Origin of the sequence: Longimonas sp., assembly GCF_040409695.1 — a bacterium.
Classification (GTDB): domain Bacteria; phylum Bacteroidota; class Rhodothermia; order Rhodothermales; family Salinibacteraceae; genus Longimonas.
In genome coordinates this window covers 1-42,786 of record NZ_JARWGJ010000064.1, presented here as the reverse complement: position 1 = coordinate 42,786, position 42,786 = coordinate 1, and the positions used below count along the sequence as shown (strand labels likewise).

At 58.7% G+C, this 42,786-nt stretch carries 33 protein-coding genes and 1 pseudogene; 16 read left to right on the top strand and 18 right to left on the bottom strand.

The genetic code is table 11. The features are described from left to right. Positions 1-210: 210 nt before the first annotated feature. The 5 genes and pseudogenes from PPP56_RS04065 to PPP56_RS04045 all read right to left on the bottom strand — a co-directional run. Positions 211-414, bottom strand: a pseudogene (locus PPP56_RS04065) (cold-shock protein); the annotation flags it as partial. A 303-nt stretch (positions 415-717) separates the two neighbouring features. After that, on the bottom strand, positions 718-3,636 hold the full coding sequence (locus PPP56_RS04060; protein ID WP_353562757.1) for a glycosyltransferase family 117 protein: 2,919 nt from the start codon (positions 3,634-3,636) through the stop codon (positions 718-720). Positions 3,637-4,073: 437 nt separating this feature from the next. Beyond that, positions 4,074-4,742, bottom strand: coding sequence for a 16S rRNA (cytidine(1402)-2'-O)-methyltransferase (gene rsmI, locus PPP56_RS04055; RefSeq protein WP_353562756.1), 669 nt, complete (start codon positions 4,740-4,742; stop codon positions 4,074-4,076). A 92-nt stretch (positions 4,743-4,834) separates the two neighbouring features. Beyond that, positions 4,835-5,335, bottom strand: coding sequence for a hypothetical protein (locus PPP56_RS04050; protein ID WP_353562755.1), 501 nt, complete (start codon positions 5,333-5,335; stop codon positions 4,835-4,837). Between the two features lie 318 nt (positions 5,336-5,653). Continuing rightward, positions 5,654-6,331 carry a hypothetical protein gene (locus PPP56_RS04045; protein WP_353562754.1) on the bottom strand — a complete coding sequence of 226 codons (678 nt, stop codon included), beginning with the start codon at positions 6,329-6,331 and terminating at the stop codon, positions 5,654-5,656. 285 nt (positions 6,332-6,616) lie between these two features. On the opposite strand from PPP56_RS04045, the gene PPP56_RS04040 reads away from it, so the two are divergent. The 6 genes from PPP56_RS04040 (at position 6,617) to PPP56_RS04015 (ending at position 12,179) form a co-directional block, all read left to right on the top strand. Continuing rightward, complete coding sequence (locus PPP56_RS04040) at positions 6,617-7,204, top strand: DUF3177 family protein (RefSeq protein WP_353562753.1); 588 nt, start codon at positions 6,617-6,619, stop codon at positions 7,202-7,204. A 322-nt stretch (positions 7,205-7,526) separates the two neighbouring features. After that, a complete protein-coding gene (locus PPP56_RS04035; protein WP_353562752.1) occupies positions 7,527-9,995 on the top strand; it encodes a heme lyase CcmF/NrfE family subunit in 2,469 nt (822 codons plus the stop codon). A 326-nt stretch (positions 9,996-10,321) separates the two neighbouring features. Further along, positions 10,322-11,053 (top strand): cytochrome c biogenesis protein, encoded by a 732-nt coding sequence (locus PPP56_RS04030; protein ID WP_353562751.1) that lies wholly within the window; start codon positions 10,322-10,324, stop codon positions 11,051-11,053. Positions 11,054-11,095: 42 nt separating this feature from the next. Continuing rightward, entirely contained in the window at positions 11,096-11,344 is a 249-nt protein-coding gene (locus tag PPP56_RS04025; RefSeq protein WP_353562750.1) for a CcmD family protein, read from the top strand. 43 nt (positions 11,345-11,387) lie between these two features. Next, the gene (locus PPP56_RS04020) at positions 11,388-11,792 is read left to right on the top strand and encodes a cytochrome c maturation protein CcmE domain-containing protein (RefSeq protein WP_353562749.1); all 405 of its coding nucleotides are present in this window, start codon (positions 11,388-11,390) and stop codon (positions 11,790-11,792) included. Positions 11,793-11,840: 48 nt separating this feature from the next. Further along, complete coding sequence (locus tag PPP56_RS04015) at positions 11,841-12,179, top strand: DUF1499 domain-containing protein (RefSeq protein ID WP_353562748.1); 339 nt, start codon at positions 11,841-11,843, stop codon at positions 12,177-12,179. A 193-nt stretch (positions 12,180-12,372) separates the two neighbouring features. Here PPP56_RS04015 and PPP56_RS04010 read toward each other — a convergent pair whose 3' ends face one another. After that, positions 12,373-12,792 (bottom strand): phage integrase N-terminal SAM-like domain-containing protein, encoded by a 420-nt coding sequence (locus tag PPP56_RS04010; protein ID WP_353562747.1) that lies wholly within the window; start codon positions 12,790-12,792, stop codon positions 12,373-12,375. A 220-nt stretch (positions 12,793-13,012) separates the two neighbouring features. Here PPP56_RS04010 and PPP56_RS04005 point away from each other — a divergent pair, with 220 nt between their 5' ends. Beyond that, entirely contained in the window at positions 13,013-13,936 is a 924-nt protein-coding gene (locus tag PPP56_RS04005) for a ribonuclease Z (RefSeq protein WP_353562746.1), read from the top strand. Between the two features lie 215 nt (positions 13,937-14,151). After that, entirely contained in the window at positions 14,152-16,167 is a 2,016-nt protein-coding gene (locus PPP56_RS04000; RefSeq protein ID WP_353562745.1) for an ABC transporter ATP-binding protein, read from the top strand. Between the two features lie 121 nt (positions 16,168-16,288). Here PPP56_RS04000 and PPP56_RS03995 read toward each other — a convergent pair whose 3' ends face one another. The 4 genes from PPP56_RS03995 to PPP56_RS03980 form a co-directional block, all read right to left on the bottom strand. Further along, complete coding sequence (locus PPP56_RS03995) at positions 16,289-17,413, bottom strand: Y-family DNA polymerase (protein WP_353562744.1); 1,125 nt, start codon at positions 17,411-17,413, stop codon at positions 16,289-16,291. A 58-nt stretch (positions 17,414-17,471) separates the two neighbouring features. Beyond that, positions 17,472-18,104: a transcriptional repressor LexA gene (gene lexA, locus PPP56_RS03990; RefSeq protein ID WP_353562743.1), complete on the bottom strand. Its 633-nt coding sequence runs from the start codon at positions 18,102-18,104 to the stop codon at positions 17,472-17,474. 273 nt (positions 18,105-18,377) lie between these two features. Beyond that, on the bottom strand, positions 18,378-18,812 hold the full coding sequence (locus PPP56_RS03985) for an acyl-CoA thioesterase (protein ID WP_353562742.1): 435 nt from the start codon (positions 18,810-18,812) through the stop codon (positions 18,378-18,380). A 116-nt stretch (positions 18,813-18,928) separates the two neighbouring features. Further along, complete coding sequence (locus PPP56_RS03980; RefSeq protein WP_353562741.1) at positions 18,929-19,732, bottom strand: tetratricopeptide repeat protein; 804 nt, start codon at positions 19,730-19,732, stop codon at positions 18,929-18,931. Positions 19,733-19,897: 165 nt separating this feature from the next. Between PPP56_RS03980 and PPP56_RS03975 the strand changes: the two genes are divergently transcribed. The 5 genes from PPP56_RS03975 to PPP56_RS03955 all read left to right on the top strand — a co-directional run bounded on the left by PPP56_RS03975 (position 19,898) and on the right by PPP56_RS03955 (position 24,649). Beyond that, positions 19,898-20,182 (top strand): DUF2470 domain-containing protein, encoded by a 285-nt coding sequence (locus PPP56_RS03975; RefSeq protein WP_353562740.1) that lies wholly within the window; start codon positions 19,898-19,900, stop codon positions 20,180-20,182. A gap of 200 nt (positions 20,183-20,382) precedes the next feature. Then, positions 20,383-20,826, top strand: a complete 444-nt coding sequence (locus PPP56_RS03970) for a hypothetical protein (protein ID WP_353562739.1) — start codon at positions 20,383-20,385, stop codon at positions 20,824-20,826. A 118-nt stretch (positions 20,827-20,944) separates the two neighbouring features. Next, positions 20,945-21,373 carry a hypothetical protein gene (locus PPP56_RS03965; protein WP_353562738.1) on the top strand — a complete coding sequence of 143 codons (429 nt, stop codon included), beginning with the start codon at positions 20,945-20,947 and terminating at the stop codon, positions 21,371-21,373. A 28-nt stretch (positions 21,374-21,401) separates the two neighbouring features. Next, on the top strand, positions 21,402-22,187 hold the full coding sequence (locus tag PPP56_RS03960; RefSeq protein WP_353562737.1) for a hypothetical protein: 786 nt from the start codon (positions 21,402-21,404) through the stop codon (positions 22,185-22,187). 104 nt (positions 22,188-22,291) lie between these two features. Continuing rightward, positions 22,292-24,649 (top strand): S9 family peptidase, encoded by a 2,358-nt coding sequence (locus PPP56_RS03955; RefSeq protein ID WP_353562736.1) that lies wholly within the window; start codon positions 22,292-22,294, stop codon positions 24,647-24,649. A 151-nt stretch (positions 24,650-24,800) separates the two neighbouring features. Here the strand turns inward: PPP56_RS03955 and PPP56_RS03950 are convergent, their stop codons facing one another. The 8 genes from PPP56_RS03950 to PPP56_RS03915 all read right to left on the bottom strand — a co-directional run bounded on the left by PPP56_RS03950 (position 24,801) and on the right by PPP56_RS03915 (position 37,323). After that, positions 24,801-25,631 (bottom strand): undecaprenyl-diphosphate phosphatase, encoded by an 831-nt coding sequence (locus PPP56_RS03950; protein ID WP_353562735.1) that lies wholly within the window; start codon positions 25,629-25,631, stop codon positions 24,801-24,803. 363 nt (positions 25,632-25,994) lie between these two features. Beyond that, positions 25,995-28,661: an ATP-dependent Clp protease ATP-binding subunit gene (locus tag PPP56_RS03945; RefSeq protein WP_353562734.1), complete on the bottom strand. Its 2,667-nt coding sequence runs from the start codon at positions 28,659-28,661 to the stop codon at positions 25,995-25,997. A 644-nt stretch (positions 28,662-29,305) separates the two neighbouring features. Beyond that, complete coding sequence (locus tag PPP56_RS03940) at positions 29,306-29,650, bottom strand: HesB/IscA family protein (RefSeq protein ID WP_353562733.1); 345 nt, start codon at positions 29,648-29,650, stop codon at positions 29,306-29,308. A 209-nt stretch (positions 29,651-29,859) separates the two neighbouring features. Next, positions 29,860-31,590 (bottom strand): lamin tail domain-containing protein, encoded by a 1,731-nt coding sequence (locus PPP56_RS03935; RefSeq protein ID WP_353562732.1) that lies wholly within the window; start codon positions 31,588-31,590, stop codon positions 29,860-29,862. A gap of 241 nt (positions 31,591-31,831) precedes the next feature. Next, positions 31,832-33,109, bottom strand: a complete 1,278-nt coding sequence (locus tag PPP56_RS03930; protein ID WP_353562731.1) for an amidohydrolase — start codon at positions 33,107-33,109, stop codon at positions 31,832-31,834. A 183-nt stretch (positions 33,110-33,292) separates the two neighbouring features. Beyond that, entirely contained in the window at positions 33,293-35,401 is a 2,109-nt protein-coding gene (locus tag PPP56_RS03925) for a hypothetical protein (protein ID WP_353562730.1), read from the bottom strand. 119 nt (positions 35,402-35,520) lie between these two features. Further along, a complete protein-coding gene (locus PPP56_RS03920; RefSeq protein ID WP_353562729.1) occupies positions 35,521-36,486 on the bottom strand; it encodes a calcium/sodium antiporter in 966 nt (321 codons plus the stop codon). 39 nt (positions 36,487-36,525) lie between these two features. Next, positions 36,526-37,323, bottom strand: coding sequence for a cytidine deaminase (locus PPP56_RS03915; RefSeq protein WP_353562728.1), 798 nt, complete (start codon positions 37,321-37,323; stop codon positions 36,526-36,528). 759 nt (positions 37,324-38,082) lie between these two features. On the opposite strand from PPP56_RS03915, the gene PPP56_RS03910 reads away from it, so the two are divergent. The 3 genes from PPP56_RS03910 (at position 38,083) to PPP56_RS03900 (ending at position 42,680) form a co-directional block, all read left to right on the top strand. Further along, positions 38,083-40,176: a thioredoxin domain-containing protein gene (locus PPP56_RS03910; protein ID WP_353562727.1), complete on the top strand. Its 2,094-nt coding sequence runs from the start codon at positions 38,083-38,085 to the stop codon at positions 40,174-40,176. A gap of 187 nt (positions 40,177-40,363) precedes the next feature. Continuing rightward, entirely contained in the window at positions 40,364-41,392 is a 1,029-nt protein-coding gene (locus PPP56_RS03905) for a dipeptidase (protein WP_353562726.1), read from the top strand. Positions 41,393-41,468: 76 nt separating this feature from the next. Continuing rightward, on the top strand, positions 41,469-42,680 hold the full coding sequence (locus PPP56_RS03900) for an ATP-grasp domain-containing protein (RefSeq protein ID WP_353562725.1): 1,212 nt from the start codon (positions 41,469-41,471) through the stop codon (positions 42,678-42,680). Positions 42,681-42,786: the final 106 nt, after the last annotated feature.

Sequence of the window (42,786 nt, the reverse complement as noted above, 5' to 3'; positions counted from 1 at the left end):
GTACTCCTGGGGTGCCCAAATTAAGAAATCAAAACAGGCTCTTAGCATGCGAGAAGGTTTAGATACTGCCTAATGTTCAAGCGCTTGCCCGTAGACCTATGTGCAAGGCTACAGATGCGACTCAACCGAAGTAGTCGATTCCTGCGATATGGAAAAATTATCGGAAGCGGATGCTGCACCATCTATATCTGCTGCGTCATCCTCAGACTCCTCCACCTGAACGCTGACAGCATGTACTCCTTTGGGACCGTCATTCAATTCAAACTGCACAGACTGCCCGGTATGTAGCGTTTTGAAATCGTCGTCAGAATCGATCTGCGAGTAATGGACGAACACGTCCTCGCCTCCGTTTGGATGATTAATAAACCCGTACCCTTTTTTGGCATCGAACCATTTTACTGTACTCTGCTCCATAATATTTTACAGCCAAGCCTTCATATGAAAACGCGCGCGACACTGCCGTAGGAGAGAATTCGCATACCCCCCTGCGACAGCACAAATGTGTTGTGATTCAGCAGCATGTCTCATGGCACTTCTGCTCCGTGGAGTGCTGCTGTGTGGGAGCACGTTGGCGCATGAACCTCACATTCTCGAATATATAGTGCAGAGATGTACCCTGTCAAGTGATTCGTGAAATGAATCGCTTATAGGGTACCACGAACTGCCCATTTCCACGTATGTGGAGCACAGATAGCTTATCCATCTGGTGAAAGACGCTTAGGGATTAGGTACAGGTTGACCTTCAGGCATGCTCGGCAGCGTTGGGTCGGGTACCACGTCGTCCGGTTCGTCAGGGGCAGGAGCGTCAGTAAGACCGTAGTCACGCAAGATATCTTGTGGGATGTCGTAGGGCAGCTCCTGCCGCAGACGGTCGAACGTCTGGTCAAACGCCTGCACGCGATCGGGCCGATCGGCCTCGATGTAGCTCATCCGTACAGACCCAGCAAAGCGTAGTGCAAACAGGAAGTCCTGCGTGTCGGTAGCGGTGCGCAGCTCGTCAAAGACAAGCGGCTCAAGCCCAACCATGATCTCGGCAACGCGATCGGCCGAGCCCAGCGCTTCATACGCCTGTGCCATGAGCACATAGCTCTGCAGGTTGCCCGCAATTGTTTCGAAGGGGACCTGTTCACTGAAGCGGTCGAGGAAGGCCCGCACCTCCTCATGTTCGCCGTCGTTGGCCCACTGTTCGGCGGCATGCGAAAAGAAGAGCCGATAGCCATCGGCCATGCGCCGTGCATTCTCGTCGTGATAGACGGACGGGTCTGCCAGGCCCCGGAAGCGGAAGTCCTGCATCCGGTCGATCGTGATGTCAGGCACCACGCGCCCAAATCGAACGTCATGCTGCACGGGAACTACCCGGTAGGCCTGTCCCTCAAGCTGCAGGTAGTCGTCAAGGTTAAGGCGCCCGCCCTGGGCCACGGTCACAGCAAAGTAGATAGGTCGCTCCCAGCCCTGCTGGGCGTTCGTGCGTATGATGTCGAAGACCGCGAGGTCTGCGATCTGGAGCATGTTGCTCTGTTGGTCGAACGGACGCCCCTCCAGGCGCCAGTTCATGGGGGAGGCGATGCGTGTCGAATCAGACGGGTGGACCGTTCCGGTAGTTAGTGCCGCTTCCGGGTCAACGTCGACCGAGACGTCCTGAGCCTGCCAGGCACGCGGGCGTAGCTGTTCGACCTGGCTATCTGAGAAAGAGAAAGGCAGGGGGGCTGAGTCGCGTGCTTGCTGGTTTTTAAGCTGCGAAATATACCAGGACGTGTTAAGCAGTGATAGGTTGACGACACGGACATCACGGCGTACCCCTTCAACTTCCTGTAGATACCAGAGCGGAAAGGTGTCGTTGTCGCCGTTGGTGAAGAGAATGGCATTCTCGTCTACGCTATGTAGCATGTTATAGGCGTAGTCGTATGCCAGGTAGCGCCCCGAGCGGTCGTGGCTCTCGTAGTTTTGAGAGAGCATCCAGCCAGGCACGGCGAGGAGTAACACTCCGCCGGCCACGGCCATGGTGATCAGGCGTTTTGCCTGCGGTAAGGCATCGCGAATAGAGTCCTTGAGCAGGTGTATAAGTCCGGTAGCGCCAAGGCCCACCCATAGGCTAAATGCGAAGAAACTGCCGGCATAGGAGTAGTCACGCTCGCGGGGTTGCAGCGGCGTCTGGTTCAGGTACAGGATGATTCCTATACTGGTGATGAAGAAGAGCACACCGAGGGCAGTGGCACGCCTCCAGTCATGAGTGGCATGGTAGAAGATGCCAAACAGTCCGAGCAAGAGCGGTAAAGCAAAGTACACGCTGCGCCCTGCGTGCTCACTGGGGGTAGCGTGTTCAGGGGGCGCAGCGGCGATTTCGGGGTCGAGAAAAGATATTCCTGTTGCAGCAGGTGCATCCTGGGTGTCGGCAGCACGGCCGGCAAAGTTCCAGAGGAAGTACCGCGTATACATGTGTCCAACCTGGTACCTGAGAAAGAAGTCGAGGTCGGAGTTGTAGCGGTCATAGACCTGGCCATGACGTGGATCGGGTGACCAGCGGCGCGGGAAGAGCTTCTCGTTGTCCTGTTCTACACGTCCCAGTCGGTCGTTGTACGAGGGCCCCGAGAAGAGCGGACGGTTGCCATACTGTTCGCGCGACATGTATGAGATGAACGCCTCCAGCGATGACGGGTCGTTCTGGTCGATCGGCGGATCGATATCGCTTCGGATTGGGATAAGGGCGTACGAGGAATAGCCAATCAGAGCGAGCGTTACGTACAAGAATAGCAGGTTGGCCACGCGCATCTGCTTTGCGTGTGTGGTATACAACCCATATGCGATGACAGCTACAATCGCAGCAAGGGAAAAGAAGGGAGCGTTTGTCGCAGCAAGAAGCGCCGGAAGTCCCTGAATAATTCCTGGATACAGGAGCAGGAAGATCCCTGACGAGATGCCGCCGGCAAGCGCAAGATACTGCAGGCGGGTTGCGAAGGCCCATTCAGGGTTGTCGTAGCGCTGGAAAAACACGATGAGCGCAACAAAGAAGAGCGAAAGCAGGCTCAGGAGGTGAACACCGATGGCAAGTCCGTAAAGATATGCAATCACGAGGAGCCAGCGCTCTGACGGCGAGCCCAGCAGGTGCTTCACGCCGCGGGCCAGGTCCCGATCTTCGGCGCGGGCGTACTCGCTCCATTTCATAGCCAGCCACACGCAGAGTGCTGTAAAGAACGTGGAGAGGGCATACGTCTCGGCCTCCACTGCATTGAACCAGAACGAGTCAGAAACGGCGAGCGTCAGAGCGCCGACGAGCCCTCCGATGTAAGCGCGGATGCGCACGTCACTGCTCCAGCTGTCGAACGGCCCCTGCCATTCGCGAACGAGGTGCTGGATGATAAGGTACGTGAGCAGCACCGCGAATGCGCTCGACACTACCGAGATAAGGTTGATGGAAAGCGCTACATATGCGGCTGGCACGAACATCGACACGAGCCGACCCACCAGCATGTAAAAGGGAGCGCCTGGAGGGTGAGGAATCTGCAGCGTGTTCGACACGGCAATGCGCTCGCCTGGATCCCAGAATGATACCGTAGGAGCCACGGTGAGCGCGTACAGAACAAGAGCAAACGTAAACAGAGCGGCCGGGATAATCCGGTCGAGACGCGACCAGTTCATGTAGGAGGCTGTAACTACGGAATTAGCGATAACAGGTAGTGCAGTTGTGCGCGATGAGCGCGTGTGTCAAGGGCGCAATGTTGCCGGGCAGTGTGGCAAAGGAAGGTAGACTGCACGGGCAGAACGCGTAGCTTAGTGCATGTGGAAAACGTAGAAGTCAATGCAGCGAAAGAGTCACGGATCCAAACCGGTGGTAGCAAAGCGATCGAAGAAGCAGAAGTTCAGTAAGGCTTTCACTATGATCGCTATGAAGCCTCATAAGAGAGGGCTACGTTAGCGGGCCAGGTACATGAGGGCCGTTAATAGACCCGGTAGCAGGCACGGTACGTGCAGAGACGGGGGGATGGAAGAGAGTCGGTGCTTCTTCGTTCAACCCCTTCACGCTCTGATCCCTCCATTCCCTGACAGCGGGTGCGGCGTGGATGTTCGGGCGGGTATTACTCGTATCCTGCCACGACGATTACGCATTCACCGCGGACTTTCGATTGGCTTGCGTAGTACTTACGCAGCTCCTCCAGAGAGCCGCGGCGCATCTCCTCGTGGACTTTGGTGAGTTCGCGTGCAACTGCTGCATCCCGGCTGGATGCAAACGCCTGTTCTAAGTCGCTCAAGGTGCGCACAAGGCGATAGGGCGATTCATAAAAGACAAGCGTGCGGGGCTCAGTGCTGAGGGTTTCAAGACGCGAAGAGCGGCCCTTCTTACGCGGTAGAAATCCCTCAAACACGAATCGGTCCGATGGAAGCCCGCTGGCCGTGAGCGCAGGCACAAAAGCCGTGGCACCGGGGAGCGCCGATACGGGAACGCCGGCCTCGTGGCAAGCGCGTGCCAGGTAAAACCCTGGATCAGAGATACCCGGACTTCCTGCATCAGTGATGAGCGCAACGTCGTGGCCGACGCGCATGCGCTGCACCAGATGCGGAGTCTTGTCATGCTCGTTGTGCGCGTGGAAGCTTGTGGTGGGGGTGTCAATGCCGTAGTGATTGAGCAATACCCCCGATGTGCGTGTATCCTCGCAGGCAATCAAGTCAGCTTGTTTGAGCTGGTCAACGGCCCGGTAGGTCATGTCGGCGAGGTTGCCGATGGGGGTAGGAACAAGGTACAGCATATTGCAGGCGAAATGTGACGGGCGAAGCGTAGTATAAAAGATGAACGTCCCGAATGCGCGTATTTCAGAGCATGGACCACGCATGGACCGGTTTACCACGACGGCTCGTCGCGGGGATCGCTCGGAGTGTCGGACTCCGGGTGTGGGGTGTCATCGTTGTCGCCTTTAACCAATGAGGCTGCTATTGCTCCTCCGATGCCGCCAAAGACAGCCCAGAGAATGGCGCCCATGATAAGCCCTACGATCATGGCACCGAGTCCTGGTTCTTGCATGGCCTGTTCCTGGCCCTGCATCATCTGCTCAAACTCTTCGCCAAAGAACCCCTGTATGATGGATTCCCCGTCGAGACTGAGCGGACGCAGGATCCAGTCGAAGAGTCCGCCTAAGAGCGAGCCTACGATGCCGGCGCCGGCACCAAGCGTGGCGCCTTCGACCGGGTCGATGGCGGTGCGGGTGGTTGTAACGTAGTGCCACGAGGCAACGCCCCCACCCAGCACGACGCCGAGACAACATAGCACGTTGATGAGCGAGAGGTACGATGTGCTCAGGATGCCGACGACCACGCCACCAATAAAGATCGATTGGATACGCATAGAAAAGGGCGGTTTAATGGAAAAAGAGGCGGATGATGGCGAACAAGACAAGCCTGCAGTGGCTGATAGCTTTGTCACTTAGCGTCTACCCACTACCCAATCAGGGATTATGCCAGGTCCGGTTGTCCCGTTGCTGCACTGTGTGTCTGCACTGTGTGTCTGCGCGCCACCGGATCTGGCTATGAAAGGGCTGTGAACCGGTGGAGAGGGATGAGCGGCTGGGCGTTCTGGTCGCCCAGCTTCCAGTTATCCACGCCTTCACCCTTCCAGACGCCTATACATTAACACATTAACGAGGCACGCGGGGGTAGGGTTACGTTATGCATCAGGTGTTTCTGATGGGGGGGTATCTTCGTGGCCCCAGGGAGCCGGAGGCGGATCGATGGGTTCTGAGAGGTCGAAGTCGACACGCCAGCTCCAGTCTTCGCCTCGTACGGTGCCGTAGCTATACCGCGTACCCGGCTCAATGTCCAGCCGCCATCCACGCCAGATGCCCGTCTCCTCGGTGCGCTCCTCCGACAGAAACTCCTGCCGCGTTTCCGTGCCCGCACTTTCTGTGAACCCGCCATACATCGTGGTTTCGTCAGGCGCGCCGTCGGGAGTGCGGTGGTCATGGCGTATCTCGATGCTATGCTCATGCCGTGTTAGGATCCATGTGCGGGAGCGGTCCCACCCCTCGTCGGTTTCGATGTGAAAGGGAATCTCGATACGGTCGTCTTCGCACACACGCCAATGAGCAATGAGCATCTCATCGCCATCGAGCATCTCGTCGCCTTCGGGTTCGCGCTCAAGTGCACCGGGATAGGCATTGCCACACTGGGCGCGCATCCGCTCCCAGTATGCATCCTGTGCAGACTCTGCTTGAGCATTGGTTTCTACATGTGCAGGAGCATCTGTAGCGGCATCGTATTCAGGAGAGGGCGCATCCGCCTCGCATCCCAAAATCAGAAAAAGAGCTACAAGGCTTATCGTGAAGGCGTAGCGTAACGGAGGCATGTAAAAGTCGGGGATAGGAGAAAAAATAAGCACGTACAGGGTGCGTTGCTTCACAGAATGCATGCGCTCAACATACAACGCATCACGACAGAAATGCAGAGGCAGGCATAGTATTGAATTAAAGATTCAATGCAGGGGCCAGTAGACGGGCTCCAGGCGGGCTACGGGCCACAGGGAAGGTCGTTTTCGTTGCGCATGAGACAACGCGTTATGGGGCAGGTGGAAACAGTGATATATGCGTTGTATCCTAATAAACATTGATGCTCTCCAATTGTGCACTGTTTGATGGATTCACTTGACTGGCACCGCGTGGCCTACGCAGAGTTTGCGTTTGCCACGGTTACGCTCATTATTGTGCCGCTGGCACTGCTTCTTGCTTCGGTGAAACGCCCCGATGTGCGCAAGCGCATGTTGGCATACTGGCGGGCTGCAGCGCTTCTGGGCATCACAGTGTACCTCTGGATCGCTGAGATGACGCTTGGGTTCGTGACCAGCGTGGCTGCGCGGGCAATCATTCCACTGGTGCTATGGCGCGGCGATATCGGGGCTTTATGGACAAACCCGCTTCCTAAACCGACCTCGTGGCAGGCGCGTGTCTACCGGGCATGGTGGTACTTCGTGGTGGTCTACTCGGTCGCAGGGCTGCTGTCGATGCTTCCGCTGCTGTCGTGTGCGGTTACAGGGGATGCGAGCGCAGCCTGCCAGGCATGGTACGGGCCGCCTCAGGCGTACAGCGCTCTTTTGCATGATGCTGCAGATCCCTGGCTGCTCGGTCGATGGGCGCTGGCTGCCCTTAGCCTGTACGCGCTGTATCTGATGGCGACTATGTACCGCCTGCGCCAACGCATGCCATCTGAGATGCCCTCGTCATAGGCGGGCGAGAACAAGAAGATAGAAATAAGCAGGGAGAAGCAGGCAAATCGCCATACGGTGCTGCTTGGTACCGCGATGCTGCATCCCATGACCTGCTATCGCGCCCGTATCGCGCCCGTATCGCAGGAAGCGTATTCAGATGCGGTCTGCATCCGACTGAATTACACACTTCTCCCGTGTTATACCCTGTAGAAAGCGTGCGCGCAAATTAGGATGAATACGGACGTGCACCTGCCTCTGGAGTGAGCTTTCAGGAACTGTAGACCAGATCCTAATTTTCAGGTAACGTACGTACCCTCATTCCCCTCTTGGTCGTCTTTCTATGCTTGGTACAGTAGGCGAACTTTTCATTATCACCGCCTTCGTGGCCTGTGCACTGTCGGGTATCACGTTTTTCTGGGCAGCGCAGACAAATGTCGGTGCCGAAAAACGGTTATGGACGCGGGCCGGACGCTGGTCCTGGGGCGCAATGACAGCCGGTGTGCTCGTTGCCTCGGGTATCCTGTGGTATCTACTGCTAACCCATCAGTACCAGTATGCGTACGTGTACCAGCAGACGTCAAATGAACTTCCGCTTCGATATTTGATTTCGGCGTTCTGGGCCGGACAGGAGGGGTCGTTCCTGTTCTGGGGAATCATGATGTGCGTAACCGGGGGGCTGCTCATCAGCTACGTGAAGCGCCGTTATGAAGCGCCCGTCATGGCTGTTGTTGCGCTCTGCCAGTTTGCATTGCTCTCGATGGTCGTAGGGCTTCAGTTCGGGAGCATGCCGATCGGCGCGTCTCCGTTTATGACGCTCGCTGAGAAATTCCCGACTGCGCCGATCTTTCAGGACAACCCGCACTTCATTCCTGCTGACGGGCAGGGTCTGAACGACTTGCTACAGAACCCGTGGATGACGATCCATCCTCCAGTGCTATTCATGGGGTTTGCTTCGATGGTTGTGCCGTTCGCCTTTGCGATATCGGCGCTCTGGAAGCGCAAATATACGCAGTGGGTACGTCCTGCGCTTCCCTGGACGATCTTTGCCATCCTGATGCTTGGCGTGGGCATCGCCATGGGCGGCTACTGGGCGTACATAACGCTCTCGTTTGGCGGCTACTGGGCGTGGGATCCAGTCGAAAACTCATCGCTCGTACCGTGGCTTCTGGGCGTGGCCGCTCTTCACACCATGCTGGTCCAGAAAAAAAGCGGGTCAAGCCACAAGGCCGCGCTCATCCTGAGCATTCTTGCGTACATCTTTGTGGTGTACTCCACGTTTCTGACCCGTAGCGGCATCCTTGGGGATGTGTCAGTACACTCCTTTGTGGATCTCGGGCTCTACAACCAGTTGCTTATCTGGATCGTGGGGATGGGGGTGCTGGGCCTGGGTATGTTTGCCTGGCGCTACAACGAGCTCCCCGAGCCCGATAAGGAGCCGCGTATCATATCGCGTGAGTTCATGATCTTCTCGGGCGCTATGATCCTTACAGCCATCAGTGCTGTGGTCATTCTGGGTACAAGTACACCTATTCTCGGGCATGTTTTCCACGAATCGCCCTCAACGGTACCCATTGAGTTCTACAACCGGTGGACGCTTCCGCTTGCGTTGGGGCTGGTGTTCTTAGCCGGTGTTGGACAGCTTATGTGGTGGAGCAAGATGGGCGTGGAACAGCTCAATCGGGTTGTTATCAAACCGCTCGCCGCAGCTGCTGCAGCGACAATCGCGATCTTGGTGCTCACGCCCTTTGCTGAGCAGACAGTCATTCTGCCAGCTGACGTGCCTACCCAAGAGTTCGCGCAGGCGAGCTTTACGGAAGGCTTCGGGGTCTTCTGGGATACGTACGGCTACGCCCTCATGCTGCTGATGCTCATATTCGGTTCATTTTTCGCGCTCTTTGGAAATGGAGCTGTGCTCTGGCGTATTGGGCGCGGAAACCCGCGTATGGCCGGTGGGGCAGTTACGCACATCGGGTTCGCCATCATGATGCTGGGGATTGTTGCGTCGAGCGCGTTCGACCGTCCCCTCCCACTGCTCGACCAGATCCGTACAACCGCCGATATCGAGAACACCGCGCGCGAGAACTTTGTGCTGGCTCGTGGTGAAACCCGCGTCGTGAGCGGCTACGAGGTAACGTACCGCGACCGTGCCGTCAACGACTATGGACGCGACGAGTACGTGCTTGATATTACCGACCGGCAGGGCAGAAGCTACACGCTGACCCCTGAAGCCTATGAAGCCGACGATGGCCAGTGGTTCATGCATCCGGGTGTAAAGAAATTCTTTGAGCAGGATCTGTTCGTCGCTGTAACACCACGCGCCGCTACAGGAATTGACGACGATCCCGATGTAACTGGTGGCGAGTTCCAGCTGGCTCGGGGCGATTCGACGGTAATCGGCAATGATGAATACGCAATCGCGTTTAAGGGATTCGATATGGAGGTGCCCGAACACGACCTCCCTGGCGATACCCGATTGGCGGTGGCTGCCGTCATTGAGATGACAGACCTTGCAACGAATGAGATGCGTCGCCTCGATCCCGTTTATATGGTAACGCACGACAACCAAGAGCGGTACGTAGAAGCCTATATTGAAGACTGGGACATCCGGCTCGCCTTCACCGATATGGATGTAGACACAGGGCGCGCCAACTTTGCCATTGATGGTGTCGACGTGATGCCCGACGACTGGGTTGTGGTTCAAGCCAGCGTCAAACCTCTCATTAGTCTGGTTTGGATCGGGTTTATTATGCTCTCAGTCGGGTTTGTGATCGCTCTGGTACGCCGCGTGCAAGACGTGCAAAGTCGATGATGCAAAATCGATGGTAGGCACGTGACTTGCTCACTATCGATAGTCGGCATGCGTGACAATAGCCGGCATGCGTAAGCTTTTATCCATGCTGCCTGCGTATATCGGCTCACGGTAATGCTGCCGCTGCAGACGAGGCGGAACGTATTCAATACGGACGGAAAGGCACAAGACGTGAGGTCATGGGACTGTAGGGGACATAGGATGAAAAGCATTCCGAGGTAAAAGATACAATTCTGCTTTGCCTTGAATTCACCGGCGGTCCGGGAATACCCCGGCAGTCTCATTGTACCATGTAACGTAATCGTGCACTATACCCGCTGCTTCTCATGGCTGCTTCCCCCCCTCCAGTACTTGGCCGCCCCCGGCTATACCGGGTCATTCAGGGGGCTGTGTTCGTCACGATGTCGGTGGTGATCGTGCTCGGTTTCTTACGTGAGATACCGCAACTTGCCATCATCGAAGAGTCGGCACGTAGCCTTTATTTCCACGTGCCCATGTGGTTTACCCTGATGGGGGCAACGCTTGTCTCGGCCTACCACTCAGCACAGTATTTGCGTACCGGAAACATCGTGCGTGACATCCGTGCGCGCGAGGCGGCACGCCTGGCTATTGCGTTCGGGATTCTCGGGCTCATAACCGGTATGGTGTGGGCACGCTTCACCTGGTACGAAGGCACCGGCAAATGGTGGAACTGGGATCCCAAGCAGAGCATGGCGCTTGTGCTCATGCTGATTTACGGCGCTTACTTTGCACTGCGGTCGAGCGTAGAGTCCGATGCCATGCGAGGGCGTATCGCAGCAGTATACAATCTGTTTGCTTTCGTAACAATGCCGTTTCTGCTTTACATCCTACCGAACCAGATGGCAAGTCTGCACCCCGGTGCTGATGGCAGCCCTGCACTCTCGCAGTCGGACCTGGCTCCATCTATGCGGTGGATCTTCTATCCGTCGGTGCTTGCCTTCTTTGGGCTGTTCTGGATGATGTATACGCAGCGCGTGCGACTGGCTGTCGTCGAGTGGCGTGAGCGCGCTTCTGCACTGCTCACTCCTTCCCGCTAAATATCTTGCGGCTGTCGTTTCCTGCTGATAGACCTCCCACGTATGACAATCCACCCTGTTGAGTCTGCTGCTGACGTGATAACCCGCGACACGACGTGGACCGAAACGCCTATGCCAACAGCCGAGCCCGATGCGCTTGAAAAGGTCATGACGGCCGATGGTAAGATCTACGTTGTTGTGGCGGTACTGCTCATTGTGTGGATCGGTATTATGGTCTATCTCTACCGGACCGACCAAAAAATCGATAGGCTGGAACGCCGCGTAGACGACTCGATTTCAGAAGATAGATAGCGGACGTACTTCCTCCTTTACCCCAACAGTTTCTAATTTTTCCATGCGTCCTAAAAAGATTATCGGCTTCGTGCTCATGATTGGTTTCGGAGCCCTGCTGTTCTTCAACTTTGGAAGCCAGGTTGGTGGCTACATGGGCTTTGCTGAAGCCGAAGCCAGTGGTGCCAAAGCCCACGTTGTAGGCGACTGGGTTAAGGAACAGCCAACCAACTACGATGTGGAGCGCAATGTCTTTACGTTTCACATGCGCGATGAGGCAGGCGTTGTTCGTGAGGTGCAGTACAACGATCCTAAGCCGGCTAACTTCGAAGAAGCCGAGCAGCTCGTTATTGAAGGCTACGCCGGCGATGACGTATTTATTGCCGACTATATCCTGGTGAAGTGCCCGTCGAAGTACAACGACGAGCGCGGATTGCAAGAGCAGGCTGATGCTTCTTCAATGCCGTGAACGCGCTTAGCTGTTGCACCTCCTCTATCCATAGACCGAATCAGCGCTGTGCCGACTCCTGTTCCACCCTGTCCTGATACACCGAATTGTGAGCGCGTACAGCGCACATTCGAGGCCGCGCCTCAGCGGGTCTACCGTGCGGCTCTTGCAGCCCTTGCTGATCTAAATCCTATCTCCTGTGAGACCGACCCCGATAACCGCTCGGCCCAGGCGGTATACCGTGTAGCCTTTGTCTTCAACGACGATGTTCACATCGCTGTACGTCCGTCAGATAAGGGGGGAAGCACGCTGCATATCCGTAGTGCAAGTCGGGTCGGCTACAGTGATCTCGGTGTTAATGAGCGCCGCGTGCGCCGCTTCTTTAGGGCACTGGCTCACCATTTTTAAGCTCCCGTACTTCTAAGGGCCTGTAGCCCGTAACGAAATATCTCCTGGTGCTGCCCCCGAAACGTAGTTCACAGTCGTGGAGCGCTGGTAACACGAAGGCGAATCGCAAACCTGTAGCTATCTTATCGATCCGGTCGTGATCAGAACAGGTAGAGCGACAACACTTCAGTTTTAGCGCCTTGCTATCATGCTTCTACGCAGGGAGTGACCAGAGCGACCGGGTGGCCGATGCCTTGTGGCGCTCTGGCGTGGACGTCTCGCGCAGGTGATACGTGAGATCATCCGGTAACGGTCGATGCAGCACACGGCTGTGAAAGAAACGCAGCGCAGACTCGGCTTCTTCACATGTCGCCACTGTGGCTACAAATGACAGGAAGGCAGCCACATGGTTGGCGTCCAGCCGATAAAGCGGCTTGGAGTCGTAGAAGTGCAGGTAGCGATCAATCCAATACATCGTAGCTGGCTCTTCGTGCAGCGGAGCACCGCTCATCCGGTATAGCGCACGTGCTTGGCGCATCAGTGCATCGTGATGCTGGATCGTGGATGTTACGGTGCGGAGCGCCTGGGCAGCGCGCGAACTGCCCTCAGGGAGGCGGTAGGAGTCAGGACTCATGGGAACGTTGCTCACGTGGTAGGGACAAAAGAAGCAATGGGCAGCGTGGGTATGCAGAGAACTACCATGTACAGCATAGCATATGCTTCGCATCTCCGTGTGCGCGTTGTTGCCATAGACAGGTGAGAAACCATCGCCTCTTAAGGTGCGCCATTGGAGCATGTGCCTGTCTGCTCTTCAATTGCATTCTTATGTATCCTTGCCGTATCCCGGTGCTGCAATGCCTACGTTTACTCCTCTGGGAACCGCTTCAGCTGTGCCTGCACACGGACGCCATCTCTCGGCAGCCCTTCTTACACATCGTGGGCGCCATGTGCTGTTTGATTGTGGGGAGGGAACGCAGTACCGGCTCCGCACTGCCGATATATCGACCTCGCGTATCGATGTGATCGCGATTACACATCTGCATGGCGACCATTGTTACGGACTGCCCGGACTGCTCTCATCGATGGCGATGCACCAGCGTACGCATCCGCTTGTATGCATTGGGCCGCCCGAACTTGCTACCTGGCTCAGGGCAACGCCCGGGGCGTCTCCAGATGATCTTCCCTTTGCATGTATGCTGCGCATAACATCTCCGCCCCCGGCATCTACCACAGTGTGGCGAAGCCCCGATGCATGGATCGAGGCTCGCGCACTTGAGCATCGCGTGCCTGTGATGGGCTATCGATGGGCAACCCGAACACGTGCTGGGCAGTTGGATGCGGAACGGGCACGCACTCTTGGCGTCACGCACCCGCCCGACTTTGGACGGTTGAAAGCCGGGCGTGCCGTAACGCTCGACGACGGTACACACGTCCGACCCGAGCAGGTGCTTGGGCCCCCACGTCCGGGCGTGTCCTGTTCCTATGTAACCGACACGCGTCCGTGTGCAGGGAGTCGCGCATTGGCATCGCGCGCCGACCTGGTCTATCACGACGCGACGTTTGCAGATGACCATGCGGCACGCGCGCACGAAACGGGGCATAGCACAGCCTCGCAGGCAGCGCAGACCGCACGCGAAGCCGGAGCGAAGCATCTGCTCCTCGGGCATCTGAGCGCCCGGTACGAGAACTGGACGTCGCTCGAAGCCGAGGCGCGGCGCATCCACCCGAATACCGATGGTGCTGTAGAAATGCAATCGTACCGCGTCGGTGCACGTTGAAATCAGTTACGCAAGGAAGCGAAAGGCTTCAGCGCAGTCTTGTGAAATGCGGCACAAGCGCATACCCTCGCAATCCGTAACGGCAGTGTGATTGCCGAAGCATTTCGTGCTTACACACGCAACCCGCTGTCATCGGGAAGAGTTGATGAGACGATATGTGCAGCCCACCCTGTTGTGTGTTGTACCACGTAGATTCGTAAAAGACACCCTGGCCCGTGGCCTCAAGCTCGCAAACTTCAAACGGTTCGGATCAATCGCATCGTAGTCAGCGCGACGGCTCGTCTGATGACGCGGCCAACATGTCGGATGCCGGTGACGCGTACAAGGGAAAAGAAGAGCCCTCCGATAAAGAACGTTTCAACCAGATGGATAGTCGTCTGGTAACGCGCATCGGGAAATACTTGAAGCCGTACGCCGGGTGGGTTGTGCTTGCGCTGCTGATCACGCTGGTTGCGGCCATGCTTGGCCCGTTGCGTCCGCTGCTTATCCAGATCGCCATTGACCAGTACATTGTCGACGGCGGAGGAAGTGCTGATGGAATTCAAGGGTGGATTATTGCACAGGCCGAATCGCTCGGTACATGGGGGGTAACAGGGCTGCAGGCCATCGTCCTGTTTCTGCTTGTGGCACTTCTTACAGAAGGTGTGTTTGCCTTCATCAAGAACTACATGACACAGTGGATCGGCCAGCGTGCTATCTACGATCTGCGTACCACCGTCTTCGACTTTGTTCTGCGCCAGCCGCTCAAGTTTTTCGACCGTACGCCGGTAGGGCGCCTCATTACGCGCACGACCAGCGATGTTGAGGCGCTCAGCGATGTGCTTTCCTCAGGGGTGGTCGTGATCCTGGGGGATCTCTTTCGGCTGGTGTTCATCACCTACTTCATGTTTGCGATTAACCCCACCCTGGCGATTGTAACGCTTACGGTGATGCCGCTCATGGTGTGGGTTACGTTCTGGTTTCGGAACCACGTGCGTACGCACTACCGCGAAACCCGAAAGCAGATCTCGCGACTCAACTCCTTTATTCAGGAGCACGTCACGGGAATGAGCATCGTGCAGCTCTTCAACCGCGAGCAGGAAGAGATGCGACGCTTCAAGCAGATCAACGATGACCACCGCAACGCACAGGTCCAGACGATCTTTTACTTTGCTATCTTCTGGCCTGCGGTGCAGATTATTGCTGACGTGGCCGTAGCTGCGGTGCTCTGGTTCGGGGGGCTACAGGCTATGGTGAGTCCGGCCCTTACTCTGGGTGTGCTTATTGCGTTCATCCAGTACGCGCGGCAGTTCTTCGAGCCGATTCGAGAGCTCTCAAATCAGTACAATACGCTACAGCGCGCTATGGCTGGGGCTGAGCGTATCTTTGGATTGCTCGATGACGACAAGGCCCTGGAAGAGCACGACGACCCTGTCGAGCTCGATGCGATCAAGGGGCGCATCACGTTCGAGAACGTGTGGTTTACCTACGACGACGTAGACCGCGTTGACGCACCAGCGTCGGCTGAGTCAGTCGAATGGGTGTTGCGCGACATCTCCTTCACCGTTGAGCCGGGCGACACGGCTGCGATTGTAGGCGCTACCGGCGCCGGGAAGTCCACCGTGATGAACGTGCTGCTGCGCTTCTACGATATTCAGCATGGACGCATCCTCCTTGATGGCGTCGACATTCGCGAGCTGCGACTGCGCGACCTGCGTCGCCACATTGGCATGGTGCTGCAGGATGTGTTCTTGTTCTCGGGCACGGTCGAACAGAACCTGACCCTTGGCAACGACGATATATCGCGCGAGGCGATCGAAGAAGCTGTGCGCATGGTACAGGCCGATCGTTTCATTGAACAGCTGCCCGACGGCTATCAGCAAGATGTGAAAGAGCGAGGCGCTTCGCTTTCGCACGGACAGCGACAGCTGCTGGCGTTCGTGCGGGCGCTGCTCTATCGTCCTGAGGTGATGGTTCTTGACGAAGCGACATCGAGCGTGGATACCGAAACGGAAACGCTTATTCAGAATGCGCTGGAAGCCATTACCGAAGACCGTACGACCATTGCCATTGCGCATCGCCTGTCCACGATTCGCGATGCCGACCAGATTCTGGTGATGCACAAGGGCGAACTACGTGAGCAGGGCACCCACGATGAGCTGCTCAAGGTCGACGGACTCTACCGCCGCCTGTACGAAATGCAGTACCGCGAGCAAGAGCCCGAAGGCGTGCAGGAGTCCGTTCAGGCTTGATTGCGAAGCGCGCGGCAGATGACGAGGAAACACTCGCTGCTGGTACGAACCTGTCGAAGTAGCTTTCCGGCCCGTGTGAGGCCCGTGCTATTTCAAAGGAGAGGCAATAGATTGATAGGCATCACACCCGTTTCCGCAGAGCTGAGGCAGGTGTTTCCACGGCAGGATGAGCGACCTCAGTCGTTTCATTCCGGCCTCGCAGTTCTGAAGATACAGCGAGCGGCGGAGCAGTCCGAAAAAACACGTCGGGGTAGACCTCCGGGATTGACAGCACACCCAGTATGACGCGCAACGTTTTCACTTCCAGACCAGGCTGCATGAGAGCACGTAATAACTGGTGCGCTACGGGCGAGAGCGCACTCCGCGTCCGGGTCGGATGCTGTAGGAGGCGGCTGTCGCGCAGAACCGCTCCCGATTGAGCATCAACCATCTGCACCGTGATGCGCTGACAGGTCTGCGCACCGAGCTTGCTAACAGCCTGACTGAGCAGGCGCGCAAGAACAGGCTGAATCATCTCCCAGTAGGCAGCAGGCTGATCCCAGTGCATAGCACGCATCACGGTGGAGGGGGCTGTGTAGAATGGCACTGGAGACCGATCGACCCGTGACGGGTGGAGCAGCGCATGCAGGCGCCGGCCATGACTTCCGAAAGCATCTACGAGCCAGCGCCGTGATATCGTCTGCAGGGGGGCCAGTGAATCGTACCCTTGCTCCGTTAGCACCTCCAGCATATCAAGCGGATAGCCGAGTTCAAGCAGCCGTTCTGTCCGAAACCGGTAGAGGAGCGAAGCGGTGTCGTCATGCCCGAGGCGCATGAGCGTGCTTGGTTCCGCGCACAGTGCGCCGAGGCGGGCTGCGGGCCGGTCGGGGGCGAGTGCCGCCTGTACGTGCAGCGTTTCCAGGTGGTGGCACAGCTGCTCCGTATCCACCGGATCAAAATACAGCGTACCCGGCCGCACCGAGGCGATGCGCGGCGTGTATGCGTTAAGGCCCTGCATCACGTCAACCCAGACGGCCGACTCGGCTCGCGGGTCCCGCGCCAAGAAACGCACATCGGGTGCACGTTCTTGAGCATGCGAAAGCGACATGCCCGATACGACGCCAGCACGTTGCGCTGCGGGCGTTGCCGCCACAACCTGTTCCGACTCGGTAGCTGCGACCCCGGCATCGGATGTGCGTCCGTGCTGGGCATGCAGGTAGTTCAGCGACCATGCGGGATACTCGGGTACGTAAAGGCAGCCGATCATGGGAAAAAGAGGCTATGAGTAAAAAAAACAGACTTGTAGGGCGAAGGCCAGGTAGTGCTTAAACGCGACGAATGTCGAGCACGGCAACGACCACACCCTGAATGCGAACGCGCTCGGCGGGGTACTGGGTAGGCGTGTATGCGCTGTTTTGTGGAATCAGGTGCACGGTGTTTTTCTCGAACCGAACCGTTTTCAGCGTGCCGCCGTCGCCGTCAATCCAGACCGCGCAGATGTCGCCACTGGTTGCTTCCTGGGTCGATCGCACTACGACAAGGGCGCCCTCGGCGAGCCCTGCATCCACCATCGAGTCGCCGTCAACCCGCAAAAAGTAGTCGCCCGGTTTGAGCGAAATAGGCACCAGGTCTTCCAGCCCCTCGACGAGATCCACGTGTTCGCCGGCCACATCCGAGAGCGGCCCCGCAGGAATGCGGCCGAGCATCATCCACCCCTCGTCGACGAACCGGCGGGCCCGGTCGGTCAGCGAGAGCCGAAGCGGGCCTCGCGATCCGGAGCGCTCGCGTACGATGAAGCCTTTCTTCTCGATCCACCGAAGCTGCTCGTAGGCCGTTGTGGGAGAACTCCACCCGAAATGGTCGGCAATCTCCGTTCCAGTGGGGGCACGGCTGTACATCCCCATGTAGTCGGCAATGAACGTCACGATCTGTTCCTGCCGTGTTGTAAGACTGCTCATGCAGCTAAAAACCGTAAGAGTAAGAGGACGGATACGAGACGGCACAATAGAGACCGCACAACAGAAACGACAGAGTTCGTTCCAATGCGCAATTTGCAACCACCGTAATCAGTTACGGTGGTATGATATGAACCAGAAACGAAGTATGCAAATGTACATCGTGACCAGAGGCACGGTAGCAAGAGATGCAGCCCCAACACGCAGTCCCAAATAAGAAAAGGCCCACCCCTGCAGAGTGGACCTTCGCATCGTTCTGAAGCGGCATGTTCGGGGCTATCCGGGGAGTACGTTGCGTACCGGCGCAGGGAGCTCAACGGGGCGCCCGGTTTCAAACGAGATCCAGACGATCGACGCCGATCCGCGTGCAACGACGGTATCCGGTGCGGACGCTGTCGTTACGCGATAGTACGTCTGGATGCTGGAACGTCCGGGCGCGTCAGATAGCAGCTCAATCTGCACGGTTGCTGGGTGCGTAACCGGACGCTTGTACGCGCAAGCTGTGTGGGCTACAACCGGGCCGGCTGCGCCCCCCATCCACCCTGTATCTGGAATCCGGTTCAGCCACTCAACCCGCGTCTGCTCGAAGTACTGGATAAACCGGATGTTATTCACGTGCTGAAAAGCATCCATGTCGCCCCACCGTACCGGAATGGTGGCCATGTACATGGACGTAGCATCGTCGGGAATGTCAACGCGCGGCTTGGGCATAGAGCGGGGGTAAACAATAAGAAAGTAAAAGTATAGAGGGATGCGCCACGGCTACGCCTTTCTGAAAGAGCATCGCGTAGAGCAGGGCCTCTGATTCAGCGGAGTTGATAGGCTGCCTAATAGAGCGAGGTATCGAACGTACGGCGGTGTGTCTTCGTTACCGGATGGTCGGGCCCGAGCAGCGTAAAGAGCGCCACACACGCTTTGCGGGCGCCGTCATCGTCGAGAGAGCGGTCTTCGCGCACGACATCGATAAAGTGCGACAGCGCATCGTCGAACGCCTCCTCGCGCAGCGCCGCAAGCGCCTCGCGGTACGTGGCAGCCGTGTCGGTATCGGGCAGGTCCGGATCACGCGTAAGCAGGCGTCCAAGCGTCTGCACCGCTTCGCGCTGCTGACGAAGCGCCGGATCCGCCACATCGAGCGTGTCGATAAGCGTGAGCGCCCGCTCGGGAGCATCGAACACCAGTGCGCTGGCTAACAGCAGCCGCGTTTCTGGAGAGGCCTCCTTGCTCTCTGCAAGAGGAGCCAGCAGCTCGGCCGCGTCCTCGCGGCGTCCGTCGCGGAGCGCAGCCTGCGCTTGACGAAGCGTCTCCTTTTCCTCACTGGGCAGATGTTCATCCAGCCACTTCTCGATAGCATGCCGGGGCAGTGCGCCCGTGAATTCAGCCTCCACGGTGCCATCGACAAACAGCTTCACCGCCGGGATACCGCGAACGCCATACTGACGGGCCAGGTCGTTATGCTCGTCCACGTTCACTTTTACAAGCCTCCAGTCGTCGCGCTCGGCATCAAGCTGCTCCAGCGTGGGGCCAAGCTGCCGGCAGGGCCCGCACCACGGTGCCCAGAAGTCCACCAGCACAGGCGTGGTGCGGCTCGCTTCAATAACATCGGTTGAGAAGTCGGATGCAGTCGTCTCCATAGCAACAACAGATAGATGAACGAAATGGAATACACTGCATTAGACGAGAAACATGTAGAATTGCTTCTCTGTTTGGCGATTTCTCACAGTAGTACACTGACAGTAGTAGCCTCACAGTTCCATTCTCATAGTTGCGTGCTCGTTTCAGGTAACCCCGCTATAGCTATGTCTTTTGAAGACGCTGAAGCTCGCATCATTACACACATGAACGAAGACCACGCCGATGCTCTGCGGTTGTACGTGCGCGCCTTCACCGAGTACGCCGGTAAAGCACCCGGCGATGAGGAGATCCGGATGCTCGGGTTGGATGCGCAGGGGATGACGCTGCAGGTGCCGGAAGCAGAAGGGCGTGTTCACATCCCTTTTGACCCTCCACTCAGCGACCCCAGCGAGGCCCACGACCGGCTCGTAGCCCTCGCGCAGAAAGCTCGCGCCGCATTGGATGCATAACGCATTAGATGTATAAGACTGTGCGAGCAGATAGATGCGCTCCATGCCACAAACACTATGCATCGTAGACGCAACTCTGGACTTGCCAGTACGTTACGTATTGTGAAAGGGGCGCAAAGCAGTGCGTGTGTGTCGTGCATGTATGAGATATGTATTGCAGTGGCCCTCCGTTGTACTTTACAGCTTTCTTCTGTGCGCTTATGTGGTCTTGGATTCACACGTTAACCGGTGGCTGGCTCACAGGAGCCACGTCGTACGATATCTCGCCCACGTCGGCGCGCGAACGCGTGCAACGTGGCGCCTCCTATCTTGACTCAGTTAATCCCCACTGGTATCGCTCGGTCGATCCGGTTACGCTTGAGCTGTCGGATAGCTCGCACTGCGTGTTGGGACAGATGCACGGCGACTACCGGCTCGGACTTGGTCGGTCGCATCTGTTGAACATGGGGTCGAGTCCACGCGCAAGTCTTTCGCCTGTGGCCTACGGCTTTCAGGCTACCGATACGGGTGACGAAGACATCACCGCACACGATTATGACCTGCTCACGGCCGCCTGGGCAGAAGCAGTGCGTATGCGCCACGCCACCGACGAAGGGTCGCCGTTCGACGATCATGCGAAGGCCGGTCTATCAGCGGGCGCATAACGGCACGAAGGTACTTCCCTCTACACGTTTACTCGCATGCGTCGCGGCCTCATGTCTACTGAACGTCGCGCCCGATGCATAGCGCTTCGGCTTCTGAGCGTTGTTTTGGGCCATTCTTATGACCGGCTGCTTATTTCTGGATGATAACGATCGTGCCTTGAAGTCAGAGGGAGATACCGCTACGAGCAGCAATGATGAGGTGCTCGCGGTCGTGAACAAACGCAACGCACGCATCTGGATTGTCCCGGTAGACAGGGATGCTATGGTCGCCATCGGCTGGGTGCCCCGGGTTGGATCGGGGAGGATTGCGCCGGATAAACGGCAGGCGGTGGTCTTCGATGAGATCGCGATTGCGTTGAGCAGACTGTTCAGGACAGGTTCGGTGAGACACCCGGCTGCCGATGTGCATCAGGATTATGTGCATCCGGATTACGGGCATCCGGATGCCTTGGTGCGCGTCTTGCCTGTGAATCCGTATGAGTTAGACCACATTCTTCGTATCAACGTCTCCATCCTCACCACGCCCCATTCCGTGCAAGCCGTGTAGGGCATTTATTGAGTCTTTTTTGCTTACCATGCCAAAACGCACATACAACGAGAACGAAATTCGTGCTCTGCTTGAGCGCGCGGTCGAACTCCAGTCGAAGAGCAACGCTTCGAGAAATAAGAGCGGGCTCAGCCTCAGCGAGTTAGAAGATATTGCTGCGGCGTCGGACATTGACCTCGCCCACCTGAAGCAGGCCGTTCATGAGTTAGAAACGCAGGCACAAGTTGGCACGACATCCACGGAGATTACCAACACGCATGTGTTTGTAGACCATACCGTGTCAGGCTACCTTCCTGAGCACGCGTGGGAAGATCTCTTGATTGAGCTGCGGCGCCGCTTCGGGCTTGCAACAGACGAAGAACGAGTTACAGAGGAGCGCACCGACACATCGCTCTCATGGACGCATGTCGATAAAGATGATCGAGAAACACAGGTATACATTGATGTGCGAGGCGATACGGTCCAAATCCGCCTCTCACAGTACGTGTCTGAGATGGGACCCGCCGGTGAAACGCTCGTCTGGGGGGCGCTTGTGTCAATCGTATTTGGGTCGCTGGCTGCACTCTTTGTATACGGACAGAGCAGCATGTGGACGGTAGCAGGCGGGTATGTGGCCTTCTTTCTACTCACGGTTCCAGTCGCTTACGTAATCGGGAGGCAGCGGCGTCGCAACGCGTTGACCCAACTCACCGACCTTGCAAATCGTATTGCCGATCTTGTTCAACCCCTCTCCACTGCATCGTTGCGCGCCCCAAGCAGCTCAGAGACCATCACCCATCAGGCAAAGCGTACTGGGCGTACCGGGCGCTCATAAGCCCGTCAAGTGCTTGCAAAACGAACTCCGCAGCAGTGGGATTTAAACAGCCTGTTTTGTATGCTATAGGCAACTTGCATTCCACACACGAAGCCGTTTGCTGTATGACCTCTGTTACCCGTATGCGCCTGGGCTCCCTGGGGCTCGTTCTCCTGTTGATCAGTCTGGCATGGGCTGCCCCGCCCGCACAGGCTCAGTCTGAAAACGATCTGACGTCGGCCTACGAGCGCGCTGAGTCGCTGCTAAGCTGGAACCTGCAAGACAAGGTATACCGCGCCTCCGTATCCCCGCAATGGTTTGGAGACGACCAGTTCTGGTATCGCCTTCGCGTTGCTGAGGGCCACGAGTTCATCCGTGTCGACCCGCGTGCTCCAGCACAAACCGCCGCGTTCGATCATGAGCAGCTGGCCCGCGCAATCGAAGACGTGCTGCAGGAAACCGATGAGGAGGCCTCTGTAGAGCCGTACGATCTGCCGTTCCGCTCGTTTGAGTACGTCGATGACGAGTCGGCCATCGTGTTCACGCACAACGAACAGCGCTGGGAGTGCGACATCAGTGCCTACACATGTGAAATCACGGGCGACGATCCGACAGCCGACCTGCCCCGCCACATCGAATCGCCCAACGGCGAGCGTGCCGCATACATAAAAGACCACAACCTGTGGATGCGCGACCTGAACACAGGCGAGGATGTACAGCTCACCACCGATGGTGAAGAGCACCACGGCTACGCAACCGATTCGCAGGGCTGGCGACGCTCAGACATGCCCATCCTGAAGTGGTCGCCCGATGGCACACGCATCGCAACCTACCGCCTCGATGAGCGCGATACGCCGCTGATGCACCTGCTGCGCACGCGGGAAGGGCGTCCGGAGCTCGACGCCTGGCCGTACGCCATTCCGGGCGACCCGGATGACGAAGTGCCGCTGCTCGAACGCGTCGTCATTGACGTAGAGGAGGTTGATGTGACGTTTCTCGACATGGAGCCTGATCACCAACGCACCTCCAGCTGCTGCGGGCTTTCACGCGGTCAGGAGCTGGCTGATGTGGAGTGGAGCGCCGACGGACAACGCCTCGCTGTGGTGTCTACGTCGCGCGACTACAACACTGTGACGCTACAAGTGGCAGATCCAGAAACAGGATCCGTTGAAAGCATCTACAGCGAGACCGATGCGCCTTTTTTCGAGTCGAACCTGCAGTCGCGTGGCGTCCCTAACTGGCGGGTGTTGCACGACCAGAACGTATTTATCTGGTTCACGCGCGCCGACGGATGGGGCCACCTCTACCTACACGACCTGGATACAGGCGAGCGCATCAACGAGATCACGCAAGGCAACTGGAATGTGATGGATGTGCTGCATGTAGACGCTGAGACGGAGACGGTGACGTTCTCCGCTGTCGGACGCGAAGACGACCGGGATGTCTACTTCACGCATCTCTACCGCGTGGGTCTTGATGGTACCGACCTGGAGCTGCTCTCGCCAGAAGAGGCCGACCACACGATTCACGTATCGCCGAGCGGCCAGTACGTTGTCAACACCTACTCAACGTACGATACCGCTCCGCAGTCTGTCTTGCGCGATGCCACCGGTCAGGTTGTGCTGGCACTTGAAGAGGCGGATACAACCGTCCTTACTGAAGAAACGCTCTGGCAGCCCCCCGAGCACTTTACCGCCCTGGCGCGCGATGGCGAGACCGAGCTGCATGGGTACCTATATAAGCCTTCCGACTTCGATCCGGAGCAATCATATCCGATTGTGAACTCCATCTACCCGGGCCCGCAAACCGGGAGCATGGGCACGCGCAGCTTCTCAACCAGCCGCCGCGGGCAGGCCCATGCAATGGCCGAGCTTGGCTTCATTGTGGTACAGGTGGATGCCCTGGGTACACCGCTTCGATCAAAGGATTTCCATACTGCCTGGTATGGCGACATGGCCGACAACGGCCTTCCCGACCAGCGGGCTGTTATGGAGCAGCTTGCTGAGCGGCACGACTGGATTGATCTGAGCCGTGCGGGTATGTACGGACACTCAGGTGGCGGATTTGCCACGGCCGCTGCGCTCTTCGATCACCCCGATTTCTTCCATGTTGGCGTGTCAGGGGCCGGCAACCACGACAATCGGGGCTACACCTACTACTGGGGTGAGAAGTACCAGGGACTTCTTCACGAAGCCGAAGACGGCGATACCTTCACGAACCAGGCCAACCAGCTGCGTGCTGAGAACCTGGAAGGGCACCTACTGCTGTCGTATGGCACGCTCGACGATAACGTGCATCCCAACATGACCTTGCAGGTCATTGACGCTCTAATCGAACACAATAAAGATTTCGATCTGATCGTGATGCCGAACCGCAATCATGGCTATGCGAATGAGCCTTACGTGCTGCGCCGCACGTGGGACTACTTCGTGGAGCACCTGCTTGGCGAAACGCCGCCTGCTGAATACGCCATTGAACGGTAGTTCTGAGCTGCTTATACATCCCTGTTAACGACCGTGCAATCCGCCCGAGGCATCACGAAGAGGCATCGGGCGGATTGCTGTTTTCTATAAAGACAGCGCTCGTAGCGATCGAAAGCAGCTAATCTACAAGCTCTTGGAGGGAAGCTCACTCTTATGGAAAGACGAAAGCGGTAGTCAGACCGCCGACAATAGCAAGTGCTCCGAGACCAAAACACACCACCCAGAACGGAATCTGCTGCACCAGGTGCATGAGTCCATAGATGGCTACATAACCAACCACAGCGGCAGTACCGATAGCAACAAGAGCCGCGGACAGGCTGAGTCCAGGCAGTCCTCCTGCACTCATCACCGTCATAGCGCCTGCGGCAAGGCTGGCAGGGATAGATAGCAGAAACGAAAGCCGCAGGGCCGATTCGCCTTCAAAACTGCGAAAGAGCATCACGCTAACCGTTGTGCCAGAGCGTGACACCCCTGGCAGAATGGTAAAGCCTTGAAAGAAGCCGACTATTACAGCGTCAAGAAAAGTTGGCGTTTCACGCATGCCCAGTTCAACCGCTTCTGCTTTAAGCTGTACGATGCCCGTCACGATAAGCAGAAGCCCGATCAGCGCAATGAACAGTCCACCCCCCAGCTCTGAGACGATCGATACAGCAAACAGGTACAGTGGGATGCCAACGACGCCTGTCATCGCCGATGCAAGTACGATAAAGGACGTCACAGACTGCTCCTGTGAGAATGCGTTTGCAGGACGCCAGGCTGGCAGCGCGTCTACGGCTTCGCGAATGGTGCTGCGGTAGTAGAGCGCTGCAGCTGCAGTAGTGCCGATCTGGACGAAGAGCGCCAGCTGTAGCGCTTGCTCCGGGTCGCCTCCGACCAACTGGAGGGCGATCGCTACATTGCCCTGGCTGGATACCGGGAGCCATTCTACCAAGCCCTGTACGACGCCAGCAACCAGAGCAATTAACCATTCTCCTGTAAGCACGAAACGGTGTATCTGTTATGAATAGAGTTGGTTTAACATCGTCTAACTAAAGCAGCAGGGAGTGGCAACACCACCTGCAAACGCCGAATTTAGGGCTAATTTAGCTATGGGATATAGCGGCAAGGATGGTGATCGGTATGCTCTTAGACCAGTGCCGGAACCCGTGATACGGAGGAAGGACTGTGTGCTACGTCGCATCTCACCGTTCTTGAGCAGTCGCTCTCAAAACAGCTTCTCTCAAACACCCCCTCAAACGACCAATGGCCCTGCGTAGTCGCAGAGCCATTGACCAATCTGAGTTATGTGAAGCGCAGGCTTTTACTTTTGCTGCCAAGCGCTCGCTGTTCTGGTTGGAATGGTAGCTTATTCTTCGGTAGCACGTTGGGCGCCACCTGGAGCCGGCTTATCGGATGATGGGGGAGCACTGGGCCCCGACGAAGGGCTCGGCCCCGAGCTTACCGACCCATTGCCTCCATCGCTCAAGCCAGAAATATCATCGAACGTTTCTTTATCGCTCGTTCCAGCAGGAGCCTCCCCCTCTTCAACATCGAAGGTGAGCTCGTCTTCGTCCTCTTTGTGCTTGAGCGTAACCGTGTCACCGGGGGTGATGCGATCATGCAGGATGTCTTCCGCCATCGGGTCTTCCACATACTTCTGGATGGCCCGGCGCAGCGGGCGCGCACCGTACTTCGGGTCAAAGCCCTTATCTGTCAAGAATGACTTAGCGCTCTCATCAATCTTAATGGTGAGCCCAAGCTCTTGAGCGCGGTCAAAGAGGTCATCAGACATGATGTCAATGATCTCGAAGATGTCATCACGCTCGAGCGCGTGGAAGACAATCACATCGTCAATGCGGTTCAAGAACTCAGGGTTAAAGACATTCTTGAGCGCATCCTCGACAGTGCTCTTCATCGTCTGGTAGTTCATCGTCTCGCCAGAAGACTGCGAGAAACCGATGCCTTTCCCAAGACTCTTGATATCGTTGGCCCCGATGTTTGAGGTCATGATGATAATGGTATTACGGAAGTCAACCCGCCGGCCGAGGCCATCGGTCAGCACGCCGTCATCCAGCACCTGAAGCAGAATGTTGAAGACATCAGGATGCGCTTTCTCGATCTCGTCAAGGAGAATGACCGAGTACGGCTTGCGGCGTACCTTCTCGGTAAGCTGACCGCCTTCTTCGTAGCCCACATATCCGGGAGGGGCCCCCACGAGCCGGCTTACGGCAAACTTCTCCATGTACTCGCTCATGTCAATGCGGATGAGCGAGTCCTGAGAGTCAAACAGATATTCGGTAAGCACCTTGGCCAGCTCGGTCTTTCCTACGCCTGTTGGGCCGAGGAAGATAAACGAACCGATGGGCTTCTCTGGATCCTTGAGTCCGGCTCGCGTGCGGCGGATGGCTTTCGAGAGCTTTTTGATGGCTTCGTCCTGCCCAACCACACGGTCTTTGAGCGCATCTTCCATCTCCAGAAGCTTGCGCTGTTCCGGCTCAGAGATCTTGTCAACCGGAATACCCGTCATCATCGCCACAACCTCAGCGATGTTCTGGGTAGTCACGTCGTGGATCTGCGTCTCGGAATCCTTTTCCCACTGACGCTTTGCTTCTTCGAGCTTCTCCTGAAGCTTTTTCTCGCTGTCGCGCAGGCGGGCAGCTTCTTCGAAGCGCTGGCTTTTGACAACCTGGTTCTTCTCTTCACGGACTGATTCGATCTCTTCTTCCAGATCGAGAATTTCTTGCGGCACCTCAATGTTCGAGAGATGCACCCGTGCGCCGGCTTCGTCAACGACGTCGATCGCCTTGTCGGGCAAGAAGCGCTCCGTGATGTAGCGGTCGCTCAGCTGCACTGCGAGCTTGACCGCCTCATCGGAATAGCGAACGTTATGGTGCTCTTCGTAGTACTTCTTGATGTTTTTGAGGATGTTGATCGTCTCTTCCGGGGTGGAAGGATCAACCAGGATCTTCTGGAAGCGACGATCAAGCGCTCCATCCTTCTCGATGTTTTGCCGGTACTCATCGAGTGTTGTGGCGCCGATGCATTGCAGGTCGCCACGGGCCAGGGCCGGCTTGATCATGTTCGACGCGTCGAGGCTTCCTGAAGCCCCCCCCGCGCCTACGATCGTGTGAATTTCATCGATGAAGAGGACGACCTCAGGGTTCTTCTCGAGCTCTTTCATGACAGCCTTCATGCGCTCCTCGAACTGGCCGCGGTACTTGGTACCAGCGACAAGCGAGGCCAGGTCAAGCGTAACGATGCGCTTCTCGTAGAGCACGCGGCTTACCTTGCGCTCAACGATGCGCATCGCCAACCCTTCGGCAATGGCTGTCTTTCCAACGCCAGGCTCACCGATGAGCACCGGGTTGTTCTTTTTACGGCGGCTGAGAACCTGAGCAACCCGTTCAATCTCCTTCTGGCGCCCGATAATCGGGTCCAGGCTGCCCTCTTCGGCAAGCTCGGTGAGATCACGGCCAAAATTGTCCAGTACTGGTGTTTTGCTCTTTTCCATTTTGCCTCCTTCTTTTCCGTATCCAGAAGATAGTCCACCTCCCCCTGAGCCACCACCGCTTCCCGTGGTAGATGAGGAGGCCTTCCCGCTAATGATTGAGTCGAGTTCGTTGCGCACGGCGTCGTAAGTCACTGAAAAACCCTGTTGGAGAATCTGAGCGGCGATGTTTTCATTGTCACGAAGCAAACTGAGAAGCAGATGTTCGGTCCCAATTACATCGCTTTTGTAAAGCTTGGCCTCCAGGTAGGTGATCTTCAACACCTTCTCGGCCTGCTTGGTAAGCGGTATGTTGCCCACCGAGAGCGCGCCCCCCTGACTGCGTACTGTCTCTTCGACAGACTTTTTGAGCTTCAGCAGGTCGCATCCCAGGTTGCGTAAGATCTTGATCGCAATCCCTTCACCCTCGCGGATGATACCCAGCAGAAGGTGTTCAGTACCGATATAGTCGTGTCCGAGCCGAATAGCCTCCTCGCGGCTGTAGGAGATCACGTCGCGAACCCGGTTTGAGAAGTTGCCTTCCATACAAGTTATAAGAACCGTGAGGATGTGCCCTGTCTATGGGCACGAAAGCATGCGAAAAGGGAGCAGCAAAGCAGGTCTGCGTGAAAGCAGTACGTGCACGTGTCATTAACAGGTAGGCGGCTGAACACAGGAGCCTCGCCATGTACGGCCATTCGTACTTGCAATGCCTGTGTGCAGCAGTGTAGCTACAAAGGGCAATACACGTACGGCTATCTGGTGTCCAAGCTACGCTCTCCTATAGATTTTAAAAGCCTTCGCTTTACAGACCCATGTACGAAGCCTTGAGGTGTACAGGCCGCTAAGACGGCGCAATAGACGCCAAGCGTAAGGTGCACACCAACCTGTTATAGTCGGTGTGCGGTACCATACCTCTCATATACTGTTCCTCTAACAGCGAGAGGCAAGGGGAGAATTGTCAACTTAAAGATACTTCTCTCAACGATACCTCTCCACGACTCAGGGAGGCCTGCGCAGGCCGGACGCCGGTTCGCTCATGTCCGGAAACGTGTCGTTATGGCACAGTTCCCGTGGCACAGTTGCAGTAACGCTACCTAACAGTACGCTGTAACACAGGACGCTGTAGCACAAGCTACAACGCAGTCGGGTCAACGTCGGGTGCACGCCAGGTGGATGTCTGGCGGATGCTACGAAGCGAAGCTTGATCCACAGCCACAGGTTTCAGTTGCATTGGGGTTCTCAAACGTAAACCCGCGGGCGTCGAGCCCGTCGTGGTAGTCGATGGTCGTGCCCATGAGATAGAGGCCGTGGCGCTTATCCATGAAGACGGGGATGCCGTCAACATCGAACTCTTGATCTTTGTCGCGCTTCTTATCGAAGCCGAGCACATAGCTCATTCCTGAGCAGCCCCCGCCTTTCACGCCAACGCGCAGCCCATATCCCTCAGGAATTTTCTTTGTGCGCATGATTTTGCGGATTTCGCTGGCTGCCGTATCGCTCATCGCAATAGGAGCCTGAGTCTGAGTAGCCATGATTGCACGTACGAGTTTGATACAACGGATGATGTGTATATGGGACACACTCAAACGGTACCGCAAAAAGCACAGTTCCATGGCGGCACGTGTTATCTCTTTCCGGTGCACCAGCCGTGCATTAGATAGTGGCAGATAGCAGCAGATAGTGGCTCGCATAGCTGGCACAGTTGAACCGCGTAGAGTGAAACCACATCATCATGGCTGCATCACAAAGGACGGGCAAGAACGACGGTGGTACGATGCCGGGCGGTATCTCCGGTCGCCCATGCCTGTGCCTCAAGCAGAACGATGTAAATGCCCATCCGAACGATATGGCCGTTGTCGCTCCGCCCGTCCCACAGCACTTCGCCTTCAGCCCCGGCAAGCACGCGTTCATCTACCGTACGTACCAGTCGCCCGTGTGCGTCGAAAATGCGTAGCTGCACCCAGTCGGGTTGGAAAGGCAGAGCATACTGGATACGGGTTGCATGGTCGCGTTCAGGGGCGAAGGGCGACGGCAAGGCCTGCAGTGGCGTATCGATCGGCGTGGCAGGGGGCGGGCCCACGCTGTTCGTGCGTCCGGGCGTGCCGCCTTCGGGGTGCGCACTGCTCGTCCAGTTGGCCGGGTCGTTGGCAGGCGCCGTGAGGCTGATACGCTCCAGCGCTACACCCCGGCTGTCTTGCAGGCCCGGCGCATGCCAGTCGGGACTGTAATCAACGGTCGCAACGAATCGTCCGTCGGCGCGGTGCAGGCGGAGCCGGTCGTCTTGCACGCGCAGCCCGAGCCGCGACCGAGGCACGGCTATGAGGGTCACAGAAGGATCAGCGCTCTCGCCCCACTGTGCGGGAAACGATCGCTCCAGCGAAGAGAAGCTGTCGTCGTCGGTGTGGCGCTCGGCGTAGATGACAGCGTACGCTCCGGGTGCCACGTGCTTGCGGCCGATGTTAAGCTGTAAGGTGTCGGCCTCGCCCCACTCGCGTGGACGATTCGTCTTAAACAGTCCCTGAAGCGAGATCCACCGCTCGGTGGTGTTGACCAACTCCACGTACTCGGGCTGGTTGGGGCGTCCGTCAAAGTCGTCTTGGAGCGGACGGTACATGATCTCGTTGATCGCAAGCTCGCCCCGGTGGGGCACATACGAGAGCGGAAGCGTGTGAGCGGCGCTGTTCCCGCTCCAGTCGCTGACTCCGGCAACCGTGAGTTCGCGTGCGTCCTGAGCAGCGTTGTAGAAAATCCGTACGGTTTGCGCATCCAACTGCACGGCCGATGACGGCTCTTCGTCGTTGAACGTGGCCGTGCTTAGGGAGGCCGGGTTGAGTGGCTGATCAAAGGTTATGTCGATGCGCGTGCGCTCCGCATCCACCTGAGCAAATACAGGGCGCGGCGGTGCGGTGTCGGGCGCGAATACGCTGTTGGCGGCGCCGGGCGTTCCGCCATCAGGATGGGTGCTGCTCGCCCAGTTGAATGCGGCCTGACTGGGGGCGGCCGGGTCGATGCGCTCCAGCGACACGTCGTCTGTGCCGCCCCATGAAGGCGCGTACGTCACTTCGTCGACCACCGTGGCGCCGTGGCGGATGATTACGGCATCGCCTCCGTTGCGTAAGGCCCGGAATCCGCCCGGAGCCACGTACGAGACGTCTGGAAAGCGCGCTTCAAACAAGGCGGGGTCGCGCACGATAACGAGGTAGCCGCCGCCTTCCAGCCAGAACGGCTCGGTCGCGATCGGCACGAATTCGCGATGGCCATTCGCATAGGAGAGCGTGCTGATGTCGACGGCTTCATCGGAGCGGTTGTAGAGCTCGATGTATTCGTTTTGATGCGGCTGCGGCGCATACATGACCTCATTGATGACCACATCCGGCGGCGACGCAGCTGCGCAGAGGCAGAACAGTCCGACGAGTGTACCCAGCGTGCCTGTGGTGATGGAAAGCAGCGCGTAGAACGATCGGATAGGCATAAGCGCAGCGTAGCAGGTGAGTCTCTCCGTACCTGTGTTAAGGACACCACACGGAGGGTGCTTCTAACGCCCCGACTGCTGCTTCACCTAAACTGCATATTTCAGGCCGTACCTTGTGCATTGCAAAAAGATATGCATTGCAAAAAGACGGGCGACGCCGTGGGGCGCCGCCCGTCTGTGATGGGCTCGTCTGTGATGGGCTCTGGGCCGCAGAGCCAGGATCTCCCTGGCCAGGTGCTCCTTATGCCGGCGTCATGCCGGGGGGCTGGGTTGGCACGCGGTCTTTAGAGAGATTGCGTTCGAGATGCCGGACCAGCACGGTGCGCATGAGGCGTACGGTGGGCAACAGCGCGGTTTCGTCGATGTCGAAGCACTGGTGGTGCAGCGGGTACTTAGTGGCGGGGCCCGAAGCGGTGCCGACGCGCACGAAAGCGCCCGGAACATGCTTCAGGTAGTGTGCGAAGTCCTCACCGCCCATGCTGTTCTGAGCAATGCGGTGTACGGCTTGCGGGCCAAACTCATCACTGATGGTATCGGCAGTGTGCTCAATGAGCATTGGGTCGTTCATGACAGGGGGCGATCCGTCCTCGAAGTCGAGTTCGATGGATGCGCCGGTCTGCGTGCTCCAGAGCTGCGTGAGGTCCTCCATCTTGTCGCGCAGCCGAGCGCGGTCGTCGGGCTGCGTGGTGCGCAGCGTGCCTCCGAAAGAGGCCCGCTCGGGAATTACGTTGTGGGCCTGGCTGCCGTCGAGTTTGCATACGGTGAGCACAGCCGGGTTACGCGCATCGGTGATGCGCCCCGAAAGCTGGTAGAACGCATTCATGACCTGGTGTGCAACCCACACGGTGTCGATCCCTTCTTGCGGACGCGCAGAGTGGCCGCTTCCGTCTTGCCGCACATGTACATCAAACCGATCGGACGACGCAGTGGCGGCGCCGGCGATGAGTCCGTAGCGGCCCACCGAGAGGCTGGGGTCCACGTGCACGGCGTAGACGGCGCCGACTCCGTCGAGCACGCCAGCATCGATCATGAGCGGAGCGCCGCTGGGAAGGCCCTCCTCGTTGGGCTGGAAGAAGACGCGCACGCGTCCGGGTAGTTCATCTTTTCGACGTTGCAGAGCCAGCGCAATACCGATCCCCATGGCGGTATGCGCGTCATGTCCGCACAGATGAGCAACGCCCTGACGCTGCGATCGATACGGTACGTCATGCTTCTGGTCTTGCGTAGGTAGCGCGTCGATGTCGGCGCGATACGCCACAATAGGCTGCGTCGGGTCTTTCGGACCGATATCGACAAACAAACCGGTACCCGCAACAGGGCCCCGCACCGTCATGCCATATGCCTGCAGCGTCTTGCTGATGAAGCGGCTGGTAGCATGCTCGTTCATGCCCACCTCTGGATTTCTGTGCAGATGCCGGCGGATGCCGATGAGCAGCGACGCCAGACTGGTATCTTGCTCCAGCACATCACGCAGTACATCAGGCAAGTGAGCAGGATCTGACGGTATCCAGGAAGACATAGATGCAGGCGGTTATGATAGGTTAGCACGAACAGGCAGTACCAGTACGCTTGTTTACACCGATCCATACGATCATAGATTCAGGCCAGTCAGTCAGAATGGGAGGCGTTACCGTTGCGTGCCACCGATGTAGTTTATGTGTGTTCGTGTAGCGCGGGGCGACCGGGCTGCAGCGATGCGGGGCTATGCGAGCCCCTGTCGTTTGCGGAAGAACCACTCACCGCCGAGCAGGACCACGATCAGGAGCAGCAGCGGCCAGGCGTGGGCCAGGGCGTAGGCGCTGCGCTCGGTTGTCGTCGTCTCCGTGAATTGGGGATGCGTACGGAGCTGCTCGGGCAGCTGCTCAGCGTCTTCCAAGAAAAGCACAGTGCCGCCACTACGCGTGGCGATCTGCTCCATCAGTTCGACGTTGGCACGTGTATCCTGACGCTCTATGTTGGGGGCATCGACCTCAAATCCGCCAGCGTCGGTGCCGAGGTCGGTGTCGCCGCGCACGGCGGTGGCTGTGTAGGTATACGACCCGGCAGGCAGCGTGCCCGCATCCAGCTGGTACTGCCCGCCGCCCACATGCTGCATCGTAAAGGGCAGCTCGTCCTCATCGCTGGTGACGGTGAGCGAGACCGTGGCATCGGATACCGGCTCGCCGCGTCCGTCAAGCACGCGCCCCGAGAAGGTGACTGCCTCGGTGCCTGCGAACACAGGGGCATCGGGGCGGATGCGTACGGGAGTGTCGACATCGGTGCTTGCCCAGCGTGCCAGGTTGGTGACGAGCGTAGGCCAGAGCGCTGCCGATTCGGAGCGAGAGGCGGGCAGGGTTGTCCAGCGCCAGGTGCGGTAGCCGCTCACCAGCGCGCTGCGCTGCCGATCGCGCTGCAGAGTGGTCAGAAGCGGTGCGCCCGCCTCCGTCTCCAGCAGAACACGTGCACCGGCGCGGACGTCCGCGGAGCCGCCCGCGCCCAGCACAGGGGGCAGTCCGTCCCAGGCCTCGGACGCGTTCAGGTCGGCCCATGCCGGATGTGTGCGTGCATCGGACGTGGGGATGGGCCGCACCTCACGGGCGGGGGCGGGGCTCCACTGTACGGGGAGGCGTGTGCCGGCCAGGCTGGCAAGCCGGTTCGCATCCACCTGTGGCCCCCAGAAGACGAGCAAGGGCTGCGTATCTACCCAGGAGCGCACCGCATCGACCGCACGGGCGGGCGTATCGGCGGTGGGAAAGCCCACGAGCAAGACCACGTCGGGCGCCTCGTCGGCGGTGTCGAGCGGAGTCAGAAGGTCGCCTTGCGGCGTAGCAATGGTTGCGGAGACCTCCCATTCCGGGTTCTGATCGAGGGCGCGCCGCAGTGCCCCCACATCGGGAAAGGCCGACCCGGCTACGATCCATGCTGTGCGGGCACGGTCCTCGATCTGCACCGTAGTCGACTGCGTGTTGGTGGCGTCGGTCGCCTGGTCGGGCAGGTCGCTCACGGTAACGGTGAGCGTGTGGGGGCCGGGCTCATCGGGGGTGTACGAAAGCGGAACGGGCTGGTCGGCAGTGCCCTCGGGCAGAGTGATCTGCTGCTCGTCGAGCACGGTGCCGCCACGGCGAAGGGTAACAGTCACCGACTCGCCGCGGGCATCGATGCTGCGGATGCGTGCTTCGATGGGATGCGGGGTGTCAACGTAGCCCACCTCGTTGGTGCGCAGGCGCCGCACTTGCACATCGCGCTGCGGGAGCGTATCGCCCACCACAATCGGATAGATCGGCACCCCGGCCGCTTCGGCGGCTTGCAGGGGCAAGGGGCCGCTGTTATGCTGCCCGTCGGAGATCAGCGCAATGGCGTTGAGCGGCGTATCGGTGTGCGGTGCATACTGCAGTGGCACTCCCCGAAGGGCTGCGGTGATGTTGGTGCGCGTGCCGTCGTAGGTCGGTGTGGCGTTGGGGCGCACATCGGCGTCGAAGGGATACGCACGGGGGGCCGCGTCGAGGGCGCTGGTCCACGTATCAAGCAGCGCATCCATCTGTTCGGATACCGGCGCCTCGGTTGTGTCGATGCCGGTGTGCTGCATGCTAAGCGAGTTGTCGAGGGCCACGGCAAGCTGTGGTGGATGCGTGGTGGTCTGCTCGCTTGCCCAGAACGGCTCCAGCAGAAGGGCAGCGATGAGGAAGAGAGACGCGGCACGCAGCGCGCCGAGCCCCCACTGCCAGCCCCGCGACAGCGCAGGGCGCGTGTTAGCATAGCTCCATGCAGCAAGTCCTACGGCTCCGAGTGCAATAAGCAAGAGCCACCATCCGGATGCACTAAGCGTGAGCATGCGTTAAACAGAACAGTCAGCAAAAACGAACGCGGGTGGGGGAGCCGCCAGCGGGGGCAAGCAGCGCATGGAATGCGGGTAGAGCCCGTCTCCGATGCATGTCGATACCAGGCCGCGAGTCAGACATACGGAATATACGGAATGAGCAGGTATGCCATGTATCCCCCAAACGCCAGCAGCAGCACGGCCCCCTGCCAGCGCCCCAGCCGCAGCGTAGGGCGAGCCAGCACGTAGAGCAGCGCGCCCACTACAAGCATAACAGGCATGTGCAGGCGTACGGATTCGGCATCGACCCCGAGGGGTTGTACGCTCGACACGGCCCCTACTACAAAGAGCACATTCAGGATGTTGCTCCCCAGGATGTTTCCGATAGAGAGCCCCTCTTCTTGCTTCACCGCCCCGACGACGGAGGCGGCCAGCTCGGGCAGGCTGGTACCGATGGCAACAATGGTGAGACCGATAACGACTTCTGGAATCGCGTAGAGGCGGGCAATCGAGACGGCGTTATCGACCATGAGGTGCGCGCCCAGTGCGAGTCCGATCATGCCGCCTATGATGCGTATGCCCTCGCGTGGCAGCGAGGGGGCAGACGATGCAACGGAAAGAGCCGGATCGTCGATAATCTCGGCACGCCCTCGGGCCTGGCTGGTGTAGAACAGGTAGCCCAAGAACGAGACGAGTCCGGCCACGAGCACAATGCCGTTCCACCGCTGCAGCGTGCCGTCGAGGGCAAACGCCACGAAGAGCAGCATCGTGGCCATCATAATGAGATACTCCTTGTGCAGCGTAGCCCGGGCAATGCGTACCGGAGCAAGAAGCGTTACGATACCCAGAATAAGGGTGATGTTTGCGATGTTAGAGCCTACGATGTTACCAACTGCGATGCTGTCTTCGCGAGCAATGACGGCAAAGAGGTTAACGAGAAACTCGGGCAGCGAGGTGCCAAGCGCTACAATGGTGAGTCCGACAATAAGCGGGCGAATGCCAAAGTAGAGCGCCAGCCGCGAGGATCCGTTTACCATCCACTCGGCGCCAAAGTAGAGAACGATTAGCCCTATTGTGAACAGGCTCAGGTGCAGGAGCATGAAGCGAAGCAGCAGACGGGTCTACGAAGCGAACGGGGGCTACTCTGCAACCAGGTCACCGCTGTTGAAGAACGCAGGCAGCAGGTCGGCTGGAGACGAGCGCTCGGGCACGTCTGTGTGGCGGTCCATGTAGATCGTGGCATCGGGAGCCCGCTCAGCCAGCACCTGGCGGCAGGCGCCACAGGGAGAGCCCCCGGGTGCTTTCGGGCACGACAGGTAGAGCGTGGTGATGTTGGTGTACCCGTATGCATATGCTGTGCTAAGCGCATTTCGCTCGGCACAGAGAATGCGGTGCCAGTCAGGATGCTCTACGTTAACACCGGGCAGGGCGGTGTCGCCATCGTGCACGAGCACGGCGCCGACGGGGAAGTGCGACTCCGGAATGTGCGCATGCTGTGCGACCCGGTGGGCGGCCTGCACTCCGTCTGCTACCGAGGTCGGACAGGGAACGGTGGGGTCGACAGCTGGCCCCAGCGATGCAGGAGGTGCGCCGCGCCAGTAGCTCGCAAGCGTGTCCTCTTCGGTGACAGACAGCTCGGCACCATTGAAGCCGGCGAGGGCGTGTAGGTACGTGCGATCGCCAGCAGCAAGCGGACGCGAGGCGACGACGCCTGCCACGGCACCGGAGCAGGCCAGGCTGTACGCCGTTGTAACGGCATTGCCAAGCGCTGAGATGCTCAGTGAATACGACGCACTCTCAATGCGCACCCCCGGAATCCACTGCCCATCATCAAGCACGACCAGTACGCTGCGGGGCTGTTTCGAGAAGGGCACATACGCCCGGTCCAGCAGCCTGTGGAGGTGTTCGCGCGCCGACGACAGAAGCGGACGAGTCACGGTGTGGAAACGCAATGGGTAGGGCAGGTGAAAAGGATTGCATCTATCGTTGCTTATCCGTAAGGTTCCTATTATCTGATTCGTTGACACGAATTGAAAGCAGCAACGTCATCATATGCGCGAGCATAGATTGGGGGAAATACTGAGAAGCAATACTGAGAAGTAGTACTAATAAGAAGCAACGCGCAGCGGCTATCGCCAATCGGTCATCTGCAAACCGTTCATCGGGCGCAGTCCCCGTTCATCCAAAACCATTTGGGGGTGTGCGTGCCAGGTGCTATATTGTGCATGTATGACCTCAGAAGCCGAACATTCCCAGCATCGCGCTCTCTGCCACAATCCATTTCGCCCGTACTGTTATGACGCAACCATTGATCGAACACCTGCTCCAGTGGGTCCAGGACCTGATTCTGTTTATCATGGATATCGTGCTGCCCCTCGCACACATTATCATGTAGCCGCCTGATCATGTGACCGCATCATATCACAGATACCTGTTGGTAGATGCGCGTAAGTGCAACCACGGGTGAAAAGAGAGGAAGGTCGAAGAACGCTCCCGTTTCATACCGATGCACGTGGAGCAGGCATTTCCGCATGGGGTAGTAGCGCCTTGCACTGTGAAGGTGAGAAACTGTGAAGGTGAGAAGCAGAAGAGGGTGTGCGGGCACACGTGGCGAGGGCTGCGGTACCTCAACATAGAGGCAATACAGACGAGATACGCCCGTCTTGCTCGCATGCTCATGACCCGCCCGCACCGCCATGGCCAACCAGCTTGCACAATCCGAGAGCCCGTACCTGCTTCAGCACAAGGACAACCCCGTCGACTGGTACCCGTGGGGCGATGAGGCCTTTCAGAAGGCGAAGGCCGAAGACAAGCCCGTCTTCCTGTCGATTGGCTACGCCACCTGCCACTGGTGCCATGTAATGGCCCACGAGTCGTTTGAGGACGAGGCCGTCGCCGCGCGCATGAACGACCTGTTTGTGCCGGTTAAGGTCGACCGCGAGGAGCGTCCCGATATCGACCAGCTCTACATGAGCGTCTGCCAGATGATGCGTGGCAACGGCGGGTGGCCCCTCAACGTGCTGCTTACGCCCGACAAGCGCCCGTTCTATGCCGCCACCTATCTGCCCAAGCAGGGCCGCATGGGCCGCATGGGAATGATGGACCTGATGGAGCGCATCGAGGCGCTGTGGACTCAGGAACGCCCGAAGCTGGAGCAGGAAGCCGAGAAGATCGTGGACCTGCTGGAGCAAGAAGGCGATACCGACACGGTCGACGACACGCCCACGCCCGGCCTGCTCGAAAGCAGCGTGCAGCAGTTCTCGCGCCAGTTTGACCGCACGCACGGCGGGTTCGGGGGCGCACCGAAGTTTCCAATGCCGCATACACCGCTCTTCCTAACGACCTACGGCGCGGCTACCGGCACCGACTATGCCGTAGAGATGGCAACCACCACGCTGCGCCACATCGTGCGCGGCGGCATCAACGACCACGTCGGCGGCGGCATCCACCGCTACGCCACCGACGCCATCTGGCGGCTGCCTCATTTCGAGAAGATGCTCTACGACCAGGGGCTGCTTCTTATGGCTCTGTCGGATGCGCACCGCATCGCCCCGGATGCCGGCTGGGATGTCCATATCGATGACATCGTGACCTACCTTACGCGCGATCTCTTAGACGAAACGGGTGCCTTCTACTCGGCAGAAGACGCTGACAGCGAAGATCCCGAAACGGGCGAGTCGCGCGAGGGGGCGTTCTATACGTGGACGGTAGATGCGATCCGGGAGCATCTTGATGCGGACACGGCTGCGCGTTTCGTAACGGTTTACAGCATGCAGGAGCAAGGCAACTTCAAGGAAGAAGCGACGGGCGAGCGCACCGGCGAAAACGTGCTCGACCGCGCCGACGACTGGCCCGCGCTGGCCGACACGCTCGACACGACGCCTGAGGCGCTCCGCACCGAGATGGAGGCCGCCTGCCAGACGCTTTTCAACGTGCGTGAGGGGCGCCCGCGCCCGTTCCTCGACGACAAGATCTTGACGGACTGGAACGGGCTGCTGCTGGCCGGGCTCTCCCGAGCCGGGCAGTTTGTAGATGCGTCTTACCTGGCCCCGGCTAAGCGCGTGGCCGCATTCCTGTGCGATACGATGCGCACCGACGACGGACGGCTGCTCCATCGCTACCGCAACGGCAGCGCTGGCATCGACGCGACGCTCACCGACTATGCCTACCTGGCATGGGGGCTCCTCGACCTGTATGATGCTACGCTCAACACGCGCTGGCTTGGCGAAGCACGCCGCATAGCTCACACGCTCTGCCGCGACTTTGCCGATGAAGAGCGCGGCGGCTTCTACATGGCGCCGGAAACCGCCGAAGACGTGATTGTGCGTCAGCAGGCGATCTCGGGGGGCGCACGGCCCTCAGGCACCGGCGTCGCCGTCTACGTGCTGCACCGCCTCTACCGGATGCTGGGTACGACCGCGTTTGCCGAAACCGCCGAGCAGGCCCTGCAGCGCGCCGGACGACGGATGCGCTCGCAGCCTACCCAGCACGTTACGCTGCTCTGGGCGCTGCACCACTGGCACCATGCCGGGCGCGAAATCGTGCTTGCCGGCGACCCCTCCGACGATGCGTATCGCAAGCTCCTGGAGACGGTGCGTGCGCATCAGGCACCCGAAGACGTAGTCGTGCATCGCCCGCCCGCCGACGACCACGAGCTGTTCGACTGGGCGCCCTACCTGGCGCATCAGCCGCCGAAAGATGGCACGGCGACGGCGTACGTGTGCGAAGGCTTCACCTGCGATGCCCCGACCACCAGTCCCGAGACGCTGGCCAAACAGCTAACCCAGTAGTGCAGCGGCCCCCAGCCGAGGGGACTACACCGACGCCCGCTCCTACATGAGCGCCTTTGGGCAGTGCGGAACCCTTGTGTGGCTGTGAAACGTTGCACGCGCCGTTCGTTTACGGGGACTGTCCGCCGCTGCGATCGGCTCTCTGTTCTTCTTCTTCCGCCTTCTTATCCTTCCTCTTACCCTTCCTATGTACATAGACGGCCACCTCGACCTTGCCTTTAATGCCGTCGTTCACAAGCGCGACCTCACCCGCAGCGTAAAGGCCGTTCGGGCAGATGAGGAGCGTACGCATCAGGAGCTGTTGGTGACGCTGCCTGAGCTGCGCCGGGCTCAGGTGGGCATCGTGTTTGGCACGCTCTTCGCCATTCCCCGTACGGCCTTGCAGTACGAGGGCGACGCACCGCCAAAGTGGAAAGCAAAGCTTAGCTACGCCACCCCCGACGAGGCCCATGCGCTCGCCGTAGACCAGCTGGAGCGCTACGAGCAGTGGGAAGAAGAGGGGCGCATCCGCATTCTGCGCAGTCAGAGCGACCTGCAGAGCCATGTCGCGGCCTGGGAGGGCGGCGACCGCACCACCGGGCTTGTGGTGCTCATGGAGGGCGCCGATCCGATTCGTACGCCGGATGAACTCACGTGGTGGGTCGACCGCGGCCTTCGGATGGTCGGGCCGGCCTGGCGCAGCACCCGCTACGCGGGCGGCACCGGGGCGCCCGGACCGCTAACTCCTGCGGGCAAGGATCTCGTTCGGGCGATGATTGCGCACGGCATCCCGCTCGACGTGAGCCACCTCTCCAATGAGAGCTTCTGGGACGCGATGGACCTCGACCCGCAGCACGTACTGGCAAGCCACAGCAACGCTCGCGCAATCAACCCCGGCGATCGGCAGATGAGCGACGATATGATTCGCGCCGTTGGAGCATCGGGCGGAGTGGTCGGTATCGTGCTTGGAGATGTTTTCCTGCATCCCGACCATGAAACGCAGCCGGTCGCCCTGCGCGACGTGCGCCGCCACGCTGAACATATCGCCAGCCTGATCGGATGGGACCAGGTAGCGGTCGGGAGCGACTTCGACGGCGGATTTGGCGTGCAGGAGACCCCTGAAGAGCTGTCGCGCGGCGCGGATTTCTCGAAGCTCGGTAAGGTGGCGCCTGCAGCAGCGCGAAGCGGCTTTCTCGGCGGCAACTGGCTGCGCTTTCTGCGACGAGTGCTCCCGTAGCGCACGGCGCCTCGCATCCCACAAACCGGATACCGGTATATCCACACACACATCCCATACACCCCTACCTGTTATTATGAGCGCACAGCAGCCTGTTACCCTTCTCTGCCTGGCCAGTTACGAAAAAGGCGCGGCCTTCCTGCGCGAAGCCAACGCGCAGGGGGCTCGTGTTCTCTTTGTGACGACCGAGAAGCTCCGGGAGGCCGACTGGCCCTGGGAAGCCATCGACGAGGTCTACTACGTTCCCGACTTTTCGGACGAAGACGATCTCATCCATAGCATTAGCTACCTGGCACGCTCCGAAAAAATAGATCGGATTGTGCCCCTCGATGAGTTTGACCTGTACAACGCGGCGCTGCTGCGCGAGCATCTGCGCCTGCCGGGGATGGGGCAGACCGCGGTGCGCTACTTCCGCGACAAGCTCGCCATGCGCATGAAGGCACGCGAGGCAGGAGTGCGCGTGCCCGACTTTGTGCCTGTGATTAACTACGACGGCATTCGAGACTTTATGGACCGATGCCCGCGCCCGTGGATTCTGAAGCCGCGCAGCGAAGCGTCGGCGATTGGTATCAAGAAAATTCATGACCCTGAGGTGCTCTGGCGCACCCTCGATGAGCTGGGCGACCGGCAGTCGCATTTTCTGCTGGAGCAGTTCGTGCCAGGAGACGTCTACCACGTCGATTCGCTCGTGAGCGACGGAGAGGTCGTCTTTGCTGAGGCGCACCGCTACGCCAACGCGCCGTTCGACGTGATGCACGGCGGCGGCATCTTCGCCAGCCGCACCCTCGACCGCACCGGCAAAGAGGCCGACACCTGCCGCATGCTCAATGAGCAGCTCATCCGCGACTTTGGGATGCGCCACGGCGCGGTGCATACCGAGTTTATTCGCGGACGCGACGACGGCGCGTTCTACTTTCTCGAAACCGCTGCACGTGTTGGCGGCGCTCATATTGCGGAGATGGTCGAAGCGTCTACTGGCATCAACCTGTGGGCACAGTGGGCCCGCATCGAGGTGCAGCGCGCCCGCAACGACGCGTATGCGCTTCCCGAGCGGGCACACGACTACGCCGGCATTCTTATCTCGCTGGCCCGGCAGGAGCATCCCGACCTCTCGGGCTACGACGACGAGGCGATCGCGTGGCGCATGCAGAAGAAGCACCATGCCGGACTCATTGTGCGTGCCGATACGCCCGACCGTGTCGATGCGCTGCTGCATGAGTACATGACCCGCTTCTACGAAGACTTCCACACGGCGATGCCCGCGCCCGAAACCTCTGACGACGTATAAGAACCTGTTTTAATTTCTTAATTTGGGCTGCGAGCGGCTCCGCTGGGCTGCAAATTGTCCCCGATATCGGCCCGTAACCCCGGCTACGAACCTCTATCGTGGTCCA

What these genes read in the sequence shown, in the direction of transcription:
- PPP56_RS04060 (WP_353562757.1), bottom strand. Translation starts at nt 3,636, where the DNA reads ATGAACTGGTCGCGTCTCGACCGGATTATCCCGGCCGCTCTGTTTACG.
- rsmI (WP_353562756.1), bottom strand. Translation starts at nt 4,742, where the DNA reads ATGCTGTACCTTGTTCCTACCCCCATCGGCAACCTCGCCGACATGACC.
- PPP56_RS04050 (WP_353562755.1), bottom strand. Translation starts at nt 5,335, where the DNA reads ATGCGTATCCAATCGATCTTTATTGGTGGCGTGGTCGTCGGCATCCTG.
- PPP56_RS04045 (WP_353562754.1), bottom strand. Translation starts at nt 6,331, where the DNA reads ATGCCTCCGTTACGCTACGCCTTCACGATAAGCCTTGTAGCTCTTTTT.
- PPP56_RS04040 (WP_353562753.1), top strand. Translation starts at nt 6,617, where the DNA reads ATGGATTCACTTGACTGGCACCGCGTGGCCTACGCAGAGTTTGCGTTT.
- PPP56_RS04035 (WP_353562752.1), top strand. Translation starts at nt 7,527, where the DNA reads ATGCTTGGTACAGTAGGCGAACTTTTCATTATCACCGCCTTCGTGGCC.
- PPP56_RS04030 (WP_353562751.1), top strand. Translation starts at nt 10,322, where the DNA reads ATGGCTGCTTCCCCCCCTCCAGTACTTGGCCGCCCCCGGCTATACCGG.
- PPP56_RS04025 (WP_353562750.1), top strand. Translation starts at nt 11,096, where the DNA reads ATGACAATCCACCCTGTTGAGTCTGCTGCTGACGTGATAACCCGCGAC.
- PPP56_RS04020 (WP_353562749.1), top strand. Translation starts at nt 11,388, where the DNA reads ATGCGTCCTAAAAAGATTATCGGCTTCGTGCTCATGATTGGTTTCGGA.
- PPP56_RS04010 (WP_353562747.1), bottom strand. Translation starts at nt 12,792, where the DNA reads ATGAGTCCTGACTCCTACCGCCTCCCTGAGGGCAGTTCGCGCGCTGCC.
- PPP56_RS04005 (WP_353562746.1), top strand. Translation starts at nt 13,013, where the DNA reads ATGCCTACGTTTACTCCTCTGGGAACCGCTTCAGCTGTGCCTGCACAC.
- PPP56_RS03995 (WP_353562744.1), bottom strand. Translation starts at nt 17,413, where the DNA reads ATGATCGGCTGCCTTTACGTACCCGAGTATCCCGCATGGTCGCTGAAC.
- lexA (WP_353562743.1), bottom strand. Translation starts at nt 18,104, where the DNA reads ATGAGCAGTCTTACAACACGGCAGGAACAGATCGTGACGTTCATTGCC.
- PPP56_RS03985 (WP_353562742.1), bottom strand. Translation starts at nt 18,812, where the DNA reads ATGCCCAAGCCGCGCGTTGACATTCCCGACGATGCTACGTCCATGTAC.
- PPP56_RS03980 (WP_353562741.1), bottom strand. Translation starts at nt 19,732, where the DNA reads ATGGAGACGACTGCATCCGACTTCTCAACCGATGTTATTGAAGCGAGC.
- PPP56_RS03975 (WP_353562740.1), top strand. Translation starts at nt 19,898, where the DNA reads ATGTCTTTTGAAGACGCTGAAGCTCGCATCATTACACACATGAACGAA.
- PPP56_RS03970 (WP_353562739.1), top strand. Translation starts at nt 20,383, where the DNA reads ATGTGGTCTTGGATTCACACGTTAACCGGTGGCTGGCTCACAGGAGCC.
- PPP56_RS03965 (WP_353562738.1), top strand. Translation starts at nt 20,945, where the DNA reads ATGACCGGCTGCTTATTTCTGGATGATAACGATCGTGCCTTGAAGTCA.
- PPP56_RS03960 (WP_353562737.1), top strand. Translation starts at nt 21,402, where the DNA reads ATGCCAAAACGCACATACAACGAGAACGAAATTCGTGCTCTGCTTGAG.
- PPP56_RS03955 (WP_353562736.1), top strand. Translation starts at nt 22,292, where the DNA reads ATGACCTCTGTTACCCGTATGCGCCTGGGCTCCCTGGGGCTCGTTCTC.
- PPP56_RS03945 (WP_353562734.1), bottom strand. Translation starts at nt 28,661, where the DNA reads ATGGAAGGCAACTTCTCAAACCGGGTTCGCGACGTGATCTCCTACAGC.
- PPP56_RS03940 (WP_353562733.1), bottom strand. Translation starts at nt 29,650, where the DNA reads ATGGCTACTCAGACTCAGGCTCCTATTGCGATGAGCGATACGGCAGCC.
- PPP56_RS03935 (WP_353562732.1), bottom strand. Translation starts at nt 31,590, where the DNA reads ATGCCTATCCGATCGTTCTACGCGCTGCTTTCCATCACCACAGGCACG.
- PPP56_RS03930 (WP_353562731.1), bottom strand. Translation starts at nt 33,109, where the DNA reads ATGTCTTCCTGGATACCGTCAGATCCTGCTCACTTGCCTGATGTACTG.
- PPP56_RS03925 (WP_353562730.1), bottom strand. Translation starts at nt 35,401, where the DNA reads ATGCTCACGCTTAGTGCATCCGGATGGTGGCTCTTGCTTATTGCACTC.
- PPP56_RS03920 (WP_353562729.1), bottom strand. Translation starts at nt 36,486, where the DNA reads ATGCTCCTGCACCTGAGCCTGTTCACAATAGGGCTAATCGTTCTCTAC.
- PPP56_RS03910 (WP_353562727.1), top strand. Translation starts at nt 38,083, where the DNA reads ATGGCCAACCAGCTTGCACAATCCGAGAGCCCGTACCTGCTTCAGCAC.
- PPP56_RS03905 (WP_353562726.1), top strand. Translation starts at nt 40,364, where the DNA reads ATGTACATAGACGGCCACCTCGACCTTGCCTTTAATGCCGTCGTTCAC.
- PPP56_RS03900 (WP_353562725.1), top strand. Translation starts at nt 41,469, where the DNA reads ATGAGCGCACAGCAGCCTGTTACCCTTCTCTGCCTGGCCAGTTACGAA.